Annotated in this window: 48 protein-coding genes and 3 pseudogenes; 25 read left to right on the top strand and 26 right to left on the bottom strand. The window is 66.7% G+C overall.

The genetic code is table 11. The features are described 5' to 3' along the window. A partial coding sequence (locus BN972_RS26780; protein WP_036365521.1) for an aldo/keto reductase occupies positions 1-805 on the bottom strand: 805 nt, incomplete at its 3' end. 83 nt (positions 806-888) lie between these two features. Between BN972_RS26780 and BN972_RS26775 the strand changes: the two genes are divergently transcribed. Both BN972_RS26775 and purD read left to right on the top strand, forming a co-directional pair. Beyond that, positions 889-1,296 carry a MarR family winged helix-turn-helix transcriptional regulator gene (locus tag BN972_RS26775; RefSeq protein ID WP_235192592.1) on the top strand — a complete coding sequence of 136 codons (408 nt, stop codon included), beginning with the start codon at positions 889-891 and terminating at the stop codon, positions 1,294-1,296. Between the two features lie 25 nt (positions 1,297-1,321). Then, the gene (purD, locus tag BN972_RS26770) at positions 1,322-2,590 is read left to right on the top strand and encodes a phosphoribosylamine--glycine ligase (protein WP_036365518.1); all 1,269 of its coding nucleotides are present in this window, start codon (positions 1,322-1,324) and stop codon (positions 2,588-2,590) included. Here purD and ggt read toward each other — a convergent pair. Beyond that, positions 2,587-4,170 carry a gamma-glutamyltransferase gene (gene ggt / locus BN972_RS26765; RefSeq protein WP_036365516.1) on the bottom strand — a complete coding sequence of 528 codons (1,584 nt, stop codon included), beginning with the start codon at positions 4,168-4,170 and terminating at the stop codon, positions 2,587-2,589. The genes purD and ggt overlap by 4 nt on opposite strands. Positions 4,171-4,198: 28 nt before the next feature. After that, positions 4,199-5,107, bottom strand: a complete 909-nt coding sequence (locus BN972_RS26760; RefSeq protein WP_036365511.1) for an alpha/beta hydrolase-fold protein — start codon at positions 5,105-5,107, stop codon at positions 4,199-4,201. Between the two features lie 55 nt (positions 5,108-5,162). Between BN972_RS26760 and BN972_RS26755 the strand changes: the two genes are divergently transcribed. The 5 genes from BN972_RS26755 to BN972_RS31060 are packed head-to-tail and all read left to right on the top strand — an operon-like array spanning position 5,163 to position 11,828. Next, positions 5,163-5,837 carry a TetR/AcrR family transcriptional regulator gene (locus BN972_RS26755; protein WP_099051225.1) on the top strand — a complete coding sequence of 225 codons (675 nt, stop codon included), beginning with the start codon at positions 5,163-5,165 and terminating at the stop codon, positions 5,835-5,837. 57 nt (positions 5,838-5,894) lie between these two features. Next, positions 5,895-7,313 carry an adenylosuccinate lyase gene (gene purB / locus BN972_RS26750; RefSeq protein WP_036365509.1) on the top strand — a complete coding sequence of 473 codons (1,419 nt, stop codon included), beginning with the start codon at positions 5,895-5,897 and terminating at the stop codon, positions 7,311-7,313. Further along, positions 7,310-8,554 (top strand): cytochrome P450, encoded by a 1,245-nt coding sequence (locus tag BN972_RS26745; protein WP_036365506.1) that lies wholly within the window; start codon positions 7,310-7,312, stop codon positions 8,552-8,554. Before purB ends, BN972_RS26745 begins: the two co-directional genes overlap by 4 nt. Continuing rightward, positions 8,554-9,534, top strand: a complete 981-nt coding sequence (locus BN972_RS26740; RefSeq protein ID WP_036365502.1) for a tellurite resistance/C4-dicarboxylate transporter family protein — start codon at positions 8,554-8,556, stop codon at positions 9,532-9,534. The genes BN972_RS26745 and BN972_RS26740 overlap by 1 nt, the downstream gene beginning before the upstream one ends. A 59-nt stretch (positions 9,535-9,593) precedes the next feature. Next, positions 9,594-11,828 carry a serine/threonine-protein kinase gene (locus BN972_RS31060; RefSeq protein WP_051545820.1) on the top strand — a complete coding sequence of 745 codons (2,235 nt, stop codon included), beginning with the start codon at positions 9,594-9,596 and terminating at the stop codon, positions 11,826-11,828. Positions 11,829-11,841: 13 nt separating this feature from the next. Here the strand turns inward: BN972_RS31060 and BN972_RS26730 are convergent, their stop codons facing one another. Further along, a complete protein-coding gene (locus BN972_RS26730; protein ID WP_036365499.1) occupies positions 11,842-12,459 on the bottom strand; it encodes a hypothetical protein in 618 nt (205 codons plus the stop codon). A gap of 60 nt (positions 12,460-12,519) precedes the next feature. Between BN972_RS26730 and BN972_RS26725 the strand changes: the two are divergent. Both BN972_RS26725 and BN972_RS26720 read left to right on the top strand, forming a co-directional pair. Beyond that, positions 12,520-13,412: pseudogene (locus BN972_RS26725) on the top strand (phosphoribosylaminoimidazolesuccinocarboxamide synthase). Beyond that, positions 13,409-15,517, top strand: coding sequence for a S9 family peptidase (locus BN972_RS26720; RefSeq protein ID WP_036365497.1), 2,109 nt, complete (start codon positions 13,409-13,411; stop codon positions 15,515-15,517). The pseudogene BN972_RS26725 and the gene BN972_RS26720 overlap by 4 nt, the downstream one beginning before the upstream one ends. Here the strand turns inward: BN972_RS26720 and BN972_RS26715 are convergent. Both BN972_RS26715 and BN972_RS26705 read right to left on the bottom strand, forming a co-directional pair. Then, positions 15,514-16,245 (bottom strand): GAF and ANTAR domain-containing protein, encoded by a 732-nt coding sequence (locus tag BN972_RS26715; protein WP_051545819.1) that lies wholly within the window; start codon positions 16,243-16,245, stop codon positions 15,514-15,516. The two genes, BN972_RS26720 and BN972_RS26715, sit on opposite strands and share 4 nt — an antisense overlap. A gap of 348 nt (positions 16,246-16,593) precedes the next feature. Beyond that, the gene (locus BN972_RS26705) at positions 16,594-17,034 is read right to left on the bottom strand and encodes a DoxX family protein (protein ID WP_036365491.1); all 441 of its coding nucleotides are present in this window, start codon (positions 17,032-17,034) and stop codon (positions 16,594-16,596) included. A gap of 92 nt (positions 17,035-17,126) precedes the next feature. Between BN972_RS26705 and BN972_RS26700 the strand changes: the two genes are divergently transcribed. After that, the gene (locus BN972_RS26700) at positions 17,127-17,690 is read left to right on the top strand and encodes a TetR/AcrR family transcriptional regulator (RefSeq protein ID WP_036365488.1); all 564 of its coding nucleotides are present in this window, start codon (positions 17,127-17,129) and stop codon (positions 17,688-17,690) included. Here BN972_RS26700 and BN972_RS26695 read toward each other — a convergent pair. Continuing rightward, positions 17,687-19,264 (bottom strand): DHA2 family efflux MFS transporter permease subunit, encoded by a 1,578-nt coding sequence (locus BN972_RS26695; protein ID WP_036365486.1) that lies wholly within the window; start codon positions 19,262-19,264, stop codon positions 17,687-17,689. The genes BN972_RS26700 and BN972_RS26695 overlap by 4 nt on opposite strands. Before the next feature lie 102 nt (positions 19,265-19,366). Between BN972_RS26695 and BN972_RS26690 the strand changes: the two genes are divergently transcribed. Further along, positions 19,367-20,071 (top strand): DUF2334 domain-containing protein, encoded by a 705-nt coding sequence (locus BN972_RS26690; RefSeq protein ID WP_036365483.1) that lies wholly within the window; start codon positions 19,367-19,369, stop codon positions 20,069-20,071. 120 nt (positions 20,072-20,191) lie between these two features. Here BN972_RS26690 and BN972_RS26685 read toward each other — a convergent pair whose 3' ends face one another. Continuing rightward, the gene (locus BN972_RS26685; RefSeq protein WP_036365480.1) at positions 20,192-20,830 is read right to left on the bottom strand and encodes an MBL fold metallo-hydrolase; all 639 of its coding nucleotides are present in this window, start codon (positions 20,828-20,830) and stop codon (positions 20,192-20,194) included. Between BN972_RS26685 and BN972_RS26680 the strand changes: the two are divergent. From BN972_RS26680 to purQ, 4 genes and pseudogenes are all read left to right on the top strand, one after another. Beyond that, positions 20,807-21,534 (top strand): annotated as a pseudogene (locus BN972_RS26680) (ATPase). The gene BN972_RS26685 and the pseudogene BN972_RS26680 sit on opposite strands and share 24 nt — an antisense overlap. Before the next feature lie 39 nt (positions 21,535-21,573). Beyond that, a complete protein-coding gene (locus BN972_RS26675; protein ID WP_036365477.1) occupies positions 21,574-22,338 on the top strand; it encodes an LLM class flavin-dependent oxidoreductase in 765 nt (254 codons plus the stop codon). Positions 22,339-22,431: 93 nt separating this feature from the next. Beyond that, complete coding sequence (gene purS, locus BN972_RS26670) at positions 22,432-22,671, top strand: phosphoribosylformylglycinamidine synthase subunit PurS (protein WP_036365473.1); 240 nt, start codon at positions 22,432-22,434, stop codon at positions 22,669-22,671. Beyond that, positions 22,668-23,342, top strand: coding sequence for a phosphoribosylformylglycinamidine synthase subunit PurQ (gene purQ / locus BN972_RS26665; RefSeq protein ID WP_036365471.1), 675 nt, complete (start codon positions 22,668-22,670; stop codon positions 23,340-23,342). Before purS ends, purQ begins: the two co-directional genes overlap by 4 nt. Before the next feature lie 6 nt (positions 23,343-23,348). Here the strand turns inward: purQ and BN972_RS26660 are convergent, their stop codons facing one another. Further along, entirely contained in the window at positions 23,349-24,731 is a 1,383-nt protein-coding gene (locus BN972_RS26660; RefSeq protein ID WP_036365466.1) for a WS/DGAT/MGAT family O-acyltransferase, read from the bottom strand. Between the two features lie 13 nt (positions 24,732-24,744). After that, positions 24,745-25,548 (bottom strand): lysophospholipid acyltransferase family protein, encoded by an 804-nt coding sequence (locus BN972_RS26655; protein WP_036365463.1) that lies wholly within the window; start codon positions 25,546-25,548, stop codon positions 24,745-24,747. A gap of 153 nt (positions 25,549-25,701) precedes the next feature. Here BN972_RS26655 and BN972_RS26650 point away from each other — a divergent pair, with 153 nt between their 5' ends. After that, positions 25,702-26,793 (top strand): NAD-dependent epimerase/dehydratase family protein, encoded by a 1,092-nt coding sequence (locus BN972_RS26650; RefSeq protein WP_036365460.1) that lies wholly within the window; start codon positions 25,702-25,704, stop codon positions 26,791-26,793. On the opposite strand, the gene BN972_RS26645 is transcribed toward BN972_RS26650, so the two are convergent. Next, complete coding sequence (locus tag BN972_RS26645) at positions 26,790-27,260, bottom strand: hypothetical protein (RefSeq protein WP_036366002.1); 471 nt, start codon at positions 27,258-27,260, stop codon at positions 26,790-26,792. The genes BN972_RS26650 and BN972_RS26645 overlap by 4 nt on opposite strands. Before the next feature lie 100 nt (positions 27,261-27,360). Then, positions 27,361-28,359 (bottom strand): LLM class flavin-dependent oxidoreductase, encoded by a 999-nt coding sequence (locus BN972_RS26640; RefSeq protein WP_036365999.1) that lies wholly within the window; start codon positions 28,357-28,359, stop codon positions 27,361-27,363. A gap of 74 nt (positions 28,360-28,433) precedes the next feature. On the opposite strand from BN972_RS26640, the gene BN972_RS26635 reads away from it, so the two are divergent. Beyond that, on the top strand, positions 28,434-28,832 hold the full coding sequence (locus BN972_RS26635; protein WP_036365457.1) for a VOC family protein: 399 nt from the start codon (positions 28,434-28,436) through the stop codon (positions 28,830-28,832). Between the two features lie 7 nt (positions 28,833-28,839). On the opposite strand, the gene BN972_RS26630 is transcribed toward BN972_RS26635, so the two are convergent. The 10 genes from BN972_RS26630 to BN972_RS26585 all read right to left on the bottom strand — a co-directional run bounded on the left by BN972_RS26630 (position 28,840) and on the right by BN972_RS26585 (position 37,614). Next, the gene (locus tag BN972_RS26630) at positions 28,840-29,295 is read right to left on the bottom strand and encodes a cupin domain-containing protein (RefSeq protein ID WP_036365455.1); all 456 of its coding nucleotides are present in this window, start codon (positions 29,293-29,295) and stop codon (positions 28,840-28,842) included. Between the two features lie 16 nt (positions 29,296-29,311). Next, positions 29,312-30,769, bottom strand: coding sequence for a dihydrolipoyl dehydrogenase family protein (locus BN972_RS26625; protein ID WP_036365453.1), 1,458 nt, complete (start codon positions 30,767-30,769; stop codon positions 29,312-29,314). Position 30,770: 1 nt separating this feature from the next. Then, positions 30,771-31,427 carry a haloacid dehalogenase type II gene (locus tag BN972_RS26620; RefSeq protein ID WP_235192591.1) on the bottom strand — a complete coding sequence of 219 codons (657 nt, stop codon included), beginning with the start codon at positions 31,425-31,427 and terminating at the stop codon, positions 30,771-30,773. Between the two features lie 75 nt (positions 31,428-31,502). Then, positions 31,503-32,552 carry a zinc-binding alcohol dehydrogenase family protein gene (locus BN972_RS26615; RefSeq protein WP_036365447.1) on the bottom strand — a complete coding sequence of 350 codons (1,050 nt, stop codon included), beginning with the start codon at positions 32,550-32,552 and terminating at the stop codon, positions 31,503-31,505. Between the two features lie 89 nt (positions 32,553-32,641). After that, positions 32,642-33,280 (bottom strand): TetR/AcrR family transcriptional regulator, encoded by a 639-nt coding sequence (locus BN972_RS26610; protein ID WP_036365445.1) that lies wholly within the window; start codon positions 33,278-33,280, stop codon positions 32,642-32,644. Positions 33,281-33,293: 13 nt separating this feature from the next. Beyond that, positions 33,294-33,986: a TetR/AcrR family transcriptional regulator gene (locus BN972_RS26605; protein ID WP_036365443.1), complete on the bottom strand. Its 693-nt coding sequence runs from the start codon at positions 33,984-33,986 to the stop codon at positions 33,294-33,296. Between the two features lie 49 nt (positions 33,987-34,035). After that, on the bottom strand, positions 34,036-34,905 hold the full coding sequence (locus BN972_RS26600) for an alpha/beta fold hydrolase (protein WP_036365440.1): 870 nt from the start codon (positions 34,903-34,905) through the stop codon (positions 34,036-34,038). 93 nt (positions 34,906-34,998) lie between these two features. Next, positions 34,999-35,745 carry an SDR family NAD(P)-dependent oxidoreductase gene (locus tag BN972_RS26595; RefSeq protein WP_036365437.1) on the bottom strand — a complete coding sequence of 249 codons (747 nt, stop codon included), beginning with the start codon at positions 35,743-35,745 and terminating at the stop codon, positions 34,999-35,001. A 28-nt stretch (positions 35,746-35,773) separates the two neighbouring features. Further along, a complete protein-coding gene (locus BN972_RS26590; RefSeq protein ID WP_036365434.1) occupies positions 35,774-36,577 on the bottom strand; it encodes a family 1 encapsulin nanocompartment shell protein in 804 nt (267 codons plus the stop codon). Beyond that, positions 36,574-37,614 (bottom strand): Dyp-type peroxidase, encoded by a 1,041-nt coding sequence (locus tag BN972_RS26585; protein WP_036365431.1) that lies wholly within the window; start codon positions 37,612-37,614, stop codon positions 36,574-36,576. Before BN972_RS26585 ends, BN972_RS26590 begins: the two co-directional genes overlap by 4 nt. Positions 37,615-37,663: 49 nt before the next feature. On the opposite strand from BN972_RS26585, the pseudogene BN972_RS26580 reads away from it, so the two are divergent. Continuing rightward, positions 37,664-38,940 (top strand): annotated as a pseudogene (locus tag BN972_RS26580) (M18 family aminopeptidase). Positions 38,941-38,951: 11 nt separating this feature from the next. Then, on the top strand, positions 38,952-39,311 hold the full coding sequence (locus BN972_RS26575; protein WP_036365429.1) for a VOC family protein: 360 nt from the start codon (positions 38,952-38,954) through the stop codon (positions 39,309-39,311). A 5-nt stretch (positions 39,312-39,316) separates the two neighbouring features. Here the strand turns inward: BN972_RS26575 and BN972_RS26570 are convergent, their stop codons facing one another. Next, the gene (locus BN972_RS26570; protein WP_036365425.1) at positions 39,317-39,955 is read right to left on the bottom strand and encodes an acetyl-/succinyl-CoA transferase; all 639 of its coding nucleotides are present in this window, start codon (positions 39,953-39,955) and stop codon (positions 39,317-39,319) included. Positions 39,956-40,022: 67 nt separating this feature from the next. Here BN972_RS26570 and purL point away from each other — a divergent pair, with 67 nt between their 5' ends. Both purL and BN972_RS26560 read left to right on the top strand, forming a co-directional pair. Then, positions 40,023-42,308 carry a phosphoribosylformylglycinamidine synthase subunit PurL gene (gene purL, locus BN972_RS26565; RefSeq protein WP_036365420.1) on the top strand — a complete coding sequence of 762 codons (2,286 nt, stop codon included), beginning with the start codon at positions 40,023-40,025 and terminating at the stop codon, positions 42,306-42,308. Further along, the gene (locus BN972_RS26560; RefSeq protein WP_235192612.1) at positions 42,305-42,922 is read left to right on the top strand and encodes an Rv0804 family intramembrane glutamic endopeptidase; all 618 of its coding nucleotides are present in this window, start codon (positions 42,305-42,307) and stop codon (positions 42,920-42,922) included. The genes purL and BN972_RS26560 overlap by 4 nt, the downstream gene beginning before the upstream one ends. Here the strand turns inward: BN972_RS26560 and BN972_RS26555 are convergent. Then, complete coding sequence (locus tag BN972_RS26555) at positions 42,912-44,126, bottom strand: MCE family protein (protein WP_036365415.1); 1,215 nt, start codon at positions 44,124-44,126, stop codon at positions 42,912-42,914. The two genes, BN972_RS26560 and BN972_RS26555, sit on opposite strands and share 11 nt — an antisense overlap. Positions 44,127-44,145: 19 nt before the next feature. Here BN972_RS26555 and BN972_RS26550 point away from each other — a divergent pair, with 19 nt between their 5' ends. The 3 genes from BN972_RS26550 to purM all read left to right on the top strand — a co-directional run bounded on the left by BN972_RS26550 (position 44,146) and on the right by purM (position 47,399). After that, a complete protein-coding gene (locus BN972_RS26550; RefSeq protein WP_036365412.1) occupies positions 44,146-44,532 on the top strand; it encodes a sterol carrier family protein in 387 nt (128 codons plus the stop codon). A gap of 131 nt (positions 44,533-44,663) precedes the next feature. Further along, entirely contained in the window at positions 44,664-46,199 is a 1,536-nt protein-coding gene (gene purF / locus BN972_RS26545) for an amidophosphoribosyltransferase (RefSeq protein ID WP_036365409.1), read from the top strand. Between the two features lie 105 nt (positions 46,200-46,304). Next, positions 46,305-47,399 (top strand): phosphoribosylformylglycinamidine cyclo-ligase, encoded by a 1,095-nt coding sequence (purM, locus tag BN972_RS26540; RefSeq protein WP_036365406.1) that lies wholly within the window; start codon positions 46,305-46,307, stop codon positions 47,397-47,399. A gap of 39 nt (positions 47,400-47,438) precedes the next feature. Here the strand turns inward: purM and BN972_RS28615 are convergent, their stop codons facing one another. Continuing rightward, positions 47,439-47,612: a DUF3073 domain-containing protein gene (locus BN972_RS28615; protein WP_080697222.1), complete on the bottom strand. Its 174-nt coding sequence runs from the start codon at positions 47,610-47,612 to the stop codon at positions 47,439-47,441. Between the two features lie 156 nt (positions 47,613-47,768). Next, complete coding sequence (gene ygfZ / locus BN972_RS26535) at positions 47,769-48,875, bottom strand: CAF17-like 4Fe-4S cluster assembly/insertion protein YgfZ (RefSeq protein WP_036365402.1); 1,107 nt, start codon at positions 48,873-48,875, stop codon at positions 47,769-47,771. A 66-nt stretch (positions 48,876-48,941) separates the two neighbouring features. Here ygfZ and BN972_RS26530 point away from each other — a divergent pair, with 66 nt between their 5' ends. After that, complete coding sequence (locus BN972_RS26530) at positions 48,942-49,805, top strand: aminodeoxychorismate lyase (protein WP_036365996.1); 864 nt, start codon at positions 48,942-48,944, stop codon at positions 49,803-49,805. Positions 49,806-50,150: the final 345 nt, after the last annotated feature.

The following is a 50,150-nucleotide window of genomic DNA, read 5'->3' as shown; positions in this document are numbered from 1 at the left end:
CGACATTGGTCTCGTGCGCCTTGGCGATGAGCTCGAGCTCGTCGATCAGTGCGTAGGTCTGCTCGTTGAGGAATTCACTGACCAGCGCGCCGCGCCCGGACTGCTGCTGGCCGGCGTTGTTTCGGGTGTACTTGCCGCTGAGCACGCCGCTCTTCAGCGGTGACCACGGAGTGATGCCCAGGCCGAATTCGCTCGCCATCGGTACCAGTTCCTGCTCGACCGTGCGCTCCAGCAACGAGTACTCGATCTGCAGTCCAACAAAGGCCGACCAGCCGCGGAAACGCGCAATCATGTTGGCTTCGACGATCTTCCACGCCGGGGTGTCGGACACACCGATGTAGCGAACCTTGCCCGCCCGCACCAGGTCGTCGAGGGCGGCCATCGTCTCCTCGATCGGAGTGTTCCGGTCCCAGAGATGCAGCCAGTACAGGTCGATGTAGTCGGTTTGCAAACGGCGCAGCGAGTTTTCGCAGGCATTGATCAACGCCTTGCGGCCCGAGCCCCCGCCGTTGGGATCGCCCGGGTACAGGTTGCCGCTGAACTTGGTCGCGATCACGGTGCGGTCGCGCCGGTCCGGGTGGCGGCCGATGTGGTCGCCGATGATTTTCTCGGAATGGCTGCGGGTGTAGAAGTTGGCGGTGTCGATGAAGTTGCCGCCGAGCTCGAGGTACCGGTCGATGATCTGTTGGGACTCTTCCACGCTGGTGCCCCAACCGAGGTCCTCGCCGAATGTCATAGCGCCCAGGCACAGGGGGCTGACGCGTAGGCCGGAGCGTCCGAGTGTCACATAGTGATCCAGAGGCATGATCGCCGCTTTCTGGTAGATTGTTCGGTTATGCGTTTGTTCATTAATAAACTAGTTCATGCCTGAACGATCTGGCAAGTCGAGTGTCTGAGATCGACGCGGCCAAGATCTGGTCGCTGAACTACCGGGTGCTGTCGTCGGTCATCGCCAGCGTCCAGGCCGACATCGGTGCGCTCGGTCTGGAGGCCAAGGAGCTGTTCCTGCTGGCCGAGGTCGACGAACATCCCTATCCCGCCGAGCTGGCCGCGACGCTGACCATGCCCAAGCCGACGGTCACGCTGTACCTGAAGCGACTCGAGGCGGCGGGATTCGTGCGGCGCGAGATCGATCCCGCCGACCTGCGGCGCCACCGGCTGCTGCTCACCGACTCAGGCCGCCGCGCCACCGCCGACGGCCTTGCGCTGCTGGCCCGCGAGTTCGACAAGCGCCTGGAACGCATTAGCGCCGCGCAGCGCAACGAGCTCAAGAACCTGCTCGAAAAGATTCTCTGAGGCGTTGCGGCTAGTCTGACGTGTCGTGCGCGTCCTGGTGATCGGCTCCGGTGCCCGTGAACATGCCCTGCTGCTGGCACTGAGCAGAGATCCGCAGGTCACGGGCCTGATCGTGGCACCGGGAAATGCGGGTACTCACCGGCTGGCCGAGCAGCACCACGTCGACATCACCTCCAGTGCCGAGGTCGTCGCGCTGGCCCGCAAGGTGGAGGCCGACCTGGTGGTCATCGGGCCCGAAGTGCCGCTGGTGCTCGGAGTGGCCGATGCCGTGCGCGCTGCGGGCATCGCATGCTTCGGCCCCGGCAAGGACGCGGCCCGCATCGAAGGCTCCAAAGCGTTCGCCAAGGAGGTTATGGCCGCGGCCGGCGTCCGCACCGCGTCCAGCGAAATCGTCGACAATCCGGGGCATTTGGATGCCGCGCTGGATCGCTTCGGGCCACCGGCCGGTGACCCGGCATGGGTGGTCAAGGACGATTCGCTGGCCGCCGGAAAGGGCGTCGTGGTAACACCGGACCGGGATGCCGCGCGATCGCACGCGGCCGGGCTGCTCGAAGCGGGGCACCCCGTGCTGCTGGAGTCCTTCCTCGACGGTCCCGAAGTGTCCCTGTTCTGTGTGGTCGACGGCCCGACGGTGGTGCCGCTGCTGGCCGCGCAGGATTTCAAACGCGTCGGCGACGGCGACGCCGGCCCGAACACCGGTGGAATGGGCGCCTACGCCCCGGTGCCGTGGTTACCCGACGACGTCTACCGCGACATCGTCAGCCGGATTGTGGAACCCGTTGCCGCCGAGCTGGTTCGGCGCGGCAGCCCATTCAGCGGGCTGCTCTATGCCGGCCTGGCCATCACCTCGAACGGTGCTGCGGTGGTCGAATTCAACTGCCGCTTCGGCGATCCGGAAACTCAGGCCGTGCTGGCGCTGCTGAATTCGCCGCTGGGCCAATTGCTTTACGCCGCCAGCACCGGCACGCTGGCCGACTTCGGGCCGCTGCAATGGCGCGAGGGCGCCGCCGTCACGGTGGTGCTGGCGGCCGAGAACTATCCCGGACGGCCGCGGGTCGGCGATGTCATCAGCGGTTCGGAGGCCGACGGTGTGCTGCACGCCGGTACGGCCCGGCGCGACGACGGTGCAATAGTCTCCTCCGGCGGGCGGGTGCTGTCGGTAGTGGGGACCGGGGCCGACCTGTCCGCAGCGCGCCAACGGGCATACCAGATCCTCGACTCGATCCGGTTGCCCGGCAGCCACTTTCGGACCGACATCGGTCAGCGCGCGGCCGAGGGGAAGATCACCGTCTAGAAGGCCGCGGCCTGCCCGTCCCGGCGGGGATCGCTCACCGCGAGGTACCCGTCATCGAGCCGCCAGATGGCCTGACAGCTCCCGAACGCGTTGTAGTCGTCCACCGTAAGCAGCTCGTGTCCGCGCTCACGCAACTCGTCGAGCGTGGCCGGCGGGAACCCCCGCTCGCAACTGACCTGCATGCCGTGCACCCAGCGGAACCGCGGTCCGTCGCATGCCGCCTGCGGGTTCTGGCCGTAGTCGGCGATGCGCACCAGTACCTGCACGTGGCCCTGCGGCTGCATGGGACCGCCCATCACACCGAAGCTCATCACCGGGGCGCCGTCCTTGGTCACGAAGCCCGGGATGATCGTGTGGAACGGGCGTTTGTTGGGTCCGACCCGGTTCGGGTGGCCCTGTGTCACAACGAAATCGGCGCCGCGGTTCTGTAGAGCGATCCCGGTGCCCGGCACTACCACGCCCGAGCCAAAACCCATGTAGTTCGACTGGATCATCGACACCATCATCCCCGCCGCGTCGGCGGCGGTCAGATACACGGTGCCGCCCGTGGGCGTTCCGGCCGATACCGGCCGCGCCCGACGCAAGTCGATCAGTGCCGCGCGCTGCTGCAGGTAGGTCCGGTCCAGCAGGTGCTCGGCACGGACCGTCATGTGCTCGATGTCACCCACGTGGGCCTGCGCGTCGGCGAAAGCCAACTTCAGCGCCTCGATCTGCACATGCACGCTGTCGGCGGAATCGACTGGCCACGAGGACATATCGAAGTGCTCGAGGATGCCCAGCGCCATCAGCGCCACGATGCCCTGCCCGTTCGGCGGTATCTCGTGAACGGTGTAGCCGCGGTAGTTTCCGCTGAGCGTGTCGACCCAGTCGGCGCGGTGGGCGGCGAGGTCCTCGGCCCGCATCGCCCCACCGTGCGCGACGGCGTGTGCCTCCAGCTGCTCCGCCAACTCGCCGCGGTAGAACGCCTCCCCGCCGGTAGACGCGATCCGCTCCAGGGTGGTCGCGTGGTCGACCAGGGTGCACAGCTGACCCGGATGAGGTGCGTGCCCGCCGGGCAGGAACGTCTCGGCAAAGCCCGGTTGGCCGACGAAGACCGGGACCTGGGCGGCCCATTGTGCGGCGACCTTCGGCGAGACCAGGAATCCGTTGCGGGCGTAGTCGATTGCGGGGAGGAACAGCCGCTCGAACGGCAATTTCCCGAACCGGTGGTGCAATTCGGACCACGCCGACACCGCACCCGGCACCGTCACAGAGTTCCAGCCGAAAGCAGGAACACCGGCGTCGCCGAAATAGTCCGGGGTCCACGCGGCGGGGGAGCGGCCGGATGCGTTGAGGCCGTGCAGCCCTCGGCCGTCCCAGACGATGGCGAAGGCGTCCGACCCGATGCCGTTGGACACCGGTTCGACCACCGTCAGGGCAATGGCGGTGGCGACCGCCGCGTCGACCGCGTTCCCGCCGTCGGCCAGCGCCCGCAACCCGGCCTGCGCTGCCAGCGGCTGCGACGTGCACACCGCGTTGGCGGCCAGGATCGGGGTGCGTGGCCAGGCGTACGGCAGGTCCCAGTCGAACGGCGCGCTCACGACCGCGAGCGTAGCGCCGCCGTCCCAGTCACGCCGTCAGCAGCGGAGCGATCCAGGTCAACTCGGCGGGTAGTTGCGAGCTCCAGAACTCGCCGTTGTGGCCGCCCGGCGAGAATCCGCCCGCCGGCGGATTGGGCAGTTGCGCGATGTACTGCTTGGTGGCGGAGTAGAACGGGTCGCTGTCGCCACAGTCGATCCGGATCGGGATCGAGGCCAGGGCGGGCATCCCCCACACCGAGTTGGCGGCGTAGTCGTCGGGACCGTCGAACGCACCCGGGGCGGCGGCACCCGGTGACGTCCACAGCGCGGGGCTCACCGCGCAGATCGCCGCGGTGCGCCCGGGGCCAAGCCGGCCGCCGAGCAGCAGCGCCCCGTAGCCGCCCATCGACCAGCCGAGGAAGGCCACCCGCGAAGTGTCCAGGCCGTGGCTGTCCATGATCGGAATCAGCTCGTTGAGCACCATCGCGCCGGAGTCCTCTCCCGACGCCCGCTTGTGCCAGTAACCGCCGCCGCCATCGACTGCTACCACCGCAAATGGCGGCAACCCGGCGTTGACGGCCTGCGCCAGACCCTGCTCGACGCCCCCGGCCATCACACTGGATGCGTCGTTACCCTTACCGTGCAGGGCGATCACCGCGCGCAGCGGCTTGCTCTGTCCTGGCGGTCGCGCGATCGCCCAATTCGTCTGAATCCCGCCCCGTGCGGCCGACGCGAACGAGCCCGTCACCATCGTCGGGGCGGCCTGCGCGGGCGGGGCCGGATCGAGCGGTCGTGGTGGCGCCAATGGAACGTTTGTCCCAGTCAGTGCCGGCGCAGCCGCCGACGGGCGAGCCTGAAACAGCACGTCGAACGCATAAGCGCCGATCGCGCCGCAGGTTGCGGCGGCACCGAGGCCCAACGCGGCGCGACGGCTGATCTCTGGCATGCGCGCCATCATGCCATGTCCGTTTCACGAAAATGGCAACGCCGTACCACTTTGACTGGCAGCATGGGTGGGTGTGACGGCAGCAGTTACTCCAAAGGGGGAACGCAGGCGGTATGCGCTGGTTAGCGCTGCCGCCGAGCTGCTCGGCGAGGGCGGGTTCGAAGCGGTGCGCCACCGGGCTGTGGCCCGGCGGGCCGGCCTGCCTCTGGCGTCAACCACCTATTACTTCTCTTCACTCGATGACCTGATCGCGCGGGCGGTCGAACACATCGGCATGATCGAGGTGGCCCAGCTCCGGGCCCGGGTCAATGGTCTGTCGCGACGGCGTCGTGGACCCGAGACCACCGCTGAGGTACTGGTTGACCTGCTGGTGGGGGACGTATCGGGGCCCGGGCTCGCAGAGCAGCTTATTTCGCGGTACGAGCGCCATATCGCCTGCACGCGCCTGCCCGCATTGCGCGAGAGCATGCGGCGCAGTTTGCGCCAGCGGGCGGAGGCGGTAGCCGAGGCCATTGAACGGTCCGGACGGTCGGTGCAGATCGAGTTGGTCTGCACATTGATCTGCGCCGTCGACGGGTCGGTGGTATCGGCCCTGGTCGAGGGGCGCGACCCGCGCGCGGCCGCGCTGTCGACGGTGATCGACCTGATCGACGTGCTCGCGCCGGTCGATTCGCCGACGGTGCGGATCGTTGGCTCGCCGGCAGACGATGACGGCCTGACGATGCTGCCGGTCGCCGAATAGCCGTACGTCGTTTCTCGTCGTTTATCAGGGCCTAAGCTGTGTGTTCGTGATGGCCAAGTGAGCATTCCGAATGTGTTGGCCGGGCGCTACGCCAGTGCCGAGATGGTCGCCATCTGGTCCCCCGAGGCCAAGGTGGTCGCGGAGCGGCGGTTGTGGCTCGCAGTGTTGCGGGCCCAGGCCCGACTCGGCATCGATGTTCCCGCCGCGGCGATCGCCGATTACGAGCGCGTCCTGGACGACGTGGATCTGGCTTCGATCGCGGCCCGGGAGCGGGTGCTGCGCCACGACGTCAAGGCGCGCATCGAGGAATTCAACGCACTCGCCGGCCACGAGCATGTGCACAAGGGGATGACCAGCCGCGACCTCACCGAGAATGTGGAGCAGTTGCAGATACGGCGATCCTTGGAGCTGGTCTTCTCCCACGGGGTGGCGGTGGTGGCGCGGCTGGCCGAGCGCGCGGTGGCCTACCGGGATCTGGTGATGGCGGGTCGCAGCCACAACGTCGCCGCCCAGGCGACCACGCTGGGCAAGCGATTCGCCTCCGCCGCGCAGGAGACGCTGATCGCGCTGACCAGGCTGCGCGAGCTGATCGATCGCTACCCGCTGCGGGGTATCAAGGGCCCGATGGGCACGGCCCAGGACATGCTGGATCTGCTCGACGGGAACACGGTCAAACTTGCCGACCTCGAGCAGCAGGTCGCCGACTTCCTTGGTTTCGCAACGGTGTTGCACAGCGTCGGACAGGTCTATCCGCGTTCCCTGGACCACGACGTGGTCTCCGCGCTGGTGCAACTGGGAGCCGGTCCCTCGTCGCTGGCGCACACCATCCGCTTGATGGCCGGGCATGAGCTGGTCACCGAGGGGTTCGCCGCGGGACAGGTCGGTTCCTCGGCGATGCCGCACAAGATGAACACCCGGAGCTGCGAGCGGGTCAACGGCCTGCAGGTGGTGCTGCGCGGCTATGCCTCGATGGCAGCCGAGTTGGCCGGCGCCCAGTGGAACGAGGGCGACGTCTTCTGCTCGGTGGTCCGACGGGTTGCGTTGCCGGACAGCTTCTTTGCCATCGACGGGCAGATCGAGACGTTCCTGACGGTACTCGACGAATTCGGCGCCTATCCGGCGGTTATCCAGCGTGAGCTGGACCGCTATCTGCCGTTCCTGGCCACCACCAAGGTGTTGATCGCGGCGGTGCGTGCCGGGATGGGGCGGGAGTCGGCGCATCACGTGATCCGCGAGCACGCGGTAGCCACCGCCCTGGCGATGCGGGAGCGTGGCGCCGAGCCCGATCTGCTGGACCGGTTGGCCGCCGATCCGCGGCTGCCGCTGGACCGCGCGGCGCTCGATGCCGCACTGGCCGACAAAAAGGCATTCACCGGCGCCGCCGGGGATCAGGTCGACGAAGTCGCCGGGCTGGTCAGCGAGTTGGTGGGCCGCTATCCAGAGGCGGCGAAATACACACCGGGGGCGATCTTGTGACGCTCGCCGGTGCCCTGGCCGACATCGATTTCACCGACCTGGACAACTTCGCCCACGGGTTTCCGCATGACCTGTTCGCCGTGCATCGCCGCGAGGCGCCCGTCTACTGGCACGCGCCCACCGACAACACGCCCGACGGTGAGGGGTTCTGGTCGGTGGCGACATACCGGGAAACCCTTGAGGTGCTTCGTGATCCGGCGACGTATTCGTCGGTCACCGGCGGCGATCGACCGTTTGGTGGCACCCTGCTGCAGGACCTGGCCATCGCGGGCCAGGTGCTCAACATGATGGATGACCCCCGTCATTCGCAGATCCGGCGGTTGGTGAGTTCCGGTCTGACGCCGCGCATGATCCGCCGCGTCGAGGACGACCTGCGGACGCGGGCGCGCCGGCTGCTGGATGCGGTGGTGCCCGGCGAGCCCTTCGACTTCCTGGTCGACGTGGCCGCCGAACTGCCGATGCAGATGATCTGCATACTTCTCGGAGTGCCTGAATCCGAACGACATTGGCTGTTCGAGGCCATCGAGCCGCAATTCGATTTCGGCGGCTCGCGCAAAGCTGCGCTGTCGCAGCTGTCCGTCGAAGAGGCCGGTTCGCGGATGTACACCTACGGCCAGGAGTTGATTGCCGCCAAACGCGCCGAGCCGACCGACGACATGTTGTCCGTCGTGGCCAACGCGTTGCTTGACGAGGCGGACGGGCCGGCACTGTCCGATCTCGAGGTGTATCTCTTCTTCAGCCTGCTGTTCAGCGCCGGCGCCGAGACGACGCGCAATGCCGTAGCGGGAGGGCTGCTGGCCCTCGCCGACCACCCCGGCCAAATGCGCGTGCTGCGAGAGAATTTCGACCTGCTGCCGACGGCGGTGGAAGAGATCATCCGGTGGACCTCGCCCTCGCCGTCCAAGCGCCGAACGGCCACCCGCGACGTCCGGCTCGGTGGACAGCAGATCATAGCGGGGCAGAAGGTACAGATCTGGGAAGGCTCCGCCAACCGCGACGCCGACGTGTTCGATCACGCCGACGAGTTCGATATCGTTCGAAAGCCCAATCCTCACTTGGGATTTGGCCAGGGAGTACATTACTGCCTGGGTGCCAACCTGGCCCGGCTGGAGCTGCGCGTGCTGTACGAGGAGCTGTTGTCGCGGTTCGCCGGTGTGCGGCTGGTCGAACCCGTCGAATGGACCCGTAGCAATCGCCACACCGGTATCCGCCACCTGGTCGTGGAACTTCACGAGGGTTAGTGGCGTCCCAGGTCGGCCGTATCGAGCCGTCACCGGACGTATTCGCCGTGGTGATGGCGACGGGAATCCTGTCCATCGCCGCGCAACTCCATCACTACACCCGGATCAGTGAAATCTTTGGCGTGCTGGCCACCCTGGGCTTCGTGGCGCTGGTGCTGCTGGTTGCGGTGACCCGGCCGGCCTGGGACCCTTCGGACCCGGACGTGACCCTGCGGCTGTTCACCTTCGTCGCCGCGTGTGCGGTCCTGGACAGTCGGCTGGCGAACATTCACCCGGTGGTGATGTTGCTCGGGACGACGGCGCTGGTTGCCTGGCTGCTGCTGGCCGCGCTCACCACCCGCAACATGATGGCCCGCACCTGGACGGCACTGCGGGATCGCGCCCACGGCGCCTGGGAACTGGGCAGCGTCGGCACCTGCGGCCTGGCGATCGTGGCCACCCAGGTGGTTCGACACACCGGACAGCGCTGGTGTCTCGCGCTGGCAATTCCGGTGTGGGTGATCGGCCTGGGCGTATACGGGTTGATGACCACGCTGATCGTGTGGCGGGCGATTGCCCAACGGCAAGACCGGGATGGTTTCGAACCGGATTCCTGGATCCTGATGGGCGGTTTGGCAATTGCGACGCTTGCCGGTGACGGCATCCATGCCCTGGCGCCCGGGTCGCTGGCACCGGTGGTGCGGCTGGTGACCGTGCTGACGTGGCTGATGGCGACGTTGTGGATACCGCCCCTGATCTATTTCGGCCTGCGGCGGATCCGGCGCAGGCCCGCCCTGCTGCGCTTCGCCGGAGTGTGGTGGGCCATGGTGTTCCCGCTCGGCATGTATTCCGCGGCGACCGCCGCCTCCGCCGTCGAACTGGGCCGACCGGCGCTGAGCACGGTGTCGGTGCTGTTCTTCTGGGTCGCCTTGACGGCGTGGCTGATGGTCGCCGCTGTAGGGCTAATGCGGCGGGGACGCGCGCTCGGCGGTCCTGGCTAGTTAGGATTTCCGCTACGGCGTCCGCGCATGAATGATTACTCGGCCACAGGAGTGCGGCGATGAGTGAGACACAGCCCGAGATCGGCACGCAACTGGGGCCGTATTTGTTGCGGCGCAAGATCGGTAGCGGCGGGATGGGCACCGTGTACGAGGCCCAGGACACCGTCATGGACCGGGTTGTGGCCCTGAAGCTCATCTCCGGTCCGTACGCGCGGGATCCGGCTTACCGGCAGCGCTTGCAACGCGAAGCCAGGATCGCCGGGCGGCTGCAGGATCCCCATGTGGTGCCGGTGCACGCGGCCGGGGAGATAGACGGTCAACTCTTCGTCGACATGCGACTGATCAACGCCACCGACCTGGACGCCGTGCTGCGGCAGTCAGGACCTCTGCCCCCGGTGAAAGCGGTGTCGATCGTGCGCCAGATCGCGTCGGCGTTGGATGCCGCGCATGCCGTAGGTGTGCTGCACCGCGACGTCAAGCCGGCGAACATACTCATCAGTCCGGACGATTTCGCGTATCTCGTGGACTTCGGGATCGCCAACTCGGCCACCGAGATCAAGCTGACGCAGATGGGCGACGTGCTGGGAACCTGGACGTACATGGCTCCGGAACGGTTCAGGGGCGACGAGAGCCAGGTGACTCCGCGTGCCGACACCTACGCGTTGGCCTGCGTGCTGGTCGAAGCCCTCACGGGCGCACCACCTTTCGTCGGCGACACCGCCAGTCTGGTCGGTGCCCATCTGAGCGAGGCCCCGCCGCGCCTCAGCGCACGCCTGGGACTGCCGCCGGCGCTGGACGACGTGATCGCCCGGGGCATGGCGAAGGACCCAGCCCAGCGCTACGCCACCAGTGGGGAGTTCGCCCGGGCCGCCGAAGTAGCTCTTGCTGGTATGGGCAACACCACCGCCGCCTTCACGATCCCCGCCGCTCCGGCACCGGCCATGCCGGAGCGACCGGTGCAGCAACCACCTGTGCCGCAGTGGCAACCCCCACCCGCCCCATACGGCTATCCGCCGCACGGGCCCACGAATTACCCTGCGCCACAGGGCCTGCCGAAGAGCAGCAGCCGCAACCGCTGGATTCTCATAGCGGCGGCCGTCGTCCTCGTCGTTGCCGTGGCGGCCGGGCTGGCCATCTGGCAACTGAGCAGCGGGAGCGGTCCGGCACCGAAGAACGCGGTCGATATAACCAAATTGGATGTCGGACACTACGGTACGAAGCCGCGCCCACTGCCAGGCCCCACCACCGTGGAGGACGGCCGGTTCCTCGAGGCGTACCGCCTGGCCGAGGGCGTCGCGAATCCCTACGCCGTCGACCCCGTCCTGGACCACGTCTACGGCAGTGCCACCCCGGAGCCGCAGACGGCCGCCACGACGATCTCGGGCACCGGGACCCCACTGACCCAGCCGGTGCTGGAAAAGTACGGCATGATCTCCGGGTATTTCGTCGAGGGGGTTTCCAAACGCATCAACGACTTCGCCCGTGAGCCCTCCGGTGACGTGCTGCTGATCCTGCTCAGCAGCTTCCCGAACGACGACTCCGCGGCGCGGGCCGCCACCGAGATGGATTCTGTCGACTTTGCGGTCAATCCCGACAACCGGACCACCAAGATCCCCGGCTACCCCCAGGCCAAAGCCCACTATCGGCCCGGGTCGCCGTCGGTCGGGGCCACCATGGCCTCGGGCCGGGTCGTGGTGTCCATCGCCGTTCGCAGCGACGCACACCCGGACGTGTCCTACCTGACCCAGCGCATCCAACGCACCCTGGACATCGAACAGCCGCTGCTGAGCAAGCTGATCCCGATCAACAACGCCAGCCTCACCACCGCCCAACTCGACCCCGACCGCATGCTCAGCCGGTTGTTCGTGGCGGGCGACCAGCCGAAGCTATCGCCGACTTTCGGAAGCATGGGTCCGCACGCGGCGTCCTTCTGCGCGGACAGCCAGGCCCAGCGGGAGGGGTTGTTCGACGAGGCCGGCATCGACCGGTGTGCGTTCGGCGTCGACGCGGTGTTGTTGCGCGCCAAGGACGAATCGGCCGCAAAGGCGATTCTGCCCAAACTGGTCGACGCCGAACGCGAAGAGTTCATCGACCACGACGTGCCGGCGCCCACCGAGCTCCCGGATGCCCGTTGCTATGAGCAGAAGAAGGAGATCGTGGCCGACAACGCCAATGCGCGCTTTGCCTGCTTCGTCGGCTTCGGGCGGTACGTCGCAACGGTGTCTAGCAACGAGGAGAACGACGTCCGCCAGCGCGCAGCCGCCCAGTACGCCATGCTGGTGAACAGCGCTTGACCCGTCCGGCGACTCAGTCCGTGCGCAACCTGATTCCGGCCGCCCGCAGTTCCAGTGCGGCCAGTGCCCGGATGACGTGCGGATCCTCGTAGCGCCATCCGCCCACCGGATCGGCGCTGACGGCAGCGAGTTTCGCGGGCGATCGGTTGGCCAGGGCGCGTAGCGCCAGCAGTTGTTGACCGGCCGCGGTCTTGGCCAATGCCGTCACGGTCAGCTTGCGCCGGAAGAACCGCAGCCTCAGCAACAACCAGGGCACGGTCACCGCGAGAATCGGCGGCAACGCAACCGCGAGTCCCAGCACCCACGCCAGCCAGGTCGCTGTGGTATCCAGACTGTGTCCGGCGCCGGCAATGTCCAATGCCGCATCGCTGGCCGCATTCAGCGGTTTGCTGAGGGCGTCCCCGAGCAGCGGGATGTTGCCCGCGCTGTGCCCCGCCGACGCCAGGTTGCCCGCCACTCCTTTCGAGCCCGTTTCCACTTGCCGCCCCGCTTCGGCGATCGTGGCGATGGCATCGTGCACCGCAAGGCCGACGAACACCCAGATCACCGTCCATAACGAGATGGTGATGTCGCTCATCAGCTGGCCGAACAGGCGTACGGGTCGGGTCGAATATGGCAGGAACCGCGTCATACACCGATACCAGCACAGCTACCGGCCGAATGGTGTCGGCTTGCCCGATAGGCTGTCGCGATGCGACCCGCATTGTCCGATTACCGGCATCTGGCCAGCGGCAAAGTCCGCGAGATATACCGCGTCGACGACGAACACCTGCTGCTGGTCGCCACCGACCGGATCTCGGCGTACGACTACATCTTGGACAGCACCATCCCGGACAAGGGCCGCATCCTCACCGCCATGAGCGTGTTCTTCTTCGGCCTCGTCGATGCCCCCAACCACCTGGCCGGAGCACCCGACGATCCGCGTATCCCGGACGAGGTGCTCGGTCGCGCCCTGGTCGTGCAACGGCTGGACATGCTCCCGGTGGAATGCGTGGCCGCGGCTACCTGACCGGTTCGGGACTGCTGGACTACCAGGCGACCGGGAAGGTCTGCGGTATTCCGCTGCCGCCCGGGCTGGTCGAGGCCAGCAAGTTCACCGAACCACTGTTCACCCCGGCAACCAAAGCCGAACTCGGCGACCACGACGAAAACATCTCGTTTGACCGGGTGATCGAATTGGTCGGGGCGGTGCCCGCCAACGAGCTGCGCGACCGCACCCTGCAAATCTATGTACAGGCCGCCGACCACGCCCTGAGAAAAGGAATCATCATCGCCGACACCAAGTTCGAGTTCGGCACCGACCGCACCGGTCAGCTCGTGCTGGCCGACGAGATCTTCACTCCGGACTCGTCGCGGTATTGGCCGGCGGACGAATACCGGCCGGGCGTGGTGCAGACCAGCTTCGACAAGCAGTTCGTACGGAACTGGCTGACCAGTCCGGCGTCGGGCTGGGATCGGCACGGTAGTGAGCCGCCGCCGCCGCTGCCCGCCGACATCGTCGAGGCGACGCGCGCGCGCTACATCGAGGCCTACGAACGTATTTCGGGCCTGAGCTTCGGCGACTGGATCGGACCCGGCGCATGACCGACAAGCTCGAGCCGCCCCAGGCCAAGCGGGTGGAAACACGGCGGGAGCACCACGGCGATGTGTTCATCGACCCCTACGAGTGGCTGCGCGAGAAGGACAATCCCGAAGTCATCTCCTACCTCGAAGCCGAAAACGACTACGCCGACCGCCTAACCGCCCACCTGGAGCCGTTGCGCCAGAAGATCTTCGACGAAATCAAGGCGCGGACCAAGGAGACCGACCTGTCGGTGCCAACCCGGCGGGGCGACTGGTGGTATTACGCCCGCACCTTCGAAGGAAAGCAGTACGGGGTGCATTGCCGCTGCCCGGTCGCCGATCCCGACGACTGGCACCCACCCCAATTCGACGAGCACACCGAGATTCCCGGTGAGCAGGTGCTACTCGACGAGAACATCGAAGCCGATGGCCACGACTTCTTCGCCTTGGGTGCCGCCAGCATCAGTCTCGACGCCAATCTGCTCGCTTATTCCGTCGACGTGCTGGGCGACGAACGATACACCCTGCGGTTCAAAGACTTACGTACCGGTGAGCGATATCCCGACGAGATCGTCGGCATCGGGGCAGGAGCCACCTGGGCGGCCGACAACCGCACCGTCTACTACAGCACCGTCGATGAAGCGTGGCGGCCCGACACGATCTGGCGCTACCGACTGGGCTCGGGTGGGCCGTCCGAGCGGGTGTATCACGAACCGGACGAGCGGTTCTGGCTTGGGGTGGGGCGCACCCGCAGCAATGCTTATGTGTTCATCGCGGCGGGATCCTCGATCACCTCAGAGGTCCGTTACGCCGATGCCACCGATCCCGACGCTGAGTTCACCGTCGTGCTGCCCCGTCGGGAAGGGGTCGAGTACTCGGTGGAACACGCGGTGCACGGCGGTCAGGAACGATTCCTGATCCTGCACAACGACGGGGCCGTGAACTTCACCCTGGTCGAGGTCCCGGTCGGCGAGCCCACGCGGCAGCGCGTACTGATTCCCCATCGCGACGATGTCCGGCTCGATGGTGTGGACGCGTTCGCGGGCCACCTGGTGGTCAGTTATCGGCGCGAGGCGTTGCCGCGTATTCAATTGTGGCCGTTTGACTCTGACGGAGGTTACGAGGAGCCGCAGGAGATCGCATTCGACTCCGAGCTGATGTCGGCCGGTCTGGGGGGGAATCCGAACTGGGCCTCACCCAAATTGCGGGTGGGTGCGGGATCCTTCGTTACCCCGGTGCGGATTTATGACCTCGACCTGGTCAGCGGTGAGCGCACGCTGCTGAAAGAGCAGCCGGTGCTGGGTGGATACCGGCGTGAGGACTATGTCGAACGCCGCGACTGGGCGCACGCGGAAGACGGTGCACGAATACCGATATCGATCGTGCACAAGGCGGGTATCGAATTCCCGGCTCCGGCAATGATGTACGGATACGGCGCCTACGAGATCTGCGAAGACCCACGGTTCTCGATCGCGCGGCTGTCGCTGCTGGACCGGGGCATGGTGTTCGTCATCGCCCATGTCCGTGGTGGCGGTGAGATGGGCCGGCTGTGGTACGAGCACGGCAAGCTGCTGGAGAAGAAGAACTCGTTCACCGACTTCATCTCTGTGGCAAGGCATCTGGTCGATACCGGATTGACCAGCCCCGCTCAGCTGGTGGCCCTCGGTGGCAGTGCCGGTGGCCTGCTGGTGGGCGCGGTGGCCAACATGGCGCCGGAACTGTTCGCCGGAGTCCTGGCGCAGGTGCCGTTTGTCGACCCGTTGACCACCATCCTCGATCCTTCCCTGCCGCTGACCGTGACCGAGTGGGACGAATGGGGCAACCCGCTGGCCGACAGCGACGTCTACGCATACATGAAGTCCTATTCGCCGTATGAGAACGTCACCGGCCAGAAGTACCCGGCAATCCTGGCAATGACGTCGCTGAACGACACCCGGGTGTACTACGTCGAGCCGGCCAAATGGGTTGCGGCCTTAAGGCATGCGAACACCGACGGTAATCCGGTGATGCTGAAGACCCAGATGAACGCCGGACACGGCGGCATCAGCGGTCGCTACGAGCGTTGGAAGGAAACCGCATTCCAGTACTCGTGGCTGCTCGAGACCGCCGGTGCCCACAAAGACTAGTCGTCGCTGTGTTTTTCGGACTCAGCCAAGCGCCGGCCTACCTCGCGCAACCGCAGCTGGGAATCCTGCGAGATCTTCACCAGCATGGCGAATGCGGCCTCGTCGTCGACGCCGTACCGCTCCATCAGGATTCCCTTGGCCTGGCCGATGACGTCGCGGGAAGACAGTGCCGAATCGAACTGTTGCTTGCGCACCACATTGCTCCAGGCCAGGGCGCCGAGCACGGCGAACGTCCGGGCGGCATCGAGCGACTTCTCGTCGAACACGTGCGAGGCCTCGGCGAAGATGTTGAGCGCTCCCATGAGCAGCTTGTCGGCGAACATCGGTAATGACACGACACTGCGGATCGGCGTCTGGGCCAGAGCCTCATCGCGATACCGGGGCCACCGGTCATCGGTTTCGAGGTCCTCGACGATCACCGTCTCGCGATTCCAGGCCGCCTGCAGGCAAGGCCCCTGCAGATGGCGCTTCTGGATCTCGTCGAGCAGTTCGGGGTAGCGGTGGCTCACCGACGGTGTCCCCACGTGATTCTGCCGGCTGGTCACGGTGATGCCGGCGTACTGGGCGCCGGGCACCGACGTCGCAGCGGCGATGGTCAACTGATCCAAGGCCTTCGGTAGGTCGGCGGGTTTGGCCGAGTGGATGGCCTCCAGGACGCCGGAAAGACCGGCAAGGTTCCCGCCGGTAGCCGTCGAATCGCAGGGTTGGCGGGCGTTCTCTGCGGTCATTGAGTGACCTCTAACTGCGTGTTGGTCGCCAGCTCCCGTCGTGTCCTCGCCAACTGCAGGACCGCAGCGTTGAGCTTGTGCCGTGACTCTGCCGCCTCCTGGCAGAGTTCACGGGCTCGGCGCTGCGCGACCGAGGCGCGCAGGACCAAGGCTTTTACCTCGGCGCGCCGCATGCGGCCGCGAGGGTTGCGCAGGCGATATGCCTTCTGCCGGCAAGCCGAGGAACAATAGATGGCATCAGTACGGCCGTTGAATTGGCCCGCGCACACAGCACAGCTCAACACACTCGTCACCATAAATGTAACGTTACGGCTCCGAATCTGAGGGTGCCAAGGTCGGCGGTGCTGCTCAGCCCGCCGCCACGAGCGCCGCGGCCGCCAGGAAGACAACCTCCTCGAGGCTGCGGACCGACAGTCGGGTCGTCATCGACTTCGGCGGGTTTGGCATCCGCGCGGCGTAGATGTTGGCCGGAAACATCGTCAGCATCAGCACCAACAGGCCGAGTGCCGCGGCAACCCTAGTGCCCGGCAGCAACAACCCCGCCGCCCCCGCGATTTCCAGCACGCCAGTAACGGTGACCAGCAGCCCAGGTGCCGGCAGTGTCGGCGGAACAATCGCGACAAGATCGCGTCGCAGTGGCGGTGCAAAGTGTGCCACCCCGGTGAGCAGGAACATTGCCGCCAGGCCGACGGCGCAAGCGCCCGCCCAGTTGTCGAGGTAACCAACCCCCCACCACCCGGCGAGGCGGGAAACGATGCTCGTCAGCACAAGCGCGATCAGTGGAGCCATGGTCCCTCCCTCCAATCTTGACAGTGACTAGATACGCTTGAGGGTAAAGCGTCGATCTAGTCACTGTCAAGTTTGCGGGTTAAGGTGTCCCGATGACTCGTCCCACTTATCACCACGGCGACTTGCGCAGCGCGATCCTGAGCGAGGCCGCGCGGCTGGTCGCCGAGCGCGGCGCGGATCGGGTGTCGCTTCGTGAGCTGGCGCGGGAGGCCGGTGTCTCGCACGCCGCGCCCGCCCATCACTTCACCGACCGCAGGGGCCTATTCACCGCGCTCGCGGCTCAGGGATTCCGGCAGCTGGCGGCGGTGCTTCGAAACGCGAGGCCGCGGTTCACCGATGCGGCCCTGGCCTATGTGCGCTTTGCGCTCTCACATCCCGGCCACTACCGCGTCATGTTCGACAAATCGCTGGTGCACGCGAGCGATCCCGACCTGATCGAGGCCGAGGCCGCCGCGGCCGCCGAGCTGTCCCGGGGCGTGGCGACGTTGCAGGACCGCGGCGCACGCGCGGATCCGGCCGGCGCAGAGCTGGCGGCTTGGTCACTGGTACATGGCTTTTCGATGCTCTGGCTCAACGATGCGGTGAACGCGGGCCTGAAGGAGGCCGACCCGATGAACACCGTCTTGCGGATCGCGACGATGCTCTTCGAGGGCTAACCGGCTGGAGTCTTGGGCAGGAACGCGGCCGGCACAAGCGTGGCGGTCACCAGCACCACGGCGATGGCCAGGATCAGCGTGTAGGCGTGTGACAGGTCGTGCGCAAGACTGGCGGCGAAGCCGGGATCCAGGGCTCGCTGGGGTATCGCCGACGGATCAACGGGCACCCCGCGCCGGGCCGCGTCCTGTTCCAGGCGTGCCAGCTGATTCGCGGCGGAAATGGTCTCGCTGCGGTTGAACTGGCTGGTCAGCACCATCGACATGAGTGCGGTGCCGATCGAGCCGCCGACCTGCAGGTTGACGCTGATCAACGTGGAGCCGCGGGCGAGCTGGTGCGGCCCCAGTGCCTGGACCGACGCTCCGGACAGCGGCATCATGGTGCACCCCGTGCCCAGCCCCATGACGGCCAGTCCGATCAGCAGCGTCGGGAAGTAGCCGGATTGTCGGGCCACCCCGACGGTGAAGATGCCCAGCCCGACCGCGATCAGCGCGATGCCCAGCAGAACGCTCTTCCCGGGGCCCTTGCGGTCCATGAACCGGCCGGCCCACGGCATGGTCAGCATGGCGCCGAGCCCCTGTGGGATCAGGTGCACCCCAGACTGCATCGGCGTCTGGTGCCAGACCTGTTGCAGGTAGCTGGGCAGCAGCAGCGCGGAGCCGAAAAACGCTACCGCGAACAGGAAGGCCGTCACATTGGCGTGGGTGACCACCGGGTTCTTGAACAAGCGCAGGTCGATGAGCGGGTGATCCGCGCGGCGCCAGGCATGTACGACGAACGCAACGATCAAGATCAGGCCGATGGTCACCGGTATCAGCACGACGCGGTCGTTGAGCGTGCCGCGACCCGGGATCGATGACACTCCGAACAGGAAAGTCGCCAGCCCGGGCGAGAGCAGCAGCACCCCGACGACGTCGAACGTCTCCGATGGTGCTGGTTCGTCTTTCGGGAACACCACCAGCGCGAGCAGGAACGCGCACAATCCGATGGGCAGGTTGATCAGGAAGATCCACGGCCAGCTGTAGGCGCTGATCAGCCAGCCACCCACGATCGGCCCGCCGATCGGCCCGAGCAGCATCGGGATGCCCAGCACCGACATCAGCCGGCCCAGCCGCTTCGGCCCCGCCACCCTGGTCAGGATCATGAATCCGAGCGGCATCAGCATGCCGCCGCACATCCCTTGCACCGCCCGGAAGACGTTGAGCAGCAATATGGTCGGCGCCACTGCGCACAGCAGCGAACCCGCCATGAACGCCAGCACCGAACCCATCCATAACCGTTTGGTGCCATAGCGGTCCGCCGCCCACCCGGCAATCGGGATGACGGTGGCCAGCGCGAGCGTGTACCCCGTCATCGTCCAGCCCACCACGGCCTGCGTCGACGAGAACTGGGCGATGAAGGTGCGCTGCGCGACGCTGACGACCGTGGTGTCCAGCGCCATCATCACCGAGGCAAGAATGCATACCCCGGCGATGCGAAGCGTCGGGGCGTCGAGCGTGTCGGGATAGTCCGTTACGGTGGCCGCCGCCGCATCGGCCGGCGCGGAAATTGCCTTTCTCATGGCGTTGCTGAGCATAGCTAGACAACCCGCTGGCCAGTGACGCAGGGACCGCTCGTTGACGTCTCCCGGCCAAGTGTCTGTCACCGTCCCGACATCTGAGATCGGCAAACTACATGCGTGTCTGGAAAACTGATCGTGTCGGTTTCGGGGATCGGGGAGCACACTCTTCCCGACGTGAGCGATTTCTGCGCGCAGATGGATGCCCGTTCGGTGCCCGTCTCGCTACTGGTGGCACCGCGGCTGGGCGATGGCTATCGCCTCGACCGCGACTCGCAGACGGTTGACTGGCTCACCGCCCGGCGTGGCGGCGGCGATGCGCTGGTGTTGCACGGCTACGACGAAGCGGCCACCAAGAAGCGCCGGGGGGAATTCGCGACGCTGCACGCGCACGAGGCGAACCTGCGATTGATGGCCGCCGACCGGGTGCTCGAGCATCTGGGCCTGCGTACCCGCCTGTTCGCGGCCCCGGGTTGGCTGGTGTCGCCGGGCGTGGTCAAAGCCTTGCCCAAGAACGGTTTTCGGCTGCTCGCCGACGCCTACGGAATAACCGATCTGGTCCGCCACACCACGGTGCGGGCCCGCGTGCTAGGCATCGGTGAGGGATTCCTCGCCGAGCCGTGGTGGTGCCGAATGGTGGTGATGTCGGCCGACCGCATCGCCCGACGCTCGGGTGTGGTCCGGATCGCGGTGGCCGCCCGGCATCTGCGCAAATCCGGTCCGCGGCAAGCCATGCTGGACGCCGTAGACCTAGCCTTACTGCAGCGGTGCACACCGACCGTATATAACTGGCGGTCCAACAAGGCGGTGCTCGACGCCGCGTAACGCCCCCGCAAGCCATCCCTTTGGCAAGCTGGCGCCAAACCGTGCCGAGCAGACGCGAAAGCCTTCAATTGCACGGCGTGTCAGGGGCTTTAGCGTCTCCTCGCGGGGGGACTGAGCCCTCTAGAAGGTGACGCCGTCCTCCTCGGGCAGCACCCGGAAGTCGGTGTCGGTCATCTCACTGAGCCGGCCGTAGTAGATGCCGCGGGCGTCGGGGGCGATGATGCCCTGATGGATGGGCACCGCCCGAGCGGGCGCCACCGCACGCAAATAGTCGACCGCCTCGGAGATCTTCATCCAGGGCGCCGACGCGGGGGCGGCCAACACGTCCACCGGCTCGTCGGGCACGAACAACGCGTCGCCGGGATGCATCAGCCTGGCGGGGTGTTCGCCGTCGCCCACCAGGTACGAAATATTCTCTATCACAGAGATTTCCGGGTGTATGACGGCATGCTGTCCGCCGATGGCCCGGATGGTCAGCGAGCCGACGGACAGTTCGTCGCCGACGTGCACCACCTGGCACGGCTCGCCGAGCTGTTCGGTGGTTTGGGCGTCGGCGTACAGCGTCGCGCCCGGGTTGCCCTCGAGGAGCGCCGGCAGCCGCGATACGTCGACGTGGTCGGGGTGCTGATGGGTCACAAGGATGGCGGACAGGCCTGTGATCCCCTCGAAGCCGTGGGCGAAGCTGCCCGGGTCGAAAAGGATCTTGGTATCGCCGAACTCGGCGAGTAGGCAGGAATGCCCGAAATGCGTCAGTTGCATGTCTACGATTGTGCCCTGATGGGGGCCGTGCGGATGCGGGTGTTAGTGGTGACATTGATGGTCGCCGGTAGCTTCGCGATCGCACTGATCGCGCCGACACCCGCATGGACGGAGCCGGAGACCTGCCCGCCGGTGTGCGACCAGATCCCGGACAGCGCATGGATCCAGCGGGCGTCGGTCCCGCTGAATGCGGTGTACGGGTGGCCGGACCTCGCCGGCGCGGCGCTGCCGCTGATCAGGACGGCACGGCCGTTCAGGTTCGAGCAGGTCTGCGCCACCCCGGCGGCGCCGCAGGACAGCCGCGATTCCGCGGTCGCAGGACGCGCGGTGGTGGGACATGGGGACGGGCAGTGGCAGCTGCAAGCCCAGATCCTGCACTGGCGCGGGGACACCGCCCGCGGCGGCGCGCTCGCCAGTTCGGTGTTCGGTGCCGCGGTGGCGGCGCTGCGTGCCTGCCAAGTGGGGCCCCCGACCAGTCGCCCTCGATCACCGATGACGAACCGACTCGAATGGCCGCCGTCATCAGCGGACCGGTCATCGTGCACACCTATCTGATCGCGCACTTGGCCAGCAGCACCATCAGCGAACTCACGCTGTGGTCGTCCGGACCCCCGCAGGTGCCGTGGCCGGTGCTCTCCGACGTCGCCATACTTGACGCCATGACCGCGCCGCTGTGTGAGGCATACATCGCCTCATGTCCGTAATGAGCTACTGGCGCAACGCTTTTGCGGAGCGGGGCGTACATGATCACGGTTGACGTGCTGTACAGCGCGGCCACCCACCCGTGGCCGCAGCTGCGCGACGAGGTGTTGCGAGCCGAAGCCGACGGTTTCGGCAGGGCGTGGGTTTTCGACCACCTGTCGGGCGCGATGCTGTCGGGCACCCGGATGCTGGAGTGCTTCACGCTGGCCGGGGCGCTGGCCGGCGCCACCTCTTCGATCGGCATCGGCACCCTGGTGGTGAACGTCGCCAACCGTCCCGCCGGAGTGACGGTCGCTGCCGCCGCCTCACTACAGGAGATCAGCGGCGGACGCTTTGTGTTCGGGCTGGGTGCGGGCGCCGCGCCCGGTAGTCCGTGGGCCCGGGAACACGACCTGCTCGGCATCCCGCTGGCGGGCTCCATGCAGTTGCGGCACCGGAACCTGATCGACGTGCTCGACCTGTGTGAGGCCCAGTGGGACCCGCACCGCGAGGACAAATGGGCGGGTTTTCCGTTGCCGTCCCCGCCGCCGCCGCTGTTGCTGGGCGTCAACAGCGCCGCATTGGCCAGAATCGCCGGCCAGCGCTGCGACGCGGTCAACGTCGCCCTCGACCATCCCAGGATCGGGGAGTTCTTCGAGGCGGCCCGCGCGGCCCGGGCCCAGTCCGGCCGCGCCGGCACCCCTCTGACGCTGAACGCCTGGACGACCCTCAGCGAGGCCGCGCTTGATCCCGACGGTCCGGCACACCGCCGTATCACCGCCCTCGGCGGCGACGGACTGATCCTGGTCGCCGGGTCGTCCGGTTAACTCGCGCGGCCATCGATGGCCGGTAGAGTTGGCGCGGACCCGTTGCCCGGCTCGTTGTCGCCGGGCGGGGTGAAAAATCTGAGGAGGAGCGCGGTGGCCCGGGTGGTCGTGCATGTGATGCCCAAAGCCGAGATCCTTGACCCGCAGGGTCAGGCGATCGTCGGCGCCCTCGGACGGCTGGGTCATGCCGGAATATCAGACGTTCGCCAGGGCAAGCGCTTCGAGTTGGAGGTCGACGATTCGATCGACGACACCGCGCTGGCCGAGATCGCGGAATCGCTGTTGGCGAACACCGTGATCGAAGACTGGACCATCAGCAGGGATCCGCAGTGACCACCCGAATCGGCATCATCACCTTTCCCGGCACCCTCGACGACGTGGACGCCGCACGTGCGGCGCGAAAGGTCGGCGCGGAGGCAGTCAGCCTGTGGCACGCGGACAGCGACCTCAAGAGCGTCGACGCCGTGGTCGTGCCCGGCGGCTTCTCCTACGGCGATTACCTGCGCGCGGGTGCGATCGCCAGGTTTGCTCCGGTGATGAGCGAGGTGGTCGCGGCCGCCGGTCGCGGCATGCCGGTGCTGGGCATCTGCAACGGCTTCCAGGTGCTCTGTGAAGCGGGTCTGCTGCCCGGCGCGCTGACCCGCAACGCCGGGCTGCACTTCATTTGTCGCGACGTGTGGCTGCGCGTGTCGTCGACCTCGACGGCATGGACGTCGCGCTTCGAGGCCGACGCCGACGTGCTGATACCGCTGAAGTCCGGTGAAGGGCGTTACGTGGCGCCCAAGCAGGTGCTCGGACAGCTCGAAGGCGACGGACGGGTGGTGTTCCGCTATCACGACAACCTTAACGGTTCGCTGCACGACATCGCAGGCATCAGCTCGGCCAACGGTCGCGTGGTCGGCCTGATGCCCCACCCCGAACACGCCATCGAAGCGTTGACCGGTCCTTCCGACGACGGTCTGGGCCTTTTCTACTCGGCGCTGGACGCCGTGCTGGCCGCCTGAGCCCGCTTACGCCGAGAGCGTCGCGTAGGGTATTGCGGCGCTGCGTATTTCGTCGAATGCCGCGACGAGCGCGTCGGTCGCGTCGTGCTCGTCGGCAAAGGTTTGATCGTCGGTCAGCACCGCAATGCCGAACCGGTCCGCGTAGCTCCAGACGGTGATGTTGACCGGCGCACCCGGCGAAAGCACTCCGGTGGAATAGATTTCGCGCACCGGCGCGCCACCGAGATGACCTCGGCCGCGCGGGCCCATCACGCTGGACACCGCCACATTCATCATCCGGTTCGACGACTGCCGACCCAGCCAGCGGAACGCCATCGGGGCTAGCGCGGCCGGCAGGTAGTTCATCAGGCGTCCGTACAGGCGCGCGCCCATGATCTCATGGTCCTCTTTGGCAAGCCGGGTGGCCAGCGCGATCAGCCGCACCCTTTCCACCGGATCGGCGATGTGGACCGGCAGCGAAACCATCAAACCGCTGATCTCATTGCCCCAGACGCGGTCTGACTTGTCCGTGGCGGTCGGCACCGAGGCGATGATCGGGCGGTCGGCCGCTCCGTCGTAGTCGAGCAGCAGCGTCCGCAAGCCTCCGGCAGCTATCGCCAGGATCAGATCGTTGACCGTGACCTCCAATTCGGCGGCGGTCGCCTTGACTTCAGCCAGTGGCAGTGGGGCACTGGCGAATCGGCGTGACGGTGCCACCCAGTGGTTGAGGAACGTTGGTGGGGCGTCGAATTGAGCCGCCAGCTCACGGTGGCGTCCGCGGGCTGCGGCGCGCCGGCGCACCTGGGTGAACCCCCGCACGGCATCCTTGATCAGTCCGGGCAGTTCGCGGAGTTGCCGCACGTGGTCGCGTGCCGCGAGCCGTATCAAACCGGTGGAAGTTGTTGTAGAGCACTGGTAGTCGGGTACTGATGCGTCGGTCAGATCCATCAGCCGCGCCAGCAGGTTGGCGGACGCGACACCGTCGGCCAGCGAATGGTGCACCTTGCCGATGACCGCGAACTGATCACCGGCGAGTCCCTCGGCGAAATAGAACTCCCACAGCGGCCGGCTACGATCCAGCGGGGTCGAGGCGATTTCTCCGATGGCTCGGTCCAGTTCGCGGCGGCCGCCCGGCGACGGGATCTGAACCCGGCGCACGTGGTAGTCCAGGTCGATATCGTCGGCATCACACTCCAGCCACAACGGGTGATGCAATTGTCCAGGTGTCTCAATCAGCTTGTAACATAACGGTTCCAGGACCTCTAGCTTGCGGCGCAGGTGAGCCCGGAAGTCCTCGAACCCGAAGTCGAGGCCGGACGCGTCTAACACGGCGACCTTCAAGGTATGCGTGTGCAGGTTCGGTGTCTCGCTGTAGAGCAGCATCGCGTCCATGCCGTTGAGTCTTCTCATCTCGCACTCGCTTTCAGCCCAGGATTGGCAGTCGTCGTTGCGCGGCCAGGCGGTCCAGCGCCTTCTGCATGACCGCGCGAACATGGGCGTCGACCTCGGCGATATCAGGATCCTCGCCGAACTCGGCCACCACGTCGATCGGCTCGAGCACCTCGGTGACCACCTTCGCCGGCAGCGGCACGTTCGGTGGGAACAGCACGCTGAGGCCGAACGGGAACCCGAAACTGATCGGCAGGATGTCCATGCGCGCCTTGGTCAGTCCCAGCCGCCGGGCCAGCCAGTTGCCGCGGGTGAGGAACAGCTGGGTCTCCTGCGCGCCGATCGACACGGTCGGCACGATCGGGACCCCGGCTTCGATGGCGGTGCGGACGTAGCCCGTGCGCCCGTTGAAGTCGATCGTGTTGGCCCCGAGCGTGGGTCGGTAGGAGTCGTAGTCGCCGCCCGGGAAGACCAGCACCAGTGCGCCGGAATGCAGAGCGGCGGCGGCGTTTTCGCGGCTCGCCTCGATGACGCCGAGCCGGCGCAGCCAGCCGTCGAGCGGACCGAGGAACAGGCCGTAGTGGCCGAGGGTGTAGACGGGCCGGTCATACCCGAATGCGTCGTAATATGCGGGCGAGAAGACGAACACGTCCGGGGTGAACATGCCGCCGGAGTGGTTGGAGACCACCAGCGCGCCACCCGCCGCGGGAATGTTGTCCAGGTTGCGCACCTCGGCGCGATGCCACAACTTGATGGCCGGTGCCACGGTGTCGACCACCTGTTTGGTGAACTCGGGGTCCCATTTGGCGGTCTCCGGATTGTCGCTGCGTGCACCCATTGCCTTCTCCGTGTTCGTCCCCGGCCCTGTGATGAGGATTACCCGCCGAGACCTCTCTACATACGTAGAGGATACGGTACTCTCGGATTAAGAGAATGTCATTATCGGTAACTGTGGCATACCGCACATGCCGTGAGCGCAGGGAGAGGATTCATGACTGAAACGGTCCTTGTCACCGGGGGTTTCGGACTCGTCGGATCGCAGACGGTGCGTCGGCTGGCGGCCGATGGGCACCGAGTGGTCGCCACCGACCTGGGCACCGCCGCGCAACGCAAGGCGGCCGAATCGCTGCCTGCGGGCGTGACGGCACGCTGGGTGAACCTCACCGACGCGGACGCGGTCGCGCAGCTCGTGGCGGAAACCGCTCCGACGGTGATCATCCATCTGGCCGCGGTGATCCCACCGGTCATCTACGGACAGCCCGAACTGGCGCGCCTGGTCAACGTCGACGCCACGGTGTCATTGCTGCGCGCCGCCGAGGCGTGCCCGCGTCCACCAAGGTTCATTCAGGCCTCGAGCAACGCCGTGCACGGTGCCAGGAATCCGCACCGCCACCCGGAGTTGCTTACCGCGGACACCCCGGTGAACCCGTCGGACCTGTATGGGGCGCACAAGGCTGAGGCCGAATACCACGTCCGCCGCTCCGGCCTGGAGTGGGTAATCCTGCGGCTCGGCGGCGTGATGAGCGTCGAACTTGATGCGATGCCGTTCACCTTCGACGCGCTGTATTTCGAGAGCGCACTGCCGGCCGACGGACGGATGCACAGCGTCGACGTGCGCGACGTTGCGGCCGCTTTCGCCGCGGCGACCAGCGCGGCCAAACAGGACGTCGTGGGGGAGATCCTGCTGGTCGCCGGTGACGAGTCCCATCGACTCCGGCAGGGGCAGGTGGGCGCCGCCCTGGCTGCCACGCGCGGCCTGGTCGATGTGTTGCCCGGCGGTCGTCCCGGGAATCCCGAAAGCGACGAGGACTGGTTCGTCACGGACTGGATGGACACCACCCGGGCCCAGCAGGTGCTTTCGTTCCAGCACCACACCTGGCCCGAGATGCTCGTCGAGATGCGCGCCGCCGCCGGTTGGCGGCGATACCCGATGGGGCTGATCGCGCCTCTTGCGCGGTGGTTACTCAGGCGGCGTGCCGCGTATCGGGATGCACCGGGCCGTTATGCCGATCCGTGGAGCGCTATCCGGGCCAAGCTCGGCGAGCCGCGCCCGGACAGGTTGCTGGTCGGTCGCGTCGCCTAACCGGCGTCGCGGAGCAGCGGCGGGGACGGGAGGTCCGCGGCTGCGGTCAGTCGCTGGAACAGGTCGCTCGCGGCTGAAATGGCGCGGTCGGCGAACGCCGCGAAGTCGGCGAAAGTGACGCGCTCACCGATCCATCGCGACTGTTCCGCGGTGACACCGATGCGCCGCGGGTCAGACGAGCCGTGCACGATCGCGGTGACGTCGCGGTTCTGCTGGTTCCAGGTGTCGGCGAATTGCTGCAGGCGGGCATGCTCGGTCGCCGGGAAGTAGCATCCGAGCGTGACGCGGACGGTGAACACGTCGGGGTGCATGACCGGGATCTCGAGGTGGACATGCAGACGTCGGTTGCCGTTGAGAACGAAGAAGAACTCGCCGTCGTGCCGGCCGCGGAAGTACCGCCGCCCGCGGGTGCACAGGTAGCGTTCGATCAGGCTGGTGCTCAAGGGCTCGCCCAACGGCTCGGTCATGGTAGCCATGCTGAGGCCGGCGGCTATGGGGATACTTGAGCAAAAGACAGGGCCGGCCAAGAATCAGTTGAGAATTTGCTGAGCGGGCGCCCAGACGGCGTCACTTGATCAGCGGAATGATCTCTTGGCCAACGATATCGAGATACTCCGACCGCGCCACGTGGGGAATCGTGAAGAGGAACTGAGCAACGCCGGCGCGTTGGTATTCGCGGATGCGTTCGACGCATTGCTCGGGGGATCCGACGATCAGTCCCGATGCGGGGATGGAGGCGAACTCGGCCCGGATTCGCGCTGCCCGCTCCTCGGATGCCGTCGGCGCCAGCAGCGCCGTCACTGACAGGCTGAGCGTCTGCGGATCGCGTCCGACCGACTCGCAGGCCCGGGTCAGGAAATCCCGACGCTCGGTCACCTGTTGGGGTGACCACCAACGAACGTTCAGTCCCTGGGCGGCTCTGGCGGCGATGCGCTGCACCCGGTCTCCTTCTCCGCCGACCCACAGCGGTGGATGAGGCCGCTGCATTGGCGGCGGATCGCAGATGGCGCCGTCGAGGGTGTAGAACTGCCCGGCATAGGTCGGGTTGGGCTGGGTCCACACCGCCTTCAGCACCTCGAGTGACTCGGCCAGTGCCGAGACGCGGTCGCGCACCGGCGGGAACGGTATGCCGTAGGCGTCGAACTCGCGCTGGAACCAGCCGGCACCCATCCCGAGGTCGAGGCGGCCTTGCGAGATGACGTCCAGGGTGGCGGCCATCTGCGCCAGCACCGACGGGTGACGGTAGGAATTGCACAGCACGCTGGTGCCCAGCCGCAGCCGGGTGGTGTCGCGTGCGAGTGCACTCAACGCCGTCCAGCATTCGAGCAGGGGCAGCGAGGTGGGCGGCGCGGCTTGGTCCGTGCCGGATGTCTCGGCGGTGATGCCGGCGTCCCTGACGTAGTCGTCGGGACTGATTGTGAGGAAGTGGTCGCACAACCAGACCGAATCGAAGCCGTATCCCTCGGCTCGCTGGGAGACGGCGACCATGTCGGGGTAGGCGCTCACCGCCAGGCCGTTGACCGTCAAAGCCAGGATGAGCCCCACCCGGGTACCGCCCGCAGTCATGGCGTAAGTGTCCACCCTCGGCGCAAGGTGCGCGTCCTGAAGGGCACACTCGAGGAGAGATCGGGAGGTGGGCAATGGGATTCACCGTGGAACGCTTCGACCACATCGTGGTGAACTGCCGCGATGTGGACGCCACGGCGGCCTGGTACGAACGGGTGCTGGGCATGCGGCGGGAGATATTCGGCGCGTCGAACCGGACGGCGCTGCGCTTCGGGGATCAGAAGATCAATTTGCGCCCACTGGGCGCGCTGGCCGATGATCCGGACTGGGTCACGGGGGCGGTTGAAGCGGCGGGTTCGGAAGATCTGTGTTTCATCACCCGCGCCACGGCTGACCAGGTCCGCGCGCATCTGCGCGACTGCGGAGTGGAAATCACCGCAGGACCCGTTACCAGGTTCGGCGCACTGGGCGAGATGACGTCGCACTACTGCCGCGACCTGGACGGGAACCTGATCGAAATCGCAGTCTACTGAGACGTTTTCACAGCGGATAGAGGTGTGGCAGGTTCACCACGATGGCCTCTTGACTGGTGCGGGCGATGACGACCTCGGCGGGTGAGGTGGGGTCGGGATTCTCCTCCCGGTGGGGCACGTAGGGCGGCACGAAGATGTAGTCGCCGGGTTCGGCCTTGATGCGTACCTCCTGAGTCCCGTCGTGAAACACGAACTCGGGGTGACCACTTCGCACGTAGATCGCCGTCTCGGAGTGACCGTGGTGATGGTTGTCCGAGGCGGTGGCCGGCTCGACGTGCGTCTCGCCCATCCACAGGTTCGCCGCACCGACCGATCGTCCGCTGATCGCTGCGAACCGCCGCAGGCCCTCGGTCTGTGCGGTGTCGGAATCGAGTTCCGAGGCCTTGATGTGATGCACCAGTTTGCGGCGAGGGTCCGGCTCCGCCGCATCGAAGTCGGGATGGAATCCGTCCGTGGTGGCCACCGGTGCTCCTTGTCAGCTAGACGAGCAGGTACTGCGAATCACGATAGGCTTCAAGCAGTCTGAGCCATAGTTCACTGATCGTCGGGAAACACGGCACCGCATGCCAGAGACGGTCGAGCGGAATCTGGCCCGCGACGGCGACGGTGGCCGCGTGCAGCAGTTCCGTCACGCCCGGGCCCACCAGGGTAACCCCCAGCACACGGCGTGAATCCACCTCGACCACCATGCGTGCTCGGCCGGCATACCCGTCGGCGAACAACTTGGCGCCGGTGACTACGTCGCCGATCTCGACGTCGACGATCTTGGCGCGGTGACCGGCCCGGGCGGCCTGGTCGGCGGTCAGGCCGACGGCGGCGGCCTCGGGGTCGGTGAAAAATGCCTGCGGTACCGCATGATGATCCGCGGTGGTCGCGTGCATGCCCCACGGCGCGGTGTCCAACGGCTGTCCGGTGGCGCGTGCGCCGATCGCCGCACCGGCGATCCGTGCCTGGTACTTGCCCTGGTGGGTCAGTAGCGCCCGGTGGTTGACGTCGCCGGCCGCGTACAACCAGCCGTCCTGGACGGCTTGGACGCGGCAGGTGTCGTCCACGTCGAGCCAAGCACCGGGCTCCAATCCAATTGTCTCCAAGCCGATGTCGTCGGTCAGGGGGGTCCGCCCGGTAGCGAACAGAACTTCGTCGACCTCCAGTTCACCGCCCTCGTCGAGTTCGAGGACCACCGGTCCGTCGGGGTCGGGCCGGCGCAGGGCACGGACTGACACCCCCTTGCGCACATCAACGCCGGCTTCGGTGAGCCCACGCTCGAGGAACTCACCCACGAACGGCTCCATTTTGGGCAACAGTTGAGAGCCCCGGGCCAGCAGTGTCACCTGGGAGCCCAATCCCTGCCAGGCCGTGACCATTTCGACGCCGACACCGCCGGCGCCGATGACCGCGAGCCGGGTCGGAACCGAACTGCTGTCGGTGGCTTGTCGGTTTGTCCACGGTCGGGCTTCGACGATGCCGGGCAGGTCAGGGAGTGCGGGCTTGCTGCCGGTGCAGACCACCACCGCATGCTCGGCGGTCAGCACCACCCGGTCGCCGCCCGCGGTGGTGACCGAGACGCGCCGCGGCCCGTCCAACCTGCCGTGGCCGCGGATCAGTGTGGCGCCGATGTTGTCCACCCATTCGGCCTGACCCGCGTCGTCCCAATTATCCACGTACCGGTCACGACGAGCGAAGACGCCGTCGGCGTCGATTTCACCGGTAATGGCCGCACGGGCACCGTCGACCCGGCGGGCATCGGAGATGGCCAGCACCGGACGCAGTAACGCCTTGCTTGGCACACATGCCCAATATGAGCATTCACCCCCCACCAGTTCGCGCTCGACCACCGCGACACTCAGACCTGTTGCGCGCGCCCGGTCCGCGGCGTTCTGGCCGACCGGCCCGGCACCGAGGACGATTACATCGAATTCCGTTGATTCCGTTGTCATGTCAGCTATCCTTTTTCAGGCGTGCGGCCAGTTCGGGCAGATCGCTGGCCACGATGTCCGGTTGCGGCAGAGCACCGACCGGTGCGTTGCCGGGCCGGGTGATCAGCGCTGTACTGAACCCGGCGTTGCGGGCGCCGAGCAGATCCCAGTGGTGCGCCGCCACCATCATGCAGTCGGCGGGGCTGACGCCGAGTTTCTGGCACGTATGGCGGTAGACCACTGGGGCGGGCTTGAATGCGTGGCTCGTGTCGACGCTGAATTGCTGTTCGAAAAGTCCAGCCAGCCCAGCGTTTTCGAGTGGCGTCGGGATGCCGGGGTGGTGCGGCGAGTTGGTCAGGCTGACCAGTCGCAACCCGTTGTCGCGCAATCGGTTCAGGCCGTCCGCCACGTCGGGATGAGCCGGCATGGTACGGAATCCCGCTCGGAGCAATTCGATGTCGTCATCGGTGACGGAGACCTCGTGGATGGTGCCGAGCATGCGCAGCACACTCGGACCGAGGGTGAAGAAGTCGACATAGTGGTCAGACAGCGTGGCCGTCATGGAATACAGGACAAGCTGGTTGAACCACTCCCGCAGGACTCGCCGGTCACCGAAGACATCGCCGAAAAGCGGTGCCAGGGAATCTATGGCGAGCAAAGTCTCGTTGACGTCGAACACCAGGACGGATGGGGTCGGATTTATCGGTCCACCTTCTTCGGTGCGCGGATGCCGGCGACGATTGCCGGTTCAAACTTACCCTTCGTCCATGACGACGACCATCTTGCCGCCGGCCTCGCCGGACTCCATGACTCGGTGAGCTTCGCGGATCTGGTCGAATGAGAAAACCTGCGAAGGTTTCGCCTCTAGCCGGCCGTCGGCCACCTGGCGTGCGATGTCCTGCAACGGCACGTCGGACAGTGGGAATCCCGGGGTCCCGAATACGAAGCTGCCGAAGAAGTTCAGGTTCACTCCAGATGCCATGCGCAGCAATGGATTGAAGTCACCGATCGGGTCGAGGCCGCCCAGCCAGCCGGCGAGGCAGGCGGTGCCGCCGCGACGCAGCATGTCCAGGGAATCGAGGATGGTGCTGTTGCCCACCAGGTCGAGGACGGCGTCGAGCTGCTTGGCTTCGCTGATGTGGCCCGCGAGGTCGGTTCGCTCCAGCTCTACACGCCGAGCACCAAGCGCTTCGAGCATCGGGATCCGCTTGCTGCTGCGGGCGGTGGCAATGACGTGCGCACCAGCGGCGACGGCCATCTTCAGCGCGGCCTGCCCGAAAGACGATGTGGCACCGCGGATCAGCACTGTCTGCCCAGAAGTTAGCTGCAAGTTGCGAAAGAGGCACGTCCAAGCCGTGGCGTAGGTCTCGGGCAATGCCGCCAGCTCGGCCCACGGCAGATCGGACTCGATGAGGGCGACGTTGGCCGCGCGTACCCGGGTGTACTGGGCGTAGCTGCCGTTGATCGTCCGGCCCAGGCCGCCCATCAGTGCGGCTACCTTTGCGCCAACCGGGAATTCGCCGTCAGGGCAGTCGTCCACGATGCCCACGCATTCGATGCCACTGACCTCGGCGGCCTCGGCCCACTCACCACGCCGCATGTGCATCTCCGCATGGTTGATGCCGAAGCCCTTGACCTCGATCACGACTTCGCCAGGTTTGGGCAGCGGCTTGGGGATCTCGGTGTACACCAGGCTGTCGAGTCCGCCGAACTTTTCCAACACGATCGCCCGCATCGTCTCGCCGCCATGTGGGTCACGAACCACGGCCGGCGCGGTGGGGAGAGTGCTTTCGGTTACCGACATTTCACGCATACCTTCCTACTTCGACGCGCGGAAGGCCATATTGGGCTAGGCATCCCAATATTATGGGCTGAACATCCCAAAAAGTCCAGTCAGGATCCGCGCCGGCGTCGGGGCGCCGCGAAGGACCGGACGTAGTCAACCGCGGCCCGCAAGGCCGCACGCAGCGGGGCTGGATCGCCGGTGGCATGAGTGAGCATGGCGCCGCCCTGGTGCGCGGCCACCAGTGCAACCGCCAGGTGCCGCGGATCGGCTTCGGGGATGAGTTCGCCCCGGTCCCGCATCGCGGTGAGGCCGTGCCGGAACAGGTCGATCCATTCGTCGTATCCCTCGGACAGTTCCTCGTGGATCTCGGCGTCGGCGTCGATCAACTCGCCGGCCAGCGAACCGTAGACGCATCCGCCAACCTGATACACGGGGTCGATGTCGGCCACGCACGCGTCGGCCCAGCGCTGCAACGCTGCCAAACTGTCCAAACTGCCCAGCTCCGGTTTGGTGTGGAATGCGTATACGTCGTTGCGGCGCAGGGCAACTACGTGACGGGTGAGGTCCCGCTTGTCGCCGAAGTAATGTGCGATCTGCGACCCGCTGACGCCCGCGGCGGTACGCACTTCGTCAATGCTGGTGTTGGCGATGCCGCGGTTGAACATCAATCGCGCGGCGACGTCGACGATGCGCGCGCGGGTGGCGAGCCCCTTCTGGGTGAGGCGCGACGTCTTGTTGCCGGACACCTAACTCCGACCCTCAGGCCGAGCGGTCGGTCGTGCGGCGCCCGCGGGCGCGGCGTACCGGACGAGGCACCCGTTCGGCGGAGTCGGTGGCGAACATCCGCAGGTAGTTGACGGCGAATCGGATGGCGTCGGCGTGCGGCCACTCCGCACGGTAGGTGTAGGCCAGGGTCCCGCCGCCCTGGTGGGCGCTGACCATCACCAGGGCCAGGTGTCGCGGGTCGGCTGCGCGGGTCAGGACGCCGTTGTCTTTCATGGTCTGGATCGCACGCTCGAGCAGTTCGACCCATTGCCAGTAGCCCGCCGCCAACGCCTCTCGCGTCGCGTCGTCGGGCTTGGCCAGTTTGGCAGCCAGGGCATGGTAGGTGGGGGTGCCGGTGTCACCGACACGCCGCAGATAGCGCATGTTCAGGTCGATCCAGCGCTCGAAATCGTCGAACGACTGCAACCCGCCGAGCTGGGGCTGGCGGTGGAAGTCCAGCACCACACTGATCTGTCGTGCGATGACGGCGCGCAACAGTGCCCGTTTGTCGGCGAAATAGTGGGCGAGCTGCGAGCCGCTGACCGACGCGGCCTTGCGCACGCTATCCATGTTGAACGCGGACAGTCCCTCGTGCACGATCAGGTCGGCAGCGGTCTCCACGATGCGATCCCGGGTGGCCCGACCCTTGGGCGTCAGCCGCTTGTCGTCCGCCTCCGGATGCCCCATGGCGTCAGGCTAACCCGCGGCCGCGCCCAACTATGGGATATGCAGCCCATTAGGTGGTGCGATCCTTCGCCAGGAAGACCTGGATGAGGTTGGTGACTTCCGGCAAGGCCGATTCCAGCAGGAAATGGCCGCCGTCCAGCAGGTGAATCTCGGCGTCGGGTAGGTCGTCGGCGAACGCCTCCGCGCCGGCCGGACCGAAAATCTCGTCACCACGGCCCCACACCGCAAGTAACGGAACCCCGCTGGCACGGAAGTATTCATGTAGCCGCGGGTACAGCGGCGCGTTGGTGGCGTAATCGCGGAACAACTTCAGTTGCACCTCGTCATTGCCGGGCCGGGAGATCAGCGCGTAGTCGTGCAGCCACGATTCGGGATCCACCAGGGTTTCGTCGGCCACACCGGTCAGGTACTGCCACCGGGTGGCGTCCAGGGTCAGGAACTGACGAACGGCGGCCTCGGTCTCGGCGGTCTGCTCGGTTTGGTAGGCCCACACCACCTTCCAGAAGCTCTCCACGAAGCCGGCGTCATACCCATTGCCGTTCTGGGTGATGATTGCGCTGATTGCCGAGGGATTTTGCAGGGCCAGCCGCCAGCCGATGGGGGCGCCATAGTCCTGGACATAAAGCGCATACTGTTCGACACCTAGGTGTTTGAGCAGTCCCGCGGTCAGATCGGTCAGCGCGTCGAAGGTGTAGTCGAACTCTTCCACCGGTGGTGCGTCGGACAGGCCGAAGCCCAGATGGTCAGGGGCGATTACGTGGTAGCTGTCCGCAAGCGCGGGGATCAGACCGCGAAACATATACGAGCTGGTTGGAAATCCGTGCAGGAGCACGATTGTCGGATCGACAGGGTTGCCCGCCTCCCGGAAGAACAGCCGATGGCCGCTGACGGTCGCATAGCGATGATGGACAACCGGCATGAGGCCTCCCGAGTACCAAAATTCTGGGTTGTACATCCCATTATGCACTCATGGTGCTGGCATGCAAAATCCCGCCGTGCCTGATCTCTGGCGCTATTCGGGTGAAATCGCCCGCTGGCCACCGGTGGCGTGCAAGACGGCGCCATTGACATAACTCGCGGCGGGTGAGGCCAGAAAGACTACCGCGCTTGCGATTTCGCTGGCTTGGGCCGGACGGCCGATCGCTGTCGTCGCCCCCAGCGCGTCGAGGAGCCCAGGGGCCATGTCGACAGCACCCGGCGTGTCCGTGGGCCCGGGCGCGATCGCATTCACCCGGACTCCCGCCGCACCGAACTCGTCCGCCCATACGCGGGTGAGTTGTTCCAGCCCGGCCTTGGTGGCGCCGTAGATCCCGGTCCCGCGCGCCGCCACGGAGGCCGCCAGCGTGCTGAGATTGACCACGACGCCGCCACGGCGGGTCACCATTGCCGGAACCAGCTGTTGTACCAGGATGTAGGGCGCGCGCAGATTGATGTTCACATGTCGATCGAAAGTCGGGTCGTCGGTTTCCGCGGTCGCACCGAACTCGTAGATGCCGGCATTGTTGATCAAGATGTCCACCGGTCCCGCTTCGCGGGCCAGCCGTCGAACATCGTCAGCATCGTTGAGATCCGCGGCGACGAAACGCGCTCTGCCCCCGGCATTCTCGATGTCGCGAACGGCTTCGGCGCCGCGCTCGGCACTGCGTCCATGGACGACGACGTCGGCGCCCAGCGCCGCCAGCTGCAGCGCGATTTCCCGGCCGATGCCGGATGTGGCGCCGGTAACCAGGGCGGTTGAACCGGCCAGTGTGTCAGTCATCTCCGGACCAGCACGGACCGGCTGGGATTTATTCCACCGGGCTCAGTGCGACCGAGGCCTCGGCGGTGTAGCACAGGAAGGTCAGTGTCTCCTGCAAATACAACTGCACGGTGTCGGCGTCGTGACTGAGGTATCCGATCGCCACGTCGGTCCCGAGCTGCAGGTCGAAGTCACCGCCGCGCGTGGTCAATACGAACGCGCCGTCGATCGCGGGCGCCCAGATGATGTCGCCGTCGACCAGCCGGTTCAGGTGTTCGAGGATCGGATAACCATGCGCGGTCGTCTCGCTCACCTTGGTGTACACATCCGCGGCCAGCAGCACCGAATATGGGCCGTCCACACCGGCCAACCGCAGCTGTGACAGGGCCTGGGTGATGACGTCGGGGATGTCGCGCGGGTCCTCGGGCAGGGTCAGCGGCGGGTTGGAGCTGCAGCTGCGGATGCCCTGGATCGACGCCGGGGCATAGCCCTCGAAGATGCCGCGATCCTCCACAAACGCCAGCTTCTTGGCGGCCACCTTGACCGGTTCCCAGTCCGAGTCGTTGGAACCGCGTTCCACATCATCGATCTCGTTGCGGGACAAGGTGAACGGCACCCGTAGCCGGACCAGCGGCCTGCTGTCGCGCAGATGGGCGATCACCCCGTCGGTGGGTGACTCCAGGTCGAGCAACCGCCCGGTGCTCACCGCCGCGGTAACGGGTCCGCCGGGTTCGCTCACGTCGACCACCCGGCGTCCGGCGATATGCCGTTTGAAGGTCCGCGCCGCCTCCAATTCGATTTCCGCCCAGGCGGCCTCGGTGACCGGTGCCAGGTCGCGGTACAGGTTGTTCATCGAGTTTTTCCTTTCAGGCTGCCGATCCGCAGTGATCCGTCATCGGAAGGAAGCGTCGCCGGGGGAGCCGGGGCGGGGTTCAAGGCCGGGTCAGCCGGCGGGGCGGGCAGCGGCGGTGGGTCGTTGAGGAAGTCGACGGTGGGCGAGAAGAAGAGCCCACCGGTGACCGCGGTGGAGAAATCCAGGATGCGGTCGGTGTTGCCGGGCGGATCTCCGAGAAACATGTTGCGCAGCATCTGTTCGGTGACGTCGGGTGTGCGCGAATAGCCGATGAAGTAGGTGCCGTATTCGCCCTTGCCTACTTCGCCGAACGGCATGTTGTGACGGACGATTTTGAGCTCGGTGCCGCTGTCGTCGGTGATGACATTGAGCGCGATATGGGAGTTCGCGGGCTTGGCGTCGTCGTCGAGCTCGATGTCCTCGAGTTTCGTGCGCCCGATCACCAGTTCCTGTTCGGTCACCGAGAGTGATTCCCAGGACGTCATGTCGTGGACGTAGCGCTGCACGTGCACGTAGCACGAGCCGGCAAAATCGGGATCCTCGTCGCCGATGGTGGTGGCGCTGACGGCCAGGGGCCCATCCGGGTTCTCGGTGCCGTCGACGAACCCCAGCAGATCGCGGTTGTCGAAGAACCGGAATCCATGCACCTCGTCGACGACGGTCACCGCGGGCGTCATCGCTTTGAGGATGCGACCGGCCAATTCGAAACAGACGTCCAGGGTTTCGGCGCGGATGTGGAACAACAGATCACCCGGCGTCGCCGGTGCGACGTGGCGCGGACCGGTCAACTCGACGAACGGATGCAGTTGGGCGGGCCGCGGCCCGGCGAATAACCGGTCCCAGGCATCCGAACCGATCGAGGTGATTACCGAGAGCCGCTTGGCCGGCTCCCGGAACCCGATCGCCCGCACCAACCCGGAAATGTCGCCGAGCGCGTCGTGCACCGTCGCTTCACCGCCGGTGTTGATCGTGACCACCATGAAGATCGCTGCTGGGGTCAGGGGCTCGAGGATCGGCTGCGGCTGAACAGCGGGCACAGCTGAAGACCCTAACGCTCCCGGGACGGGGAATGCTAAACATGGCTACATGGTGGCCACCGCCCTTGGCCTCGGTGAATTCATCGACGCGTCGCCCTCGCCGTTTCATGTCTGCGCAACGGTGGCGATCCGATTGATCGACGCGGGCTATACCGAACTCAACGAGGCGGATCGCTGGCCCGAAACTCCCGGTCGCTACTTCGTGGTCCGTGCCGGCTCGCTGGTCGCCTGGAACGGTGCCGAGGGGCTGCGTCCGTTTCGGATCATCGGCGCACATACCGACAGCCCCAATCTGCGGGTCAAGCAGCATCCGGACCGCGCGGTCGCGGGTTGGCGGGTGGTGGCGCTGGAGCCCTACGGCGGAGCGTGGCTCAACTCTTGGCTGGATCGCGATCTGGGCATCAGCGGACGGTTGTCGGTGCGGGACGGCCGCGGCGTCACGCACCGCCTCGTTCGGATCGACGAGCCGATCCTGCGGGTTCCACAGCTGGCGATTCACCTGGCCGACGACCGCAAGTCGTTGACTCTGGACCCGCAGCGGCACGTCAACGCGGTCTGGGGGCCGGCGATGCGGTCGAGTCCTTCGTCGGGTACGTCGCCGATCGCGCCGGGGTGTCGAAGGCCGACGTGCTCGCCGCCGATCTGATGACGCACGACCTCACGCCGTCGGCGGTGATCGGCGCCTCGGACGATCTGCTCAGCGCGCCACGGCTGGACAACCAGGCCAGCTGCTATGCCGGGCTGGAGGCGCTGCTTGGACTGCAGCAGTTCGAGCCGCCCGGGTTCCAGCCGGTGCTGGCGCTTTTCGACCATGAGGAGGTCGGTTCGACCTCTGACCACGGCGCCCAATCCAACCTGCTGGACACCGTCCTGGAGCGCATCGTCCTCGCCGCCGGCGGCGACCGCGAAGACCACCTGCGGCTGCTGCCCGCGTCAATGCTGGCGTCGGCGGACATGGCCCACGCGACGCACCCGAATTACCCGGAGCGGCACGAGCCCGGTCACCTGATCGCCGTCAACGGCGGTCCGGTGCTCAAGGTGCACCCGAACTTGAGGTACGCCACGGACGGGCGCACCGCCGCCGCTTTCGCGCTGGCCTGTCAGCGGGCCGGGGTGCCGTTGCAGCGTTACGAACACCGTGCGGACCTGCCCTGTGGCTCCACCATCGGGCCGATGGCTTCGGCACGCACTGGCATCCCGACCGTCGACATCGGCGCCCCGCAGCTGGCCATGCACTCGGCGCGCGAGTTGATGGGCGCCTCCGACGTTCCCGCGTACGCGGCCGCCCTGCAAGCTTTCCTTTCCGCTGAGCGTCCCGAGGCATAAGGTTCGGCGGTATGGCGCTGAAATTGGAGATGGTCACGTTCGACTGCAGCGACCCGGTGAAGTTGTCCGGTTGGTGGGCCGAACAGTTCGGGGGCACCACCCATGAGTTGATGCCTGGCGAGTTCTTTGCACTGGCTCCCCCCGAGGGGCCCCGGCTGGGTTTCCAGAAGGTGCCCGATCCCACCCCCGGGAAGAACCGCCTGCACCTGGACTACGTGACCGCCGACGTCGACGGGGAAGTGTCGCGACTGAAGGCAGCGGGCGCGAGCGAGGTCGGACGGCACAGCATCGGCGACACCTTCCGCTGGGTCGTGCTGGCCGACCCGGAGGGCAACGCGTTCTGCGTGGTGAGCCAATACGAGGGCGCCTGAGCGCGTTACAGGCCGAAAAGCGCCCGGCAGCGTTCGAAACCGTCGACGTGCACCTCGATGGCGCGATGCCGCTCCCAGTCCGCACGGGTGAGCCGGAACCGTCGCATCTCGGCGACCGCCCCCTCGCGTGCCATCCGATCTAGGCCATCGTCTTGGTAGCCGAGGCGCCGCGAGACGGCAATGGATGCCGGATTGTCGGTGAACGACTGCGAAGTCGCCGCTTGCGCGCCCAGCTCCGCGAACGCGAAATGCAATGCGGCGGCACGCATCTCGGTTCCGTAGCCGTTTCGCTGATGGCGCATCCCGAGCCACGACCCGGAGTCCACCTGGCGGGCGACGGGGAACTGCTTGGCCATCAACCCCTGTACGCCGACGGCTTTGCCGTCGACGACTACCGCCAGTGGCAACGACCAGTCATCGCGGCTGAAGCCGGCCAGCTCCCGCCACAGGTACGCCAGAGTGTTGTACGGCAGGTATTCGCGCGGCACGCGTGTCCATGGGACCGAAAACGGCATCTTGTCGGGTGGGTGTACCCCATCGAGGATCGTGTCGATCAGCTGATCGATCACCTCCTCGGTCGGCAGCCGCAACTGCAACCGCGGAGTGGTGATCCGCAGGTCGAACAGCGGCCAGTGACGGGACATCGGCCCATTATCGAGACCCCGGCCGGTGAAATCAGCCCATTTTCCGGCGGGAACCTAGACTGGCTGCGTGACGAGCCCGCACACCTACGCGACTGACACCGTCGAGCACGCCGCAACCACCCCCGACCAGCCACAACCATTCCACGAACTCGGTCTCAAAGAGGACGAGTACCAGCGGATCCGCGAGATCCTCGGTCGGCGGCCCACCGACACCGAGTTGGCGATGTATTCGGTGATGTGGAGCGAGCACTGCTCCTACAAGTCCTCCAAGGTCCACCTGCGCTACTTCGGCGAGACCACCACCGAGGACATGCGTACCGGCATGCTGGCCGGCATCGGTGAGAACGCCGGCGTGGTCGACATCGGCGACGGCTGGGCGGTCACCTTCAAGGTGGAATCCCACAACCATCCGTCCTACGTCGAGCCGTATCAGGGCGCGGCCACCGGCGTCGGCGGCATCGTTCGCGACATCATGGCGATGGGCGCGCGCCCGATCGCCGTGATGGACCAGCTCCGGTTCGGCGCCGCCGACGCTCCCGACACCCGCCGGGTGGTCGACGGGGTGGTCCGCGGCATCGGTGGATACGGCAACTCACTGGGCTTGCCGAACATCGGCGGGGAAACCGTGTTTGACGCGTCCTACGCCGGCAACCCGCTGGTGAATGCGTTGTGCGTCGGCGTATTACGTCAGGAGGACCTGCATCTGGCGTTCGCCTCGGGCACCGGCAACAAGATCATCCTGTTCGGCGCGCGGACCGGTCTCGACGGAATCGGCGGGGTCTCGGTGCTGGCGTCGGACACGTTCGACGCGGAGAACTCGCGCAAGAAGCTGCCGTCGGTGCAAGTCGGTGACCCGTTCATGGAGAAGGTGCTCATCGAGTGCTGTCTCGAGCTCTACGCGGGTGGTCTGGTGGTCGGTATCCAGGACCTTGGTGGAGCCGGATTGGCTTGCGCTACATCGGAATTAGCCTCAGCCGGGGACGGCGGCATGGCGATTGATCTCGACGCTGTCCCGCTGCGCGCCAAGCAGATGACACCCGCGGAAGTGCTGTGCAGCGAGTCGCAGGAGCGGATGTGCGCGGTGGTCACGCCGGAGAACGTGGACGCGTTCTTGGCCGTCTGCCGTAAATGGGAAGTACTGGCAACCGTGATCGGCGAGGTCACCGATGGTGACCGGCTACGCATCACCTGGCACGGCGAGACCGTCGTCGACGTGCCGCCGCGCACGGTGGCGCACGAAGGCCCGGTGTACCAGCGCGCGGTTGCCCGCCCGGAGGCCCAGGACGCGCTGAATGCCGACTCGTCGAAGATCCTGCCGCGGCCGGTGACCGGCGACGAACTGCGCGCGACTTTGCTTGCGCTGCTTGGTAGTCCGCATCTGTGCAGCCGCGCCTTCATCACCGAACAGTACGACCGCTATGTGCGGGGCAACACCGTGCTGGCCGAGCATGCGGACGGCGGCGTGCTGCGCATCGACGAGGCGACCGGCCGCGGCATCGCGTTGTCGACGGACGCGTCGGGGCGCTACACCCAGCTCGATCCCTACACCGGCGCCCAACTCGCGCTGGCCGAGGCGTACCGCAATGTGGCCGTCACGGGCGCCACCCCCGTCGCCGTCACCAACTGCCTGAACTTCGGCTCGCCGGAGGACCCCGGAGTCATGTGGCAATTCTCCCAAGCCGTCCGGGGTTTGGCGGATGGCTGTGTGGTCCTGGGCATTCCGGTGACGGGCGGCAACGTCAGCTTCTACAACCAGACCGGTTCGTCGGCGATCCTGCCGACCCCGGTGGTCGGGGTGCTCGGTGTCCTGGACGACGTGAGTCGACGTCTTCCAACCGGACTGGGCACCGAACCCGGGGAGACCCTGCTCTTGCTCGGTGATACCCGCAACGAATTCGACGGCTCCATCTGGGCGCAGGTGACCGCCGATCACCTCGGCGGGTTGCCGCCGGCGGTCGACCTGCAACGAGAGAAGTTGCTGGCCGAGGTCTTGGCGGCGGGGTCGCGCGACGGCCTGATCACCGCCGCGCACGACCTGTCCGAGGGCGGGCTGGCCCAGGCGGTCGTGGAGGCCGCGCTGGCGGGTGAAACCGGTTGCCGCATTGTGCTTCCCGAGGGCTCGGATCCGTTCGTCATGTTGTTCTCCGAATCCGCGGGACGGGTGTTGGTTGCGGTGCCACGCACCGAGGAAAGCCGATTCCGATCCATGTGTGAGGCGCGGGGACTGCCCGCGGCGCGCATCGGCGTCGTGGATGAAGCGTCGGATGCGATCGAGTTCCAGGGCCTGTTCACGGTCTCCCTGGCCGAATTGCGGGAGACATCCGAGGCGGTGCTGCCGCGATTCTTCGCCTGAGACTGCGCGCGCTTGCACTGGCCGCGGGATTGGTCGGCTGGAGCCTGGTTGGCCCCCGGCTGCCGGCCGGGTGGCGGACGCCCGTGCAGGCCGGTCTCGGCGGGACGCTGGCGTTGCTCATCCGTGCGCCGCTCGGCCTTCGCCCGCCAGCACTGTGGGCGGGATTGCGCTGGGGCTTGGCCGTGGCCGCCGTTGTGGCGGCAGCGATCGCTGCTACAACACCGATTCCGATCGTGCGGGGATCAATGGACAGCCGCGAGCTGCCGCCGTCGGTACCCAATTGGCTCGGCGTACACATACCAATCGGTACGGTGTGGGCCGAGGAGGTCGCGTTTCGCGGGGCGCTGAGCACGGCCGCCACCGAAGCCTTCGGGGTGACCGGTGGCCGGGCACTGCAGTCCGCCGCGTTTGGCTTGTCCCACATCGCCGATGCCCGCGCGACGGGTCAGCCGGTGGTGCCCATTGTGCTGGTCACCGGTGTCGCGGGGTGGTTGTTCGGCTGGCTCGCCGCCCGCTGCGGCAGCCTGGCAGCGCCGATTCTGGCGCATCTGGCCATCAACGAATCCGGTGCCGTGGCCGCGGTGGCGGTGCAACGGCGCAGTCTCAGGGATTGATGGTGTAGTCGCCAAGCTGTCGGCCCCAGACGTAGTCCAGAGCGAGCGGAGAGCCCAATTCGAAATGGTTGTACGGAGCAAGGCTGACGCCGGTGTCCATCACCAGGAACGGGGCGGGCCACAAGTCCCGGGTGATTTTCTGCCAGCATCCCGGTTTGCCGCCCGGGCCGCCTCTGGCGTTGGTGCGCGGCAGGTTTTCCGGGTACATGTACGGGGCCGGCGCACCGGCGATCGCGCCCGATGAGTTGGCTCCCAGTGCGTAACCGTTGAACCCAAGCGCCGCTTGGATCCTGGGCGCGACTTCGTTGTAATTACGGATGGTGCAAGCGATCTCGGGGCTGTACTCGTCGAGCAGTGCGGCGGTGGGACGCAAATCGGCGGCACCCCGCGTTAGATAAGGTCCGCCCCGTTCGAAGACCTCGGAGCCGGTAGGGCCCAATCCCGCCGCGGCCAACAGCGCGGCATCGAGTTCGTTCCGCTGCTGGTCGACGCTGTGCGCGGTGGTCGCCGCCTGGCTCAGGGCCTCCACCAGTTCGGGTGCGGAGTCCGCATAGATGTCGCCCAGAGCGGCCAGCTGTCGAATGTCTCGGCGGGCCTGCGGCAGTTGGGGATTGAGGTCGTCCAGGATGGCCGATCCGCGTTCCAGTGACGCGCCGAATCTGTCTCCCAATCCGGTCAGGGCTTGGCCCGCTGCGCTCAGCGTCAGGTTGAGTTTGACCGGGTCCACTTTCTCCGCAATCGCGGTCAGCGTCTGAAAAAGGGTATTGAACTCGGTCGTGACCTGCGTGGCATCGATCTCGATCGCGGGTGTGATGTGTTGTGCCGCAGGGGTTTTAGGCGAACTGAGCGCCACGTACTTGTTGCCGAACACGGTGGTGGCCTTGATCTCGGCGACCACGTTGGCCGGGATCTGCGCGACGTATCTCGGGTAGATGTCCAGGATCAGCTGCGCCGCGGGCCGGCCGTTGCGGTCGATCTCCGAGATCGTCGCCACCCGTCCGATCTGGACCCCGTTGTAGGTGACCTTGGCGCCGCGATCCATCACCAGACCGGACCGGGGGGCGACCATCGTCAGCTTCGTCTTCGGCGTGAAATTGCCACGGAACTGCCAATAAAGTGCGCCCAGCACAAGCGTCAGGACCATCAGCGCCACCAGGCCGACGGTCTTGAATGGGGGTCGCGTGCCCGTACGACGACGCTCCATGATTCTGAGACCATAAGGTATGGCGCCTCGCGATAGCGCCGATCCGGCGAAGACACGACAAGCCGTGTTGTCAGTTTCCGAATGGCTGCGCGACGAGACCTGTCCGCCGCCCGACCGGCCCACTCTGGCAACGGCGGTTCGGCTCACTGCCCGCACGCTGGCCGGGCTGGCGCCGGGTGCCAGTGTTGAGGTTCGCATCCCGCCGTTCGTCGCCGTGCAGTGCATCGCCGGTCCCCGGCACACTCGTGGCACCCCGCCCAACGTGGTCGAAACCGACCCCCGGACGTGGCTGCTGTTAGCAACGGGACTGGTGGGGTTGAAAGCGGCTCAGGCCAGTGGTTCGGTGACCCTGTCCGGATCGCGAGCAAGTGAGATCGACCACTTGTTACCAGTGGTGAACTTGTGACTTGACCTGCGTGTTCTCCCCGACACGCCGATCTGAACGGGAATAACACGCCCGTCGAATTCGTCGGTGCAGACGAGTTACCCGTAGACTCCGTTACGTCACCATTCGCGCCCCAGGGAGCCGCCAAAACCGTGACCGCTCAACAGCCCGAAGAAGACTTCAATTCGCCTCGTGAAGAGTGTGGTGTATTCGGGGTCTGGGCCCCGGGTGAGGATGTCGCCAAGCTCACCTACTACGGCCTGTACGCACTGCAACACCGCGGCCAAGAGGCCGCCGGTATCGCCGTCGCCGACGGGTCACAGGTTCTGGTGTTCAAGGACCTCGGACTGGTCAGCCAGGTGTTCGACGAGCAGACGCTGGCGGCCATGGATGGCCACGTCGCGATCGGGCACTGCCGCTACTCCACCAGCGGCGACACCACCTGGGAAAATGCCCAGCCGGTGTTCCGCAACACCGCGGCAGGCACCGGGGTGGCGTTGGGTCACAACGGCAATCTGGTCAATGCCGCCGAATTGGCCGCTCGTGCCCGCGACGCGGGCTTGATCGCGAAACGCTGCCCAGCCCCGGCGACGACGGATTCGGACATCCTCGGTGCGCTGCTGGCTCACGGCGCGGCCGATTCCAGCCTCGAACAAGCAGCGCTGGAGCTGCTGCCGACCGTGCGCGGCGCGTTCTGCCTGACGTTCATGGACGAAACCACCCTGTACGCCTGCCGCGACCCGCACGGCGTGCGGCCGTTGTCGCTCGGCCGGCTGGACCGCGGCTGGGTGGTCGCCTCGGAGACCGCCGCACTGGACATCGTCGGGGCCTCTTTCGTCCGCGACATCGAGCCGGGCGAGCTGCTCGCCATCGATGCCGACGGCGTGCGGTCCACCCGCTTCGCCAACCCGTCGCCGAAGGGTTGTGTATTCGAATACGTCTACCTGGCCCGGCCCGACAGCACCATCGGCGGCCGGTCGATCCACGGCGCGCGCCTGGACATCGGCCGCCAACTGGCCCGGGAGTGCGCGGTCGAAGCGGACCTGGTGATCGGGGTGCCCGAATCCGGCACCCCCGCCGCCGTCGGTTACGCACAAGAGTCCGGCATTCCTTACGGGCAGGGCCTGATGAAAAACGCCTACGTCGGGCGCACCTTCATCCAGCCGTCGCAGACAATTCGGCAGCTCGGCATCCGGCTCAAGCTGAACCCGCTCAAAGAGGTGATCCGCGGTAAGCGGCTAATCGTCGTCGACGACTCGATCGTGCGCGGGAACACCCAACGGGCGCTGGTACGGATGCTGCGCGAAGCCGGAGCGGTGGAGGTGCACGTGCGCATCGCCTCCCCACCGGTGAAATGGCCCTGCTTCTACGGAATCGACTTCCCGTCTCCGGCGGAGTTGATCGCCAACGCCGTCGAGGATGAAGGCGAGATGCTCGAGGCGGTGCGGCATGCCATCAACGCCGACACCCTCGGCTACATCTCGCTGCGCGGCCTGATCGCGGCCACCGAGCAGCCCGCGTCGCGGCTGTGCACCGCGTGCTTCGACGGCACATACCCGATCAAGCTGCCGGGCGAGACCGCGCTGGGCAAGAACGTCATCGAGCACATGTTGGCGAACGCGGCACGTGCCGGCCTGGACAATCTCGGCGAGCAGGAAGCGGCGGAAGTTCCCGCCGTCAGCCACTGACGAAATACGCTCCCCGCGCACAACACTGGCCGAAATCACGGCCTGCGGCGCGACACCGGTGCTAAGCGTTACCAACGAGTGCGGCGACCGGTAGCCTTTATCGCGATGACGGATCCTGAACAGAGCACCAAACGAGGCGCGGGCAATCAGGGCATCACCTACGCATCGGCCGGGGTGGACATTGAAGCCGGTGACCGCGCGGTCGACCTGTTCAAGCCGCTAGCGACCAAGGCCACCAGACCCGAGGTGCGCGGTGGGCTCGGCGGTTTCGCCGGATTGTTCGCCATCCGCGGCGACTACCGGGAACCGGTGCTGGCGGCCTCCACCGACGGCGTCGGCACCAAGCTGGCCGTCGCGCAGGCCATGGACAAGCACGACACCGTCGGCCTGGACCTGGTCGCGATGGTCGTGGACGACCTGGTGGTATGCGGCGCCGAACCATTGTTCCTGCAGGATTACATCGCCGTCGGCCGCACCGTGCCGGAGCGGGTCGCCGCGATAGTGAGCGGTATCGCCGAGGGCTGTGTGCGTGCCGGGTGCGCGTTGCTGGGCGGGGAGACCGCCGAACATCCCGGTCTGATGGAGCCCGACCACTACGACATCTCGGCGACCGGGGTCGGTGTGGTCGAGGCCGACGACGTACTGGGACCCGAGCGCGTAAAGCCCGGCGACGTCATCATCGGGATGGGGTCCTCCGGTCTGCACTCCAACGGGTACTCCCTGGCCCGCTCGGTTCTGTTGGACATCGACCGGATGAACCTGGCCGGTTATGTGGAGGAGTTCGGTCGCACTTTGGGTGAAGAGCTGCTGGAACCCACCCTGATCTACGCCAAGGACTGCTTGGCGCTGATCGCCGAAACCCAGGTCCGCACGTTCTGCCACGTCACCGGCGGCGGATTGGCCGGCAACCTGGCCCGCGTAATCCCGAACGGGCTGGTAGCCGAGGTCGACCGGGGAACGTGGACGCCGGCGCCGGTGTTCGCCATGATCGCGCAGCGTGGCCGTATCGAGCGTGCCGAGATGGAAAAGACGTTCAACATGGGTGTCGGGATGGTCGCCGTCGTCGCACCGGAGGACAGCGACCGCGCCAGGGCGATCCTGACCGCGCGGCACCTGAACTGCTGGGTGCTGGGTACCGTCGGCAAGGCCGGTAAGGACGGCCCGCGGGTCAAGCTCGTCGGGCAGCACCCGCGATTCTAAAGATCCAGAACCAGTAGGGCCCCGGACGCCGGCTGGGACCTAGCGGCGCCAGGTGTCGTCGTCATCCCATGAGTCGCCATCCACGTGGTCCGACTCGTCGGTGCTCGTCCCGGACAGCTCGCGCTGAAGCCGCGTGAAGTCGGTCTGGGGGGAGCTGTATTTCAGTTCTCGAGCAACCTTGGTCTGCTTTGCCTTAGCCCGGCCGCGGCCCATGGGGGAACCCCCTCGCGAAATAACGGAGCGGCCTACGAGTAGGCGGCTCCGATCTCTTAGTGTCGTTTTGTCCTGTCGATAGCTTACCGTGCCGTGCGCGCTAACGTTGGCGCGCCCTGCCACGCGGTTCGACAGGATGGCGGATGTCACAGGCAGTCAGCGACCGCCGCCGCGTAACCGTTCCACGGCGAGTCGTCCGGCCCCCACTCCATCGGTCGACGGCAGGGAATCGGCGTCGATCGCCGCGGGGACATCGCCTTCGGCGCCGGTCGTCAGCGCGGTGTCGGCCGGTACCCCGCGTTTCAGCAGCGCCAGGGCCACCGGCCCGAGGTCGACGTGCTCGACCACGGTCCCCAGCCGTCCCACTGCACGGCCGCCGGCGAGTATCGCGTCGCCCGTGGACGGGCGGTCCGCCGATCCGTCGAGGTGCAACAACACCAGCATTCGCGGCGGTTTCCCCAGGTTGTGCACTCGCGCGACGGTCTCCTGGCCGCGGTAGCACCCCTTGTTCAGGTGAACGGCGCCTTCGCCGGGACCGCCGATCCAGCGCACTTCGTGCGGGATGGTGCGTTCGTCGGTGTCCACGCCGAGCCGGGGCCGCAGTGCGGCCACCCGGTGCGCTTCGTAGGCCCATACGCCGGCCGGGCGCACGTCCGCCCGCGTCAGTCGCTGCTGCCAGTCGGCAGCGTCGGTGCGCGGGACCACCAGATCCAGCTCGACCGGACCGCCGGGCGTGCTGGGCAGCCGCCGGACGAAGCCGCCACCGCGCAGCGGGACCGCCGACCAGTGGGCCGGCAAGGCGTCAACGCCCAGCACGTCGAGCACCGCTGGGTCGGTCAGCCGCGGCCCCAACAACGACAGCACCGCGAAATCGGCGTTATCCGGGGTCACATCGGACCAGAACACCATCTTGCGCAGGTAACCCAGCAACGGCTCACCTCGCCACGGCTCGGTGTCCAGATAAGTGGTGCCCCCGAGTTCGGTCTGCAGCCAGTGATCCTCGACCCGACCCTGGCCGTCCAGGCTGAGGTTCTGCACCGTCGCGCCATCGGCGAGCTCGCTGACGTGCTGGGTGGAAATGTTGTGCAGCCACGAGCGACGGTCGTTTCCGGTGAGGGTCAGCACGGCCCGGTGCGAGCGGTCTACCTGGATGGCACCGGTTTGGGCCGCCCGCTGTTCACCCAGTGGGTCGCCGTAATGCCAGGCGGCGCCGGCGTCGGGCCCGGGGTCGGGTGCGGGGACGAAGTTGCCGGCGGGGGACACACGTCAACTCTACGGCGCTGGCCGAGCCCGCCCGCCGGGCCGTTAGGCTCCCTACACATGGCTGGTGTGGTCGTCTCCCTGGACGGCAAGATCCTCGATCCGGGGACGCCGCTGCTCACGCCCGACGATCTGGCGGCGCTGCGCGGCGACGGGATTTTCGAGACATTGCTGGTCCGCGACGGCAGGGCATGCCTGATCGAGTCGCACCTGCAGCGGCTGACCCAGTCCGCCAAGCTGATGGACCTGCCCGCGCCGGACTTGGCCAGTTGGCGCCGGGCCATCGACTCCGCCACCCGGCAATGGGTCAGCGGCACGTCCGACGAGGCCGCGATGCGTCTGGTCTACAGCCGCGGCCGCGAGGGCGGTTCGGCTCCGACGGCCTACGTGATGGTCAACCCCGTTCCGGAGCGGGTGGCCGCGGTGCGCCGGGACGGTGTCGCGGCGATCACGCTGGACCGGGGGCTGCCGGCGCGCGGGGTGGACGCCATGCCCTGGCTGCTGGCCGGTGCCAAGACGCTGTCCTACGCGATCAACATGGCCGTCCTGCGACACGCCGCCCGGCAGGGTGCCGGCGACGTCATCTTCGTCAGCACCGACGGCTACGTGCTGGAAGGCCCGCGCTCGACGGTGGTGATCGCCACCGACAACGGCGAGGGCAACCCCTGCCTGCTCACGCCGCCGCCGTGGTACCCCATCCTGCGCGGCACCACCCAGCAAGCGCTCTTCGAGGTGGCCCGCGCCAAGGGCTACGACTGCGACTACCGTGCGCTACGGGTGACGGATCTGGCCGAGGCACAGGGCATTTGGCTCATCTCCAGCATGACGCTGGCTGCCCGCGTGCACACCCTGGACGGTAAGCGGTTGCCCCGCCCGCGGATCGCCGACACGTTCGCCGAACTGGTCGACGCGGCCATCGTCAGCGATCGCTGAACGCTTAATTGTGTTGTCGCCGCGCCCAAGTCACGGTAGCGTCGGCTTTACACAAGAAGGGAGGTGGTCCGCGAAATTGATAGCTTCATGGACATGTGAGGTGGCTGCGAGCTAGCTGCATTGGCTCGGAAGATTCATCGACCAAAGCGCTGGCGAATCTCCCGCAGTCACCCGGCCCCCGAGCTTCCGGTCTGTCCAACCGGAATACGGCTCGGGGGCCGCTCCATCTCCGGGGCTTGAGCCTTCGGTCCTACGGCCCTATGCCGTCCCTGCCTTCGCGGCGATCTGGTCGGCCAACCGGGCCCCGCCGTCGGTGATGTCGTTACCGCACGCCTGCACCTCGAT

Source organism: Mycobacterium asiaticum DSM 44297, from assembly GCF_000613245.1.
Classification (GTDB): Bacteria; Actinomycetota; Actinomycetes; order Mycobacteriales; family Mycobacteriaceae; genus Mycobacterium; species Mycobacterium asiaticum.
Note: the sequence above shows the minus strand (reverse complement) of the source record. Positions and strands in the feature narration are given on the sequence as shown.

What these genes read in the sequence shown, in the direction of transcription:
- BN972_RS26760 (WP_036365511.1), bottom strand. Translation starts at nt 5,107, where the DNA reads ATGATGGCGCGCATGCCAGAGATCAGCCGTCGCGCCGCGTTGGGCCTC.
- BN972_RS31060 (WP_051545820.1), top strand. Translation starts at nt 9,594, where the DNA reads ATGAGTGAGACACAGCCCGAGATCGGCACGCAACTGGGGCCGTATTTG.
- BN972_RS26730 (WP_036365499.1), bottom strand. Translation starts at nt 12,459, where the DNA reads ATGACGCGGTTCCTGCCATATTCGACCCGACCCGTACGCCTGTTCGGC.
- BN972_RS26720 (WP_036365497.1), top strand. Translation starts at nt 13,409, where the DNA reads ATGACCGACAAGCTCGAGCCGCCCCAGGCCAAGCGGGTGGAAACACGG.
- BN972_RS26715 (WP_051545819.1), bottom strand. Translation starts at nt 16,245, where the DNA reads ATGACCGCAGAGAACGCCCGCCAACCCTGCGATTCGACGGCTACCGGC.
- BN972_RS26705 (WP_036365491.1), bottom strand. Translation starts at nt 17,034, where the DNA reads ATGGCTCCACTGATCGCGCTTGTGCTGACGAGCATCGTTTCCCGCCTC.
- BN972_RS26700 (WP_036365488.1), top strand. Translation starts at nt 17,127, where the DNA reads ATGACTCGTCCCACTTATCACCACGGCGACTTGCGCAGCGCGATCCTG.
- BN972_RS26695 (WP_036365486.1), bottom strand. Translation starts at nt 19,264, where the DNA reads ATGCTCAGCAACGCCATGAGAAAGGCAATTTCCGCGCCGGCCGATGCG.
- BN972_RS26685 (WP_036365480.1), bottom strand. Translation starts at nt 20,830, where the DNA reads ATGCAACTGACGCATTTCGGGCATTCCTGCCTACTCGCCGAGTTCGGC.
- BN972_RS26675 (WP_036365477.1), top strand. Translation starts at nt 21,574, where the DNA reads ATGATCACGGTTGACGTGCTGTACAGCGCGGCCACCCACCCGTGGCCG.
- BN972_RS26660 (WP_036365466.1), bottom strand. Translation starts at nt 24,731, where the DNA reads ATGAGAAGACTCAACGGCATGGACGCGATGCTGCTCTACAGCGAGACA.
- BN972_RS26655 (WP_036365463.1), bottom strand. Translation starts at nt 25,548, where the DNA reads ATGGGTGCACGCAGCGACAATCCGGAGACCGCCAAATGGGACCCCGAG.
- BN972_RS26650 (WP_036365460.1), top strand. Translation starts at nt 25,702, where the DNA reads ATGACTGAAACGGTCCTTGTCACCGGGGGTTTCGGACTCGTCGGATCG.
- BN972_RS26645 (WP_036366002.1), bottom strand. Translation starts at nt 27,260, where the DNA reads ATGACCGAGCCGTTGGGCGAGCCCTTGAGCACCAGCCTGATCGAACGC.
- BN972_RS26640 (WP_036365999.1), bottom strand. Translation starts at nt 28,359, where the DNA reads ATGACTGCGGGCGGTACCCGGGTGGGGCTCATCCTGGCTTTGACGGTC.
- BN972_RS26635 (WP_036365457.1), top strand. Translation starts at nt 28,434, where the DNA reads ATGGGATTCACCGTGGAACGCTTCGACCACATCGTGGTGAACTGCCGC.
- BN972_RS26625 (WP_036365453.1), bottom strand. Translation starts at nt 30,769, where the DNA reads ATGACAACGGAATCAACGGAATTCGATGTAATCGTCCTCGGTGCCGGG.
- BN972_RS26615 (WP_036365447.1), bottom strand. Translation starts at nt 32,552, where the DNA reads ATGTCGGTAACCGAAAGCACTCTCCCCACCGCGCCGGCCGTGGTTCGT.
- BN972_RS26605 (WP_036365443.1), bottom strand. Translation starts at nt 33,986, where the DNA reads ATGGGGCATCCGGAGGCGGACGACAAGCGGCTGACGCCCAAGGGTCGG.
- BN972_RS26600 (WP_036365440.1), bottom strand. Translation starts at nt 34,905, where the DNA reads ATGCCGGTTGTCCATCATCGCTATGCGACCGTCAGCGGCCATCGGCTG.
- BN972_RS26595 (WP_036365437.1), bottom strand. Translation starts at nt 35,745, where the DNA reads ATGACTGACACACTGGCCGGTTCAACCGCCCTGGTTACCGGCGCCACA.
- BN972_RS26590 (WP_036365434.1), bottom strand. Translation starts at nt 36,577, where the DNA reads ATGAACAACCTGTACCGCGACCTGGCACCGGTCACCGAGGCCGCCTGG.
- BN972_RS26575 (WP_036365429.1), top strand. Translation starts at nt 38,952, where the DNA reads ATGGCGCTGAAATTGGAGATGGTCACGTTCGACTGCAGCGACCCGGTG.
- BN972_RS26570 (WP_036365425.1), bottom strand. Translation starts at nt 39,955, where the DNA reads ATGTCCCGTCACTGGCCGCTGTTCGACCTGCGGATCACCACTCCGCGG.
- BN972_RS26555 (WP_036365415.1), bottom strand. Translation starts at nt 44,126, where the DNA reads ATGGAGCGTCGTCGTACGGGCACGCGACCCCCATTCAAGACCGTCGGC.
- BN972_RS26550 (WP_036365412.1), top strand. Translation starts at nt 44,146, where the DNA reads ATGGCGCCTCGCGATAGCGCCGATCCGGCGAAGACACGACAAGCCGTG.
- purM (WP_036365406.1), top strand. Translation starts at nt 46,305, where the DNA reads ATGACGGATCCTGAACAGAGCACCAAACGAGGCGCGGGCAATCAGGGC.
- BN972_RS28615 (WP_080697222.1), bottom strand. Translation starts at nt 47,612, where the DNA reads ATGGGCCGCGGCCGGGCTAAGGCAAAGCAGACCAAGGTTGCTCGAGAA.